This is a genomic window from Mucilaginibacter ginsenosidivorax (assembly GCF_007971525.1).
Taxonomy (GTDB): Bacteria; Bacteroidota; Bacteroidia; order Sphingobacteriales; family Sphingobacteriaceae; genus Mucilaginibacter; species Mucilaginibacter ginsenosidivorax.
The window spans coordinates 1,550,304-1,607,974 of record NZ_CP042437.1 but is presented as its reverse complement, the minus strand read 5'-3'; the positions used below and the strand labels follow the sequence as shown (position 1 = coordinate 1,607,974).

General features: G+C 43.7%; 46 protein-coding genes (2 of these 46 cut by a window edge). 28 read left to right on the top strand and 18 right to left on the bottom strand.

Annotation, left to right across the window (positions count from 1 at the left end; genetic code table 11):
• Positions 1-275 carry the final stretch of a hypothetical protein gene (locus FSB76_RS06615; protein ID WP_147052847.1) on the top strand. The gene continues 331 nt to the left of window position 1, outside the view, so the window shows 275 of its 606 coding nt (coding positions 332-606); the start codon falls outside the window, past its left edge; its stop codon occupies positions 273-275.
• A gap of 201 nt (positions 276-476) precedes the next feature.
• Here FSB76_RS06615 and hppD read toward each other — a convergent pair whose 3' ends face one another.
• Both hppD and FSB76_RS06605 read right to left on the bottom strand, forming a co-directional pair.
• A complete protein-coding gene (gene hppD, locus FSB76_RS06610; RefSeq protein ID WP_147052846.1) occupies positions 477-1,625 on the bottom strand; it encodes a 4-hydroxyphenylpyruvate dioxygenase in 1,149 nt (382 codons plus the stop codon).
• Positions 1,626-1,686: 61 nt separating this feature from the next.
• A complete protein-coding gene (locus FSB76_RS06605) occupies positions 1,687-2,841 on the bottom strand; it encodes a homogentisate 1,2-dioxygenase (RefSeq protein WP_147052845.1) in 1,155 nt (384 codons plus the stop codon).
• A 494-nt stretch (positions 2,842-3,335) separates the two neighbouring features.
• Between FSB76_RS06605 and FSB76_RS06600 the strand changes: the two genes are divergently transcribed.
• The 4 genes from FSB76_RS06600 to FSB76_RS06585 all read left to right on the top strand — a co-directional run bounded on the left by FSB76_RS06600 (position 3,336) and on the right by FSB76_RS06585 (position 10,619).
• Positions 3,336-4,481: a GAF domain-containing protein gene (locus FSB76_RS06600; RefSeq protein WP_147052844.1), complete on the top strand. Its 1,146-nt coding sequence runs from the start codon at positions 3,336-3,338 to the stop codon at positions 4,479-4,481.
• Between the two features lie 231 nt (positions 4,482-4,712).
• Positions 4,713-7,490, top strand: a complete 2,778-nt coding sequence (locus FSB76_RS06595) for a TonB-dependent receptor (RefSeq protein WP_147052843.1) — start codon at positions 4,713-4,715, stop codon at positions 7,488-7,490.
• A gap of 11 nt (positions 7,491-7,501) precedes the next feature.
• Positions 7,502-8,884, top strand: a complete 1,383-nt coding sequence (locus FSB76_RS06590) for a hypothetical protein (protein ID WP_147052842.1) — start codon at positions 7,502-7,504, stop codon at positions 8,882-8,884.
• A 397-nt stretch (positions 8,885-9,281) separates the two neighbouring features.
• Positions 9,282-10,619, top strand: coding sequence for a histidine-type phosphatase (locus FSB76_RS06585; RefSeq protein WP_147052841.1), 1,338 nt, complete (start codon positions 9,282-9,284; stop codon positions 10,617-10,619).
• Positions 10,620-10,815: 196 nt separating this feature from the next.
• Here the strand turns inward: FSB76_RS06585 and FSB76_RS06580 are convergent, their stop codons facing one another.
• The 4 genes from FSB76_RS06580 to FSB76_RS06565 all read right to left on the bottom strand — a co-directional run bounded on the left by FSB76_RS06580 (position 10,816) and on the right by FSB76_RS06565 (position 17,561).
• Entirely contained in the window at positions 10,816-12,258 is a 1,443-nt protein-coding gene (locus FSB76_RS06580) for a RagB/SusD family nutrient uptake outer membrane protein (protein WP_147052840.1), read from the bottom strand.
• 26 nt (positions 12,259-12,284) lie between these two features.
• On the bottom strand, positions 12,285-15,698 hold the full coding sequence (locus tag FSB76_RS06575; RefSeq protein ID WP_147052839.1) for a TonB-dependent receptor: 3,414 nt from the start codon (positions 15,696-15,698) through the stop codon (positions 12,285-12,287).
• Positions 15,699-15,834: 136 nt separating this feature from the next.
• Positions 15,835-16,914 carry a FecR family protein gene (locus tag FSB76_RS06570; protein ID WP_147052838.1) on the bottom strand — a complete coding sequence of 360 codons (1,080 nt, stop codon included), beginning with the start codon at positions 16,912-16,914 and terminating at the stop codon, positions 15,835-15,837.
• Between the two features lie 65 nt (positions 16,915-16,979).
• A complete protein-coding gene (locus FSB76_RS06565) occupies positions 16,980-17,561 on the bottom strand; it encodes an RNA polymerase sigma factor (protein WP_147052837.1) in 582 nt (193 codons plus the stop codon).
• Between the two features lie 676 nt (positions 17,562-18,237).
• On the opposite strand from FSB76_RS06565, the gene FSB76_RS06560 reads away from it, so the two are divergent.
• The 11 genes from FSB76_RS06560 to FSB76_RS06510 all read left to right on the top strand — a co-directional run bounded on the left by FSB76_RS06560 (position 18,238) and on the right by FSB76_RS06510 (position 36,155).
• Positions 18,238-20,133 (top strand): PAS domain-containing sensor histidine kinase, encoded by a 1,896-nt coding sequence (locus FSB76_RS06560; RefSeq protein WP_147052836.1) that lies wholly within the window; start codon positions 18,238-18,240, stop codon positions 20,131-20,133.
• A 238-nt stretch (positions 20,134-20,371) separates the two neighbouring features.
• Entirely contained in the window at positions 20,372-22,327 is a 1,956-nt protein-coding gene (locus tag FSB76_RS06555) for a tetratricopeptide repeat-containing sensor histidine kinase (RefSeq protein WP_147052835.1), read from the top strand.
• 472 nt (positions 22,328-22,799) lie between these two features.
• The gene (locus FSB76_RS06550) at positions 22,800-23,246 is read left to right on the top strand and encodes a Fur family transcriptional regulator (RefSeq protein WP_147052834.1); all 447 of its coding nucleotides are present in this window, start codon (positions 22,800-22,802) and stop codon (positions 23,244-23,246) included.
• Positions 23,243-24,073, top strand: coding sequence for an N-acetylmuramoyl-L-alanine amidase family protein (locus FSB76_RS06545; protein ID WP_147052833.1), 831 nt, complete (start codon positions 23,243-23,245; stop codon positions 24,071-24,073). The genes FSB76_RS06550 and FSB76_RS06545 overlap by 4 nt, the downstream gene beginning before the upstream one ends.
• A gap of 62 nt (positions 24,074-24,135) precedes the next feature.
• Entirely contained in the window at positions 24,136-26,430 is a 2,295-nt protein-coding gene (locus FSB76_RS06540; RefSeq protein ID WP_147052832.1) for a glycoside hydrolase family 20 protein, read from the top strand.
• A gap of 240 nt (positions 26,431-26,670) precedes the next feature.
• The gene (locus FSB76_RS06535) at positions 26,671-28,107 is read left to right on the top strand and encodes a serine/threonine-protein kinase (protein WP_147052831.1); all 1,437 of its coding nucleotides are present in this window, start codon (positions 26,671-26,673) and stop codon (positions 28,105-28,107) included.
• Between the two features lie 35 nt (positions 28,108-28,142).
• Positions 28,143-29,105, top strand: coding sequence for a hypothetical protein (locus tag FSB76_RS06530; RefSeq protein ID WP_147052830.1), 963 nt, complete (start codon positions 28,143-28,145; stop codon positions 29,103-29,105).
• 84 nt (positions 29,106-29,189) lie between these two features.
• Positions 29,190-30,623: a PP2C family protein-serine/threonine phosphatase gene (locus FSB76_RS06525; protein ID WP_147052829.1), complete on the top strand. Its 1,434-nt coding sequence runs from the start codon at positions 29,190-29,192 to the stop codon at positions 30,621-30,623.
• Positions 30,623-34,699, top strand: coding sequence for an FtsW/RodA/SpoVE family cell cycle protein (locus FSB76_RS06520; RefSeq protein WP_147052828.1), 4,077 nt, complete (start codon positions 30,623-30,625; stop codon positions 34,697-34,699). The genes FSB76_RS06525 and FSB76_RS06520 overlap by 1 nt, the downstream gene beginning before the upstream one ends.
• A gap of 73 nt (positions 34,700-34,772) precedes the next feature.
• Positions 34,773-35,570, top strand: coding sequence for an FHA domain-containing protein (locus FSB76_RS06515; RefSeq protein WP_147052827.1), 798 nt, complete (start codon positions 34,773-34,775; stop codon positions 35,568-35,570).
• 24 nt (positions 35,571-35,594) lie between these two features.
• Positions 35,595-36,155 (top strand): hypothetical protein, encoded by a 561-nt coding sequence (locus FSB76_RS06510; protein ID WP_147052826.1) that lies wholly within the window; start codon positions 35,595-35,597, stop codon positions 36,153-36,155.
• A gap of 123 nt (positions 36,156-36,278) precedes the next feature.
• On the opposite strand, the gene FSB76_RS06505 is transcribed toward FSB76_RS06510, so the two are convergent.
• The 6 genes from FSB76_RS06505 to FSB76_RS06480 all read right to left on the bottom strand — a co-directional run bounded on the left by FSB76_RS06505 (position 36,279) and on the right by FSB76_RS06480 (position 41,366).
• Positions 36,279-37,163 carry an alpha/beta hydrolase gene (locus FSB76_RS06505; RefSeq protein ID WP_147052825.1) on the bottom strand — a complete coding sequence of 295 codons (885 nt, stop codon included), beginning with the start codon at positions 37,161-37,163 and terminating at the stop codon, positions 36,279-36,281.
• 101 nt (positions 37,164-37,264) lie between these two features.
• Positions 37,265-37,645, bottom strand: coding sequence for a hypothetical protein (locus FSB76_RS06500; RefSeq protein WP_147052823.1), 381 nt, complete (start codon positions 37,643-37,645; stop codon positions 37,265-37,267).
• Between the two features lie 32 nt (positions 37,646-37,677).
• A complete protein-coding gene (locus tag FSB76_RS06495; protein ID WP_147052821.1) occupies positions 37,678-38,565 on the bottom strand; it encodes an alpha/beta hydrolase in 888 nt (295 codons plus the stop codon).
• Between the two features lie 29 nt (positions 38,566-38,594).
• Positions 38,595-39,557 carry an MBL fold metallo-hydrolase gene (locus FSB76_RS06490; protein WP_225976437.1) on the bottom strand — a complete coding sequence of 321 codons (963 nt, stop codon included), beginning with the start codon at positions 39,555-39,557 and terminating at the stop codon, positions 38,595-38,597.
• A 148-nt stretch (positions 39,558-39,705) separates the two neighbouring features.
• Positions 39,706-40,800 (bottom strand): AI-2E family transporter, encoded by a 1,095-nt coding sequence (locus tag FSB76_RS06485; RefSeq protein ID WP_147052819.1) that lies wholly within the window; start codon positions 40,798-40,800, stop codon positions 39,706-39,708.
• 188 nt (positions 40,801-40,988) lie between these two features.
• A complete protein-coding gene (locus tag FSB76_RS06480) occupies positions 40,989-41,366 on the bottom strand; it encodes a VOC family protein (protein WP_147052818.1) in 378 nt (125 codons plus the stop codon).
• Positions 41,367-41,511: 145 nt separating this feature from the next.
• Here FSB76_RS06480 and FSB76_RS06475 point away from each other — a divergent pair, with 145 nt between their 5' ends.
• From FSB76_RS06475 to FSB76_RS06445, 7 genes are all read left to right on the top strand, one after another.
• Positions 41,512-41,856, top strand: a complete 345-nt coding sequence (locus FSB76_RS06475) for a carboxymuconolactone decarboxylase family protein (RefSeq protein WP_147052816.1) — start codon at positions 41,512-41,514, stop codon at positions 41,854-41,856.
• A gap of 169 nt (positions 41,857-42,025) precedes the next feature.
• A complete protein-coding gene (locus FSB76_RS06470) occupies positions 42,026-42,640 on the top strand; it encodes a biopolymer transporter ExbD (protein WP_147052814.1) in 615 nt (204 codons plus the stop codon).
• Positions 42,637-43,200 carry a DNA-3-methyladenine glycosylase I gene (locus tag FSB76_RS06465; RefSeq protein WP_147052812.1) on the top strand — a complete coding sequence of 188 codons (564 nt, stop codon included), beginning with the start codon at positions 42,637-42,639 and terminating at the stop codon, positions 43,198-43,200. Before FSB76_RS06470 ends, FSB76_RS06465 begins: the two co-directional genes overlap by 4 nt.
• 190 nt (positions 43,201-43,390) lie before the next feature.
• The gene (gene polA / locus FSB76_RS06460) at positions 43,391-46,198 is read left to right on the top strand and encodes a DNA polymerase I (protein WP_147052811.1); all 2,808 of its coding nucleotides are present in this window, start codon (positions 43,391-43,393) and stop codon (positions 46,196-46,198) included.
• 334 nt (positions 46,199-46,532) lie between these two features.
• A complete protein-coding gene (locus tag FSB76_RS06455; RefSeq protein ID WP_147052809.1) occupies positions 46,533-47,957 on the top strand; it encodes a glycogen synthase in 1,425 nt (474 codons plus the stop codon).
• The gene (locus tag FSB76_RS06450) at positions 47,954-49,216 is read left to right on the top strand and encodes a glucose-1-phosphate adenylyltransferase (protein WP_147052807.1); all 1,263 of its coding nucleotides are present in this window, start codon (positions 47,954-47,956) and stop codon (positions 49,214-49,216) included. Before FSB76_RS06455 ends, FSB76_RS06450 begins: the two co-directional genes overlap by 4 nt.
• 70 nt (positions 49,217-49,286) lie before the next feature.
• A complete protein-coding gene (locus FSB76_RS06445; RefSeq protein ID WP_147052805.1) occupies positions 49,287-49,472 on the top strand; it encodes a hypothetical protein in 186 nt (61 codons plus the stop codon).
• 108 nt (positions 49,473-49,580) lie between these two features.
• On the opposite strand, the gene FSB76_RS06440 is transcribed toward FSB76_RS06445, so the two are convergent.
• The 3 genes from FSB76_RS06440 to FSB76_RS06430 all read right to left on the bottom strand — a co-directional run bounded on the left by FSB76_RS06440 (position 49,581) and on the right by FSB76_RS06430 (position 51,996).
• Positions 49,581-50,261: a metal-dependent hydrolase gene (locus FSB76_RS06440; protein ID WP_147052803.1), complete on the bottom strand. Its 681-nt coding sequence runs from the start codon at positions 50,259-50,261 to the stop codon at positions 49,581-49,583.
• 57 nt (positions 50,262-50,318) lie between these two features.
• The gene (locus tag FSB76_RS06435) at positions 50,319-50,633 is read right to left on the bottom strand and encodes a YbaB/EbfC family nucleoid-associated protein (protein ID WP_147052802.1); all 315 of its coding nucleotides are present in this window, start codon (positions 50,631-50,633) and stop codon (positions 50,319-50,321) included.
• Positions 50,634-50,778: 145 nt separating this feature from the next.
• Entirely contained in the window at positions 50,779-51,996 is a 1,218-nt protein-coding gene (locus tag FSB76_RS06430) for a serine hydrolase domain-containing protein (RefSeq protein WP_147052800.1), read from the bottom strand.
• Between the two features lie 111 nt (positions 51,997-52,107).
• On the opposite strand from FSB76_RS06430, the gene FSB76_RS06425 reads away from it, so the two are divergent.
• Genes FSB76_RS06425 through FSB76_RS06415 form a run of 3 tightly spaced genes read left to right on the top strand, consistent with a single transcriptional unit; the run spans position 52,108 to position 54,468 of the window.
• The gene (locus tag FSB76_RS06425; protein ID WP_147052798.1) at positions 52,108-53,109 is read left to right on the top strand and encodes a tetratricopeptide repeat protein; all 1,002 of its coding nucleotides are present in this window, start codon (positions 52,108-52,110) and stop codon (positions 53,107-53,109) included.
• Between the two features lie 40 nt (positions 53,110-53,149).
• A complete protein-coding gene (locus FSB76_RS06420) occupies positions 53,150-54,172 on the top strand; it encodes a tetratricopeptide repeat protein (protein WP_147052796.1) in 1,023 nt (340 codons plus the stop codon).
• Between the two features lie 2 nt (positions 54,173-54,174).
• A complete protein-coding gene (locus FSB76_RS06415; protein ID WP_147052794.1) occupies positions 54,175-54,468 on the top strand; it encodes a hypothetical protein in 294 nt (97 codons plus the stop codon).
• A gap of 85 nt (positions 54,469-54,553) precedes the next feature.
• On the opposite strand, the gene FSB76_RS06410 is transcribed toward FSB76_RS06415, so the two are convergent.
• Positions 54,554-55,771, bottom strand: a complete 1,218-nt coding sequence (locus FSB76_RS06410) for a CehA/McbA family metallohydrolase (protein ID WP_192910131.1) — start codon at positions 55,769-55,771, stop codon at positions 54,554-54,556.
• A gap of 490 nt (positions 55,772-56,261) precedes the next feature.
• On the opposite strand from FSB76_RS06410, the gene FSB76_RS06405 reads away from it, so the two are divergent.
• A complete protein-coding gene (locus FSB76_RS06405; RefSeq protein ID WP_147052792.1) occupies positions 56,262-56,642 on the top strand; it encodes a YciI family protein in 381 nt (126 codons plus the stop codon).
• Positions 56,643-56,660: 18 nt separating this feature from the next.
• Here FSB76_RS06405 and FSB76_RS06400 read toward each other — a convergent pair whose 3' ends face one another.
• Together FSB76_RS06400 and FSB76_RS32935 are read right to left on the bottom strand one after the other, a co-directional pair.
• A complete protein-coding gene (locus FSB76_RS06400; RefSeq protein WP_147052790.1) occupies positions 56,661-57,113 on the bottom strand; it encodes a helix-turn-helix domain-containing protein in 453 nt (150 codons plus the stop codon).
• Positions 57,113-57,391, bottom strand: coding sequence for a type II toxin-antitoxin system HigB family toxin (locus FSB76_RS32935; protein ID WP_225976436.1), 279 nt, complete (start codon positions 57,389-57,391; stop codon positions 57,113-57,115). The genes FSB76_RS06400 and FSB76_RS32935 overlap by 1 nt, the downstream gene beginning before the upstream one ends.
• A gap of 239 nt (positions 57,392-57,630) precedes the next feature.
• Between FSB76_RS32935 and FSB76_RS06390 the strand changes: the two genes are divergently transcribed.
• Positions 57,631-57,671, top strand: the beginning of a protein-coding gene (locus FSB76_RS06390; RefSeq protein WP_147052788.1) for a hypothetical protein. The gene runs 1,045 nt beyond the window's last position; 41 of the gene's 1,086 nt are visible here — the first part of the coding sequence; its start codon is at positions 57,631-57,633; its stop codon lies beyond the right edge, outside the window.

The following is a 57,671-nucleotide window of genomic DNA, read 5'->3' as shown; positions in this document are numbered from 1 at the left end:
GGGTATATATGGATGGTAACCTTTTTGTTGAGGGCAATGCAGGGGCATCGTTCAACTTAAATGAAAGCCACAGTAACTACACCAGCAAAAAAGTAGCCCTGGTTATAGCCCCTAACATTGGCTACGCTTTCAGGTTTAAAGCATCAAAAAAATATGGGCTGGATTTAAGCCTGGGTTATGAAACCCGCCCCGAGGACTCCCAGCCTCATGACTTTAGCAATTATGGCAGTTACAATCAAATAGCGGTACACGCAGTATTTAGCATAGGCTATTGATTTTTGGGTTTTCAATTCTTTAAATACCCCGATGCTATCAGGTGAACCTTAACCGTGCTAAAAACACTTAGCAATTGAAATAGCGATCTGGGAGGACACAGTCCGCGGGTGAGCAATTGGAATAGCGATCTGTGAGGACACAGATCGCGAAAGTATTTCGGCCTCCATATAAATCCGAAATTGAACATCCGAATTCCCAAATCAAAGATTTCCTCTCAAATCCTGCTCCCGTTCAATGGCTTCAAACAATGCTTTAAAGTTGCCGGCACCAAATGATTTTGCTCCTTTACGCTGAATGATCTCGAAGAAAAGGGTTGGCCTGTCTTCAATAGGTTTGGTGAAAATTTGCAGCAGGTAACCTTCGTCGTCCCGGTCAACCAGGATGCCCAGTTTTTTAAGTGGTTCCAGGTCTTCGTCAATGTGCCCAACTCGGTCTGTAAGTTCATCATAGTAGGAGGTAGGCACGGTTAAAAACTCAACGCCGCGGTTTTGCAGCTCGGTAACGGTGGCTACAATATCATGGGTGGCCAGTGCCAGGTGCTGCACGCCCTCGCCCTCATAAAACTCCAGGTACTCTTCAATCTGCGATTTCTTTTTACCCTCGGCAGGCTCATTAATAGGGAATTTTACATAGCCGTTGCCGTTGCTCATCACCTTACTCATCAGGGCCGAGTACTCGGTAGATATCATTTTATCATCAAAGGTTAAAATGTTTTTAAAGCCCAGTACTTCCTCATAAAAGTTAACCCATTCATTCATTTTATGCCAGCCAACGTTGCCCACGCAATGGTCAACATAAAGCAAGCCGGCCTCGGCAGGGCTGTAGCTGGTTTCCAGTTTTTGGTAGCCGGGTAAAAATAAGCCCTTGTAGTTTTTACGCTCTACAAAAAGGTGAACGGTTTCGCCATAAAGCTTAATGCCGCTGGTGCGTACCTCACCATATTCGTCGGTTAGGGTTTGCGGCTGCTGGTAAGGTTCGGCGCCGCGGCTGGTGGTTTGTTCAAAGGCATCATAAGCATCATCAACCCAAAGGGCCAGTACTTTTACCCCATCGCCATGTTTTTTAATATGCTCGGCAATAGGATGATCAGAGTGAAGCGGCGTGGTTAATACCAGCCTTATTTTACCCTGTTGCAATACGTATGATGCCCTGTCGCGTACACCCGTTTCGGGTCCGGCATAAGCCAATGTTTGAAAGCCAAAGGCGGTTTTATAATAATGGGCAGCCTGCTTGGCATTACCCACATAAAACTCAACATAATCGGTACCGTTAAGGGGTAAAAAATCGGCCCCCTCTAAATCTCCCCCGGTAGGGGAGACTTTTTTATTTATTTTATCTATTGTTTCCATTGGTTTGTCTGTATAAAATTAGTGATTTTAAGCCCTCCCTTCCGGGAGGGTTTGGGTGGGGCTATTGCCAGCTTTTATAATAATTTTCATCCTCAATCTTTATCGCATCTTCGGTAAGCATCAGCGGCCTGAAGGGGTCAATCATTACGGCAAGTTCGTCAGTTGATTCTTTACCTATTGATTTCTCGACCGATCCCGGGTGCGGGCCATGCGGAATGCCGCCCGGGTGCAGGGTTATCTGGCCTTTAACCACGCTTTTGCGGCTCATAAAATCGCCATCTACATAATACAAAACCTCGTCGCTATCTACATTGCTGTGGTTATATGGGGCAGGGATAGACAGGGGGTGATAATCAAACTTACGGGGCACAAAGGAGCATATCACAAAGTTGTTGCCCTCAAAGGTTTGGTGTACGGGGGGCGGCTGGTGCAGGCGGCCTGTTATCGGTTCAAAATCATGAATGGATAGCGCCCATGGGTAATGGAAACCATCCCAGCCAATAAAATCAAAGGGATGTGTGCCGTAAATGTAGGGGTAAATAAGGCCCTGTTTTTTAATCAGGATTTTGAAATCGCCGTGCTCATCGTGGGTTTCCAGGTTGGCCGGGCGTTTAATATCGCGCTCGCAATAAGGCGAATGCTCCATCAGTTGCCCGTACTGGTTGCGGTAACGTTTAGGTGCACGTATGGGGCTGAAGCTTTCGATGATGAACAGGCGGTTTGCCGTGCCATCAAACTCCATCTGGTAAATGGTACCGCGTGGAATAACCAGGTAATCGCCATAGCCGAATTTAATATTGCCGAACCCGGTTTTTAAAGTGCCTGTACCTTCATGAATAAACACCACTTCGTCGGCCTGGCTGTTTTTGTAAAAATAGTCGGTCATGCTTTGGCGTGGTGCGGCCAGTGAAATATGCAGATCGCTGTTTACCAGTATAGGTTTGCGGCTTTGCAGGTAATCATCTTCGGGCGGTACATTAAAACCTATCAGGCTGGTATGCTTCAGGTGTTTTTCGCGGGCTATTTTGGGCTCAACGCTGTACGGCTCGCCCAGGGTTTTAACAATAGTGGGCGGATATGCGTGGTAAACAAGCGAGTAAAGACTTGAAAAGCCTTCGGTAGATACCAGCTCTTCGGCATATAAAGTACCATCGGGCTTACGGAACTGCGTATGCCTTTTAGGCGGAATTGCTCCTAATGAATGATATACAGGCATGTTGTTTTAATTGGTTGATAATAAAACGTTTAAAGTACCAGGATAGTTTCGGATGTTTTAAATATGCCAATAGCGCGAATGAACCGTATGGCAGTAAACCGGCTTGGGCAGTATAAAAAAAGAGGAGGAACGGAGTTAGTATTGGGCCAGCACAGCTTTGGCCAGCACGGCATCCCTAAACGATGATGCATCGCTCATGGAGGTAAGCCCCAGGGAAAAGTAAAAATGCTTTTGTATGCTCATGCTTTATATAATACGAAGTTAGGTGGTTTATTATTGCCATGCAAGTTTTAATTTGGCCGACGGATGAAGTGTAGATAAACTGTAAAATTATTGATACTTGCACCTGTAGCGCGTTTGGCTGTAAACAAATGGACAACACAAGTGTAATTAACCAACTAATTTCCGCGAAAATTCGTATTATTAGCCATTGCTCGTCATGGTACGGTACTAATTGGTATGACGTTAAGGATTAAACAAATTTACACGGTGCTATGATTGATGACGAAATTCGTTTAAAAGCTGTTGAACGTTTTAAGAGCCTGGACCTGGAAACAGATGAAGAGTTCAAGGTACTTTTACAAATGGCATCCGAAACCTGTGATGCCCCTATTGCGTTGCTTACGCTACTGGATAGGGACACACAATGGCTTAAAATTCGTAATGGGATTGATATAGCCCAAATGCCGCGCGAGATTTCATTTTGTACCCACACCATTCAAAGCGATGAGGTAATGGTGGTGCCGGATGCAACTACCGATCTGCGCTTTGCTGATAACCCCCTTGTAACCGGCCAGCCTGCCATCAGATTTTATGCCGGCGCACCACTAATAACCAGCCATGGGCAAAGAATAGGCAGCTTGTGTGTGGTGCATATGCAGCCCTTTAACCTTAACAAACAGCAAATACTGATGCTGCAAATGTTATCCAAACAGGCTATGAATTTAATGGAGCTGCGGATAGCTGTTGAGATGCTGAACAAAAACAAATTGGAATTTGAGGCGCAACGGAAAATTTTAAGAAATGCCGAAATATCGCAGCGGTCTTTTTTTGAAAGTGCCCCTAATTTTCATATCCTGTTGAACAAAAATGCCGAAGTAGTGGATTTTAATAAGGTAGCCTACAACTTTATTGAAAAAATGCACCGGGAGCATTTGGTAAAAGGTGCCATGTTTATCAAATTTATAGCCCCCGATTTTGTAAACAGGTTTATTGAAGGCTTTAAAAGCGCACTGGCCGGGCAAAATGTTTTTGAAGAAGGCACAACCGACTACGGACAACACGGCATAATTTACTGGGAGGCATCGTTTGAAACAGCCCGGGATGCAGCCAATGAAATTATAGGTATATCCTACATTATCCGCGATGTAAGCGACCGTAAGGTTAAGGAGATAAGGATTATCGATCAAAACCGGTCGTTATTAAAAATAGCCCACCTGCAGGCGCACGAATTCCGGGCGCCGCTTACCACAATAATGGGGATGATTGAGCTCATCAAATCAGAGGATTTTAATGCCCCCAGGGAATACTATAACCTTCTTGAGACTGCTGTACTCAGATTTGATGACAAAATACGGGAGGTGATCAGCGGGATAGATGAACTGATATTGTCGGGCAGGGAGGATGTTTATACATCGTAAATAAGCAATTTAATTATCATTTGCAGGCAGTTTTTTGTGCAAAACAGGAGCAGGTTTTATGGTAAACAATTCTGTAGTAATTTTGTAGTTTGTGGCATTGAAACAGGTTTGTTACGTAAAAAGCTATTTATTATTGGTTTTTTAACCTTGCTTAACGATATGTTAACGTTAGGTTTATTTAACCATTAAACCGCCGGGGTTTCTTTGCAGGGATTTTTAATCCCCATCATAATGAAGAAACTCCTACCCCTGTTAATTATTTTCCAGTTTGTCATCAGCAGTTTTGTTTTTGCCAGTGGTACAATTAAAGGAACCGTTACCGATAGAAAAACAGGCGAACCCCTGGTTGGCGCCACGGTTAAATTAAAAAGCAAAGATAAAAGCTTCAAAGCATCAACCGGTGTTGGCCTTGATGGCAGCTTTGTTTTTAAAAATGTACCAGCCGGCAAGTACGAAGTTGAGGCCAATTACATCTCTTTTGAAGCTGATGAAACCGATGTAGCTGTACAGGATGGTGCTATCGCCAACGTTAAATTATCTTTAAAAACAAAAGAACACGCCCTAAGCGAAGTAGCCATATCCGGCCGGGCTGATAAAGCTACCGATCAATCGGCCACCAATGCGCAGCGCAGGTCGCCGGCTTTGTTAAATGTGGTATCGGCCCGTACTATCGAAGCATCGCCCGATATTACCATTGCCAATGTTACCCAGCGTGTATCGGGCGTATCTGTTGACCGCAGCACCAACGGCGAGGCACAATATGCCATTATACGCGGTATGGATGCGCGTTACCAGTATACGCTTGTAAATGGCGTTAAAATCCCCAGCCCCGATAATAAAAATCGTTATGTGCCGCTTGATATTTTCCCGGCAGATATTGTCGACCGTTTGGAGGTTTCCAAATCACTTACGGCCAATATGGAAGGTGATGCTATTGGTGGCGCTATAAACCTGGTATTAAAAGATGCACCGGATGATTTTACCGTTCGTGCCAACTTAGGTACGGGTTTGGCAGCTAATTTTTTTAACAAAGGTTTTACCAAATTTGATCATAGCGGTAGTTTACAAACCTCGCCGCGTGCCGACGGCCGCATAGCTACCGGCGCCGATTTTACAACCGCACCTTTTCACTACAGCGAAAACAAAGTGCCACTGGCTACTATAGCAGGTTTAAGCATAGGCGGGCGCAGCGCCAATAAAAAGTTTGGCGCCCTGGTATCATTAAGCTACCAAAATACCTACAGGCAAACCAACGGTACGTTTTTTAGCACCGAGGTAAACCCGGCAAACAATCAACCCCTGGTTACCGATATAGAAAAACGTAATTACAATATCCAGCAGCAGCGTACCGGGGTTATCACCAAGTTTGATTACCGTATTAACCCCGCCAATAAAATTACACTCGACCTGGACTATATCAACCTAACACAGAATACTTACAGGTTCAGCTCAGATACCAGTTTAGAGCTTGGCCGCGCCGGTATTGGTACAGGCAGGGTAAGCCAAACCTACCGCAGCGACAGAACTATACAAACCATAAAAAACGGCAATTTACATGGCGATCATAAGCTAACCGATAATTTCAGGATCAACTGGACTGCCGTTTACTCAAAAGCTACAGCCAATGAGCCCGATAGGGCCGAGCTTAACCTGAATACAGGGCGGAATGTACAGGCAGACGGAAGCATAGTACAGGCCCCATTTACTTTTGACGCCCTGAAAGCGCAAAGCCGCACGTTCGCCAAAAACTCCGACGAGGATAAAACAGGGTTCCTGAATTTTATTTACAACCCGGTTTTGTTTGATAACAAGGTTGAGTTAACCGCCGGTGGTATGTACCGCGATAAAACCAGGCACAGCAGCTACGATGAGTACGACCTGAGGCCAGGCGCTGCTAACACCGCGCAAACTTTTAATGGCAATGTAGATGCCAATACTTTTGATTTGTTTAACACCCAGGGCACGCCAACCAACGCCCTTAATTACGATTTTACCGAAAAGGTTGCCGCAGGATATGGCCAGGTTAAATTAACCACCGGTAAATTGCTAACTATTGCGGGCCTAAGATATGAGCATACCAGCCAGGGATGGCACACCCAGGCCGATCCTTCAATTGAGGGCAAGGATGGTACCATAAAATATTACGATTTGCTGCCAAGCCTGAACTTTAAATACCAGTTTAATGAAAAACAGGATTTGCGCCTGTCGTACTACTCGGCCATCAGCCGGCCAAACTTTTACGAGTTAGTGCCGCATACAGCCGGCGATCCGGATGCACTTTACAACGAGCAGGGTAACCCTAACCTGAAACGGATCACTGCCGAAAACTTCGACCTGCGTTATGAACTTTTCCCAAAAACGCTTGACCAGTTATTGGTTGGTGTATTTTATAAATCAATTAATAACCCGGTTGAATACGCCATCGAAAAATCGGGTACAAGCTTTGTATTAAGGCCCGAGAATTTTGGTAATGCCCATAACTATGGTTTCGAGCTTGATTACACCAAATACTTCAGAAGCTTTGGTATCCGCGCTAACTACACCTACACCAATTCAAAAATAACTACCGATAAGGAAGAAGAGTACCGTAACGACCAGGGCCAGGTAACCCACCGCACGGTACAGCAAACGCGGTCGCTGCAAGGTCAGTCTAAAAATATTGGCAACCTGTCTTTATTATACCGCAGTGTTAAAAACGGGCTTAATGCGCAACTATCATTTGTGTACACCGGTGCCAGGTTAAATACGGTTTCGCCTTACCTGGATAATGACATCTGGCAAAAAGGTTTCACCACGCTTGACTTATCTGCCGATAAACGTTTGTTTGGCAACCTGTACCTGTATGTTAAGGCAACCAACCTATTAAATACGCCTTACGAACTGGAGATAAGAAGGCCTTACCCGACCGATGCGGTAAATGTTGAACTGCAAAAAGCGGGCGAGAATACAGCTGTGCGTAAAGACCTGTATAAGCAATATTACATACTTGGTTTACGGTATAAATTATAATGATATTAAAGATGAAAAGCTTAAACAAAATATTTTTTGCATGCCTTGCCTCATTGGCCTTAAGCGCATGTCATAAAGCCGAACTGGCAATTATTTCGCCGCCATTGCACCAGGTAAGTAACGGTATTACTTCCGATACCCTTAAGGGAGCCGTAAAAGGTACTATGCTTAGCGGCAAAACCTATTACTTTAAAAGCGATATCACCGTAAACGAAGGCGATACCCTGCAAATGGAGGCTGGTGTAAAACTGATAGCTATTGGCGATGGTAAAACTTACCAAACAGCGCCGGAGATTATCATGCACGGCACTTTTATCAGCCTGGGCACAAAAGAAAAGCCCAACTATATTACTGTTCAAAACGCCGATACTTACCATACCGAGGCAGCAGCCCAAAACTACGCCAATGTTTTTAAGGGATGGTGGGGAGGCATAGTTTGCTGGCCCGATCCTTCATCAAAAAGTACTACCCCCGGCGGCGATTTGATCATTAAATGGACCCACCTTGAATTTGCAGGTGGTCCGGCGAGCGGTAACGAAAGCGGTGTTTACGGAAGCGGTGACCCGAGGTATATTATTTACTTTGGCAACATTACCAGGAATTTCATTTTAGAAGACTCGTGGGTTTTTGGCGCTAAGGACGATGCCATCAGGGTAGCAGGCGGCAAGATAAGCGTAATGCGTAATACCTTTGAGCTTTGCGGCCAATCGGGCGGCGAGTTTTTTAATATGAAGAGCGGTACCGTTGGCGATTTGGCCTATAACTTTATGATAGGCGCTGCAACCAACGCGTTAAAAGCGTCTGATGCAGGCAGCTCGGGTACCCAAACCAATGTTAACATGTATAATAATACCATGGTTAACTGCGGTTTCAGGCAAACAAAATCAGGTCGTGGCGGCTCTATCAATTTTGAAAAGGCGGCCCGTGGAACGGTTTATAATAATATTATTGCCAATTGCCGTTTTGGTTTACGCTTAACCGCCGATGCCGATTTAACCAACATTAAATACAACAACCAATACTACTACGGCTCAACTCAAAAAATTGTGGATTTGTTTAATGCGGCGGATGGGGTATCAACATTCCAGTCGGCCGATATACATTCAACCACGCCAAAAGATAATGATCCCGCGTTTTACGGTTACGATTTAACCGCGTTTGATTATACTGCCAACCCGGGCCCGATGACGGTATCATTGCAAACACCGGCTGCTGTAATGGTGGGTACATCAAATTTTAGGTTAAAATCAAGTTCGAAAGGCCTTAACGCGGGTAAAACTGATTTTACACCTATGCATGCGGTAACCACAACCGGTACTTACGGAACGGATATTACCCCGCCGGGTAAAGATGCCGGTGCTTATCAAAATGATTTTAGCGGTAACCAGCATTAAACCCCTCTAAATCTCCCCCCCAGTAGGGGAGATTTTTTAAGCCCTCCTTCCGGGGGTACTGTGTGTACACATCTTTTTAGTTAAAGGAAATGTCATTTCGATAGAGCATGTGAGGGGATGGCGGGGAGCGCGAAAGAGAAATCTTCAACGCCCTGCATCACGATTAGCTGCTTGGAATGCAGGGCGTAAAAGATTTCTCCTCACGCCAGCACTCAAAGGCCCTGCCTGTTCGTTCGAAATGACAACGTTTTAATTTAGTGGTACAAACCTAAAATGTGTACACACAGTAGCCCCGGAAGGGGGAGGCTTGCGAGGGACTAATCTCCCCCGCTTAGGGCCCACTTTTAATTAGTATTTTTAGCCCTTCCTAAAAGGGAGGGTTTATTGATTATAACCCATGAAAAAAGCCTTTTTATATCTCCTGCTCCTAACAACATCAGCCTTAACCTCGCACGCCCAGGATTGCGGCACCGCTTTTTTAGGTACCAAAACCCTGTATAAGGCGCCGTTTGTAAAATATACGCCCGTGCCCGCGGGCTACCAGCCGGTGTTTATTAACCACGTAGGCAGGCATGGGGCAAGGCATTTAACCAAGGATGTAAATACCACTGCCATATATGGCATCTTATTGAAGGCTGATAGTACAAATATGCTTACAGACAAAGGCCGGCTGCTTAAACAAATGGTGCTTAGCCTGCAAAAGGTAGAGAAAGGAAACACCAAATCCATATCAGCCGAGGGCCGTGCCGAGCTGAAAGAGATAGGCAACAGAATGTACCACAACTACAGTAATGTATTTGCCCGTAGCCCCAAACTCAATGTAACTGTTACCAAAGAAATACGCACTAAACAAAGCGCCGACGCCTTTTTATCAGGACTGAAGGCCGGATTAAAAGATTCGGCGCAAATAACGGAGACTAATGATGATTTAAACCTGCGTTTTTATGACGAATCGCCGGCTTATACGGCTTATAAAGACGGGGATGATTGGGAAAAATACAAAGCAATTATAGTTAAAGCCGAACATATTGACGAGATGAACAAAAACATCACCGCCAGGCTTTTTAAGCCGGACTTTCTGAAAACACAGGATAAAAAATGGGCAGATAAAATAGTAAGCGATATGTGGGGTTTTGCCACCATCGTATATTCGTTGAAAGAGGAGATCGGCCAAAAAAACATCGCACCAGGAGATCTTGATTTTACCCGCTTTTTTACCTGCGAAGAGTTAAAGGCTTTGGGCCGTGCCGATGCCGTTGAAGATTTTTTGGTAAAAGGCCCGGGTATAAAACCCAATGGTATACAGGTTATTATAGCCGCCCCTTTATTAGCCAATTTTATAACCACCAGCGACGATTTTATAAAAACCGGGCCGGTAAACGCCAACCTTCGTTTTGCCCATGCCGAAACCATTTCGCCATTTGCCGCGTTGCTGGGTATTGTGGGTGCCGACAAGGTATCGCCAAATATCAACCAATTTGATGCCGCCTGGCAGGCCTCCAACGTAGCGCCTTTAAGCTCGAATATCCAGTGGATATTTTATAAAAAGAAAGGATCGGCAAATTACCTGGTTAAAGTTTTACTCAACGAAAAGGAGGCGCATATAACCGGTTTAAAAGCCGGCTTTCCCTATTATAAATGGGCCGATGTGCGTAAATTGTACGTAGCTAAGCTTACCAGTCTAAATTATAAATTAGGTGATGACGCGTCGGCGTTTTTAAAGGCGGTGAAGTAGGGGCTTGTTATGGATTTGTTTGCCTGCCACATTTCAAAGCATCCGGAACTCAGCTTATGACGAGTGCTTTGCGCGCCCCCATCTCCCCAAAACGCACAAAATCCCGGATGTGTTTCATCCGGGATTTGCATATTAATTATATTGCATAAAGGGCACCCCGATAATTACCGGGGCGGCACCTTAGGGGTTTATGCCATTATAAATTAGGATTGGCATCCTGTTCAGATTGCGGGATTGGGAACAGCAAATGGTTATCATCTACGGTAACACCAATTGTGGCCATAGCGGTTTTCAACCGGCCCAAACGTAAAAGGTCCCAGCGGCGTTGTCCTTCTCCGCAAAGTTCGCGCGCGCGTTCGGCCAGTAAGGCATCTATAAATGCATCGGGCGTGGGGGTGTTGGTCATGTTCAGCTGGTCTGTTGGCAGCGATAAACCGGCCCGTGCCCGCACTATATTTATCCCGTTAAACTTGTTAGGATCGGCCGGATTGATGTTATGCATGGCTTCTGACTGCAGCAGGTACACTTCGGCCAGGCGTAATACAAACCAATCGCTCCGGGAGTTATTATCCTGTTTCCACTGGCTATCCCTGAATTTATAAATAAAGGGGGTTACCGTTTGGGTTACGCCCTTACTGTCAACAGCCTTGTTAGATATGCTGTAGGTTTTACGCACATCCCTGTCGCCATCCGGGAAGCCATTATTAAAAAAGTAGTTCTGGGCAAAAAAAGAGCCATACCCCCCTAATACCGTTGGATAAAACATACGCAATATGATATTGCCAACATTGGGCGCGGTACCAAAGCGTACTGCAAAAACTATCTCTTTATTATATTTATTATCCGAGCTGAATATGCTGGCATAATTGGTAAGCAGGCTGTATGAGCCGCTGTCGTTAATTACTTTATTGCATTCGGTGAGCGCGTCCTGGCTATCGGTAGCTTTTGCGGCCCCGGATTTGGCGCGCGTTAGCAATACCTTTGCCAGTAAGGCCGATGCCGCGCCAGATGATACCCTTCCCTTATTGCCGGCAATGATATTTTTCTCGGCATAACAATTGGCTTCAGCATACTGAAGATCGGCAACAACCTGGTCATAAAGCACGGCAAGTGATGCCTTTTTGGGGTACAGATCGGGAGATGAAGCCGTAACGGGTTCGGTAATAAGCGGCACCTGCCCAAAAGCGGTAAGCAGGTTAAAGTAGCCCAAAGCGCGCAAAAAGCGGGCATTACCAACAATATTTGCCCGCTCAACCGGGTCCATTGAAATTGGCGGAACGTATTTAATAACGTCGTTGGCATTCTTGATCATTTTGTAATCGTTAATGTACCAGTTGGCAATTTCGCCATTTACTGCGGCAAACGTGTGGTTGGTTAACGAGTTCCTGTCTGTTGAGGAGCCAGGTGCAGCATACATCAAATCCGAAGCATTATCAGATACGGTGTAAACCGTGCGCTGATAAAAGGTTTGCGGTTGCATGGTACTAAAAACGCCGTTTAAAGCAGCGGTAGCATCGCCTTGGTTTTTATAAAAATTGGTGGGCGTTAAAAAGCTGTACGGCTGTTCGGTAAGGAATTTCTTACACGAGGTAAGGCTGAAGGTAACTATCGCTACAGCCATTAAAATTCTTATCTTCATATAAATGGTATTAAATATGTTTTTGTTTAAAAGCCTAATTTTACCCCCAATAAAAAGGTCCTTGACGGCGGATAGGAGTTAACATCGGCCCCAAGGTTTAAGTTCTGGCTGCCGGGGTTCAGGTTTTGTGTACCCGCATTCAGGTTTTGCGCGCCAAAGCTGTTTATTTCGGGGTTATAACCAGTGTACTTGGTGAAGGTGTATGCATTTTGCACCGTAACATATACTGTTGAGGTTTTAAACACTCGTGATTTAGGCGAAACCGGTATGTTGTATCCCAACGATACCGTTTGTATCCTTAAATAACTACCATCTTCCAGGTAATTATCTACCACACCGGCGCTGCGGATGGATGTGCTGAGCACTCTGGGGATAGTATTGCTGGTGCCGGGGCCGTTCCAGGCATTGGCCATATAGGCATACACGTTTGCTGTGGTTCCGTTACTGTGGGCATAGCTGGTAAGGTTTAGCACCTTATTACCTTGTACGCCCTGGGCAAAAATGGAAAGATCAAAGTTTTTGTAAGACAGGGTATTGTTTATACTGAAAATAAACTTCGGCGCAGCCTGGCCTATAATTTCGCGGTCGTTGCCATTAATTATCTTATTGCCGTCAACATCGCGAATGATGGCGTCGCCGGGTACCACGCCCGATATACCTGCCGCGGTAATTTGCGCCTGCGTTTGGTATATGCCATCAAAATGATAGCCGTAGAACGACCCTATTGGCTGGCCAATCCGTAAAATGGAAGGCGCAAGGCCATTGGTTACAATGTACGGCCCTGTGTTGCCTACCAATATGTTGTTGGTGCCGTTCATATCCAATACCTTGTTTTTGTTGGCGGCATAGGTAATGGTGGTTGACCAGTTAAAGCCTGCCGATTCGATATTTCTTGTAGTCAAAGAAAGCTCGATGCCGTGGTTTTCAACTTTGCCGGCATTTAGCAGGATGCTTGAGAAGCCAGATGACTGAGGTATCGAGAAGTTAAGCAGCAGATCGCTGGTTGTTTTATGATAATAATCGGCGGTAAGGCTGATACGATTATTAAAAAATCCCATATCAGCGCCCACATCTAATGAAGCGGTAGACTCCCAGCTTAATTTAGGGTTGGCAATATTATTGGGCTGTACACCAACCACACGTGTTGTTGAAGTGCCTAAAGAGTAGCTGTTTATGCCATATTGAGATAATGATTGGTACGATCCTATTTCCTGGTTACCGGTAACCCCATAGCTGGCCCTTATTTTCAGGTCCGAGATCTGTTTAATGTTTTTTATGAATTTTTCTTCGGATGCCCTCCATGCAAATGCGCCGGATGGGAAATAACCCCATTTCCTGGTTGTGCCGAAACGGGAAGACCCATCAGAACGCATGGTGAAAGTAAACAGGTACTTTTCCATCAGCCGGTAATTAACCCGCCCAAAATAGGAGGCAATGGTGTTTTTATAGGTATTGGATTGTGGCGTTAAAACATTGGCGCCCAAAGCCAGGTTATCTGTACCTAAATTATCGGTAAAAAAGCCCTGTGCACTGCTGCTGAATGCTTTGGTTTTAAACTCCTGTAATGAAACACCGGCTACCGCATCAATTACATGTATTTTGTTGAATTGCTTATTAAACGATAATGTATTTTCATTTAACCAGCTGTAGCTTGTATTATTGGATGAATAAGCCGTTCCGCTGGTTTGCTGCCCGATGTAAATAGTGGTAGGCAGGTACGAGTTTTCATTGGCCGTATTATAATCAACCCCAAAGCTGCTTTTAAATTTAAAGCCGGGGATAAATTCATACTCGCCAAAGGTATTAATAAGCCCGCGCGCATTGGCAATGCGGTCTGTTGCCAGTTCTACAGCGGCCACCGGGTTTCCGTAGGTGCCAACATAGGCTGCAGGCGCATTTGCAAAGGTATACGCGCCGCTTGCATCGCGTACTGGGGTAATAGGGTTCATACTCAGGGCGCCGCCGGCAGCACCATAGCCTACCCCTGTTATACTTGGGTCAACAGCCTGTACGTTGTACGATATTTGAGATGAGAAACCCATTTTAATCTTTTTCCCAATATTCCTGTCAAGGTTTAAACGGATCAGTTCGCGCCTGAAACCGGTGGCCCTCATAATACCGTCCTGGTCAAAGTGGTTTAAACTAAGGTAATAGCGGGCTTCATTGCTGCCGCCGTTAAAACTAAGCTGGTAGTTTTGTATGGGGGCGGTGCGGTACAGCGCATCCTGCCAATCGGTGCCTTTGCCAAACCCGGCAATCTGGTCGTCGGTATAAGGCAATGCTTTAGCGGTGGCTGGGTTAGCCGCGTTATATTCCGTATAATATTCGTTCAGGTATTTGCCAAACTGCGTGGCGTCCATCAGGGGGAGTTTACGGGCAATGTGCTGTAAGCCTGTGTACGATTCAAAATTTATAGCATGCTGCCCGGCTTTACCTTTTTTGGTGGTAATAAGTATTACCCCGTTGGCACCGCGGCTACCATATATTGCCGTTGCCGATGCATCTTTTAAAACCTCGATAGATTGTATATCGCTGGGATTAATAGAGGTAAGGTTGCCGACACCTGCAAAGCCATCAACCACATACAAAGGCTCGTTGCCCGAGTTGATGGAGTTGGTACCACGTATGCGGATAGATGTAGCACTACCGGGTTGCCCGTCTGACTGGGTAAGCTGCAAACCGCTAACGCGCCCCTGCAGCATCTGGTCGGCGCCCAGCACCGGCGTTTTATCCAAATCTTTAGCACTTATGGAAGCAACAGAACCTGTAAGGTCGCTTTTACGCTGGGTTCCGTATCCAACCACAATTACTTCGCTCAGTTTCTGGTTGGCTTCATCCAATTTTAAAACTACATTGATTTGCGTTTTTGTGCCAACTTCTACCGTTTGCGTCAGGTAACCGATATAGGAAAACACCAGCGATGCGCCCTCTGGTACCGATACATCATATTCGCCATTGCCGTTAGTTACTGCGCCGCCATTTGTACCAAGCACCTTTACACTTACCCCCGGCAAAGGGCTGCCTTTATCGTCAATCACCCGGCCCTTTACCGGTGTGTTTTTAATAACGGAACCCTTTAGGGCTATTATCACCAGCCCGTTATCGGTTGTTTGGTAAGCAAGGCCGGTATCTTCCAGTATCCTGTTTAGTACATCAAGCAGGGGCACGTTGTTTACCTCAAGGGTAACCTGCTTGTTTTGCGGCAGCAATTGCTCGCTGTATAAAAAACGGGTTTGCACTTTTTGCTCAAGGGTGTATATAGCCTTCCTCAAAGACGCATCTTTAAGGCTAAGGCTAACCTTAACATTTTGCGAATAACTGTTTGCCGATACATTCAAACAAAACAGAAAAGTGAGAACAAAAGTCCAGTTAAGCATCAATAAAAATTTTCGGTAATGGGGCACAGAAAATACTTTATCATGAAGTATTTCTTTTTTCATAATTTTACGGTGTTAGTAATAAAACAATCGGTTAGTTATCAGCAACATCCTGTTACTGATTTAATGGATTGATAATACGGCGGGGAATATTCGAGCATTTCCCGCTTTTTTATTGTAATCCTCTTTCTTCTCTCTTTTAGTTAATGGTTACTATGTCATTGGCGGTTATCTTAAATTTAAATGGTCTTATAATTTGCATTTCTGTTAATGCCTGGGTTAGTGTTTCGTTTTCAAAAATGCCGGTAAACCTGTAGCCGGCCGCGGTTTTATTATTAATTTTAAAGGTTACGTTATACCATTTTTCTAACTTAGGCACCAGCTCTTCAAATGATTCGTCTTTGAAAACCAGTTTGTTTTGTAGCCATGAGGTTTCTTCAATATAATCCTTGTTTGAAATTTCGACCGGTTCAACATTTTCAATAACCAGCTTGTTATGAATGGGGGGGGCTGTGGTTTTATCAATAGGCTCATTTTGCACGCTTTCTTTTAAAGCGAGTTTCTCTTTGGCGCGCAGTAATATTTTCCGTTGCGGATCGCTGTTAAGCGATAGCTCAATTAATCCCCTGATGAGTGTTGTTTCGGTAACAGCTTCCCCCGGATAGGCTTTGATATTAAAGGCCGTACCCAAAACTTTTACGGCTATTTTTTCGGTATGGATTATGAAAGGATGCTTTTTATCTTTGGCTACGTCAAAAAAGGCCTCACCGTACAGCCTTACCTCCCGGCGGTCTTTACTCAGCATGGCATCATCGTACTGAAGCTTACTGTTGGTATTAAGCCAAACGCTTGTACCATCCGGAAGCATTATTTTTTTGCGCATCCGTTTGCCGCATACAATTTCCATATCGGGAGTGTATGAAACATTGTTGTTTTTTTTACTACGATATAACAGGTAGACGGCGAAACTGCTTATGGTTATCAGCGAGGCAGCCACCAGCCAGCGTGTAACAAACCTCTTTTTTAAATTGGTAACAGGTAATTTCTGGTCATTATCAGCAAACTCATGCCCGTATTTTTGTTCATGCAGCGCAAAGGCTTCATCTATATCAATTTCTTCCTGTAGTTCTTCTTTAAAGGTAATTTGGTTTAGCACCTCTTCGTAGTACAAGGCTTCGGGAAACAATGCAAGCAGTTCGTTTAGCTCCAACAATTCCTGGCTGGTAGCTTCACCAGCCAGTTTCCTGGTTAATAACTGTATAATCCTTTCCTGCTCCATTAATAACTAAATGTTGGGTAATTAAGCCGAAGGACAACAGAAACAGAAAATCTCCCTAAAAAAAATCAATATTTTTTTACCGGGCTAAGGTTAAACTCCTTTTTAATAGAAACAGACAGGCGCCTGGTGGCTATAACAAGTTGAGCATCAACTGTTTTAATGGATATGTCAAGAATTTCTGAAACTTCCTTATAACTCAGGCCATCTTCTTTTACCAACCTGAAAATTATTTTACACCTGGTTGGTAATTCGTTGATAGCGTTATTGAGGCTGGCCCTTAATTCGTCATTAATCAATATCCACTCCGGGGTTGTATTATCAATACGTAAGTTTACAGCAATATCATCCAAAGAAACTATTCTGCCGCCCGAATTCTTTTTTAAGATATTTAAGCACAGGTTTTTTGCAATAACAAAAGCGTACACTTTAATATTATCTATAGCGGTAATAGATTCGCGTTTTCGCCACAGGGTGATCATTACATCTGATGCTACTTCCTCGGCCAGTTCGGGCGATTTTAACAGGCTGTATGAAAAACGCTTTATTGATGGGAAAAGCAATCCGAATAACTTTTTGTAAGCGATATAACTGTCATGCACAGCTACCTCGTTTACAATATCCGTTAAGTCAGACAAATTGTACGACATTTTTTGATTGCTTATACTTATAGTTAAATTAGGTTTATTGCGATACAAGGCTTGTATCCAATGATACAAACTAAAATAAAATATTTGTATTAAACTAATTACAATTGCCGGTGAACTTTACCCCGATTGTAATATGGCAATATGTTTTTTTGGTGTAAGCCAATAAATATTTTGCAAAAAACACTTCCAGTTCCATTAATTGCACCGTAAATGAAACAGGATGATTAATAAAATGAATTAATTGGTTTATTAAAAAAATAAAAGATATGTTAATCGCGCTGAATGATTGGCCAATTTTGCTTAATTAAATATTGCCCAGCTTACCCGGTAACCATTGGATGGCTGGTTTGTGGCAGCATAAAATGTTTAAAATAATAGCAAATGTTTTAATAGATATTGAAAATCAATAACTTGCAATAATTGCGCTGCTTAATTATAATAACTAATCTATTTAAAAATAGCTTTTATATAAGTTTTGCAATTGCGTATATTACATTCACTATGGCTAACACCCATAGTGTTTTTAAATATTATGCAACTTGCCTTTTATACCACCCAAAATTTTTAAGCATGGCCAGCCCGGTTTAACTTAATTTTGATTAACGAAAAGGAGAATCGCATTTTCCGGGGGCTGTGCAATATGCTTTGGTTTTTTTAAATCAAACTTGTTACTTTCATGTTACCAAATAAACCTATAGCCGTTAAGATGCAAACACAGGAAGGTACCCATGATAATTTGATGGCATTTTTTAATGCTATGGACGAAGTTTTCTTTGCTGTGGATACGGTAAACATGCGCGTATTGCAAATATCGGATGCATGCGAAAAGCTATTTGGTTATAAACCCGAAGATTTTATGGCGGGCAACCGGTTGTTGTTTGATATGGTTCACCCGGCAGATAGCGATATTGTTGTTGATGAGCAAAGAAGCCTGGAACGGGCTGAGCAATTTACAGGTCAGTTTCGCATCATCCATAAAGATGGCACAATACGTTGGGTGGAGAAAAAGACAATACCCGTATTAGACCATTCCGGGCATTTAATAAAGGCCCAAGGTATTATCAGGGATATTACATCGGGCAAAGCCGAAAAGGAAACCCTTAGGTTAAGCGAGGAGCTGTACCGGCAAATTGTTGAAACCGCGCAGGAGGGTATCTGGACAATTGATGAAAACGAAAAAACCAATTTTGTAAACAGCAAGATAGGCGAAATCCTGGGCTACTCCGCAGAAGAAATGATGGGAAAAGAGCTTTATGATTTTATGGATGAAGAGGGTAAGGCCTACGCTATAGCCTGTATGGAAAGGCGCAGGAACGGGGCCAAAGAAAATTTAAATATCAGGTATGTAAAAAAGAATGGCGAGGATGTTTGGGCAAATATATCGGCCAACCCGATTTTTGATAAAACGGGCAGGTACAGGGGAGCCCTTGCCATGGTAACCGATATTACCCAAAGCAAACAGGACCAGGAAGCGCTGCAAAAATCAGAAGCAAACCTGCGCGCTATTTTCGATAACACGGATATTGCATACGTACTGTTTGATGACGAACTGAAAATTGTTTCTTTTAACACAAAGGCGCAAAAGTATGCCGAAGAACGCGGCAACAAAACATTGGAGATGAGCCAGCCGATAAAAGCGTATTTCCCTGCAGAAAGATGGACTTTTGTAGAGGAACTGCTGGCAAAGGTAAGCCGGGATGGAAGTGTCGAATATGAATTAAATTATCCGAAAGCTGATGGTACTGCAGAATGGTATCAGGTACAGTGGTTTGTTGTAAAAAACGAAGCCCATATGCCCTGTGGTTTTGTGGTGGCCAACAAAAACATTACCGGGCATAAAATTGCCGGGCTTGAACGCGAAAAGATAACGGCCGATTTGATTCAGCAAAATAAAGACCTGGAACAGTTTACTTATATTATATCGCATAATCTGCGGGCGCCCGTAGCCAACATAATCGGCCTGTCGTACCTTATTGACGAAAAAGATGAAACGCTGAGCGAATTGCACGAGGTACTTGAAAAAGCCGCGCAATCGGCAAAGGACATTGATACCGTTATTAAAGATCTGAACCATATTTTACAAACCCGCAAGGTGGTAAATGAGCAAAAAGACCTGGTGGTTTTTAATGACCTGGTGAACGGCATTAAGGGAGATATGCAACAGGTTATCATGAGCGAAAACGCATTCTTTGAATGCACTTTTGATGAAATAGATGCCATGTTTACTGTACAGAGTTTTCTTTACAGTATTTTTTATAATATTATTTCAAATAGTATCAAATATCGCCGGGCCGGTATTGCGCCGCTTATTCATATTGAAAGCCATAGGCTGAATGATAAAATAAGGCTTACCTTTAAAGATAACGGCAAAGGCATCGATCTTGACAAAAACGCTGCTAATTTGTTTGGCCTGTACAAACGTTTTGATACAACCATGGAAGGCAAGGGCGTGGGGCTTTTTATGGTTAAAACCCAGGTTGAGGCTTTAGGAGGGAGTATAAGTGTGAAAAGCAAACTAACCCAGGGCACAGAGATTACTTTAGAATTTCCGGTTACAAAAGCCGGTGTTTAAAGCGCAATAAATATTGCAAACCGTACCAAAAGCAACAAAAAAAACTCAGGTTAAGCCATTTCATTTGCGGCCCAAATTCCTACGCAAGGGCATTGTCATTCTGTTTCTGCCTTTCATAGGTAGTACTCCCTAAATTGCGCCCAATTACAAATATTAAAATGATAATACCTTATTTATAAATACCTTATTAATATCGTTCATTTAACGTTATATTAACGGTTCTAATTAATTATAATGTATGAACAAACCTTTACTTACGTATAAGCTGTATTTTTATATGCGGTACATTGTTATATGCGCTGTATTGGTTGTTACGCTCCCATCTCCCGGCATGGCCCAGGCCAATCACATACAGGCACTCTTAGGCAAACTCAATGCAGCAAAACAAGATACCGACAGGGTAAACCTTTATTATTCAATTTCCAGGCAGTACTGGGGCCGAAACGCCGATAGCGCTCTTTTAATGGCGCAAAAATCGCTTGAACTTGCGCAAAAAATCAATTTTGAAAAAGGTATTGCACTGGCTTATGTTTCAAAAGGCGTGGCCCTTGGGTACAAAGGCAAGTGGCCCGAAGCATTGGAATGCCATTTCAGGTGTTTACGCATCAGCCAAAAGTTAGGAATGGAAGGGTTAACGGGGAATGAATATAATAACATTAGCGGCATGTACATTAGTATTGAGGATTATTCAAAGGCGCTTTACTATAACCGGCAGGCTTATAAAATAGCGCTTAAACAAAACGACCCCACACATGAGGGAGTAGTGAGCTTATTGATAAACTTAGGCGAGATATTTAAGAAAAAAGGCCAGCCCGATTCTTCCATACTATATAATACCCAGGCCCTGGTAATAGCTAAAAGGGGGAAAAATCCCATCAACACCACCGTTGCATTGTATAATATTGGCGAAAACTACGTAACCAAAAAAGATTACGAGCGGGCACAGGTTTATTTTTATAAAGCGCTTGCTATTGCTCAAAAAAACGGCGACGATGAAGATGTTGCTTATTGCCATAACGGCCTGGCGCTTACCAGTTATTATACAGGTAACTACAATGCAAGCATGCAATATGCGCAACAGGGCCTGCAAGAAAGTAAAAAATCGGGTATTATTGAACTTATTGCAACTGCTTATCAAGTACTGTATTTAACCAATCAAAAAAAAGGCAGTTATAAAGAAGCGCTATACTACCGGAACCTTGAATTTGCTTTAAACGACAGCCTGAAAACCGCCGAAAAAGAAAAAGTTATCCGGAATATACAATCATCCTATGAGCTGGAACAAAAACAGCGGCAAATTGACGTATTGAATAAAGATAAGGTTATAGGCCAAAAAGAGCTGGAAAGGGTACGAATACGGCGCGATTTGTTAACAGCAGGGGCCATATCGTTACTTATATTCGCTTTTGTGCTGTTCAGAAGTTACGCGCAGAAACGGAAGCTTAGCGAGCAGCTGGCACGTCAGAATAAAGATATAACAGCGCAAAATATGCAGCTGGAAGAACTGGTACACGTAAAAGACAGGCTGTTTTCTATTATTGGGCACGATTTGAGGGGGCCTATCTATACCATCAGCCATATGATGGACGTGATAAAGGGAGATGAGTTATCCAAAGAAGAAAGTAAGTTTTGGGTCGGTAAAGTATCAGATACCCTCACAATAACTGCGCACCTGGTCGAAAACCTGCTGTACTGGTCAAAAAGCCAGATGGACGGTATCCAGGCTAACCCCGCTTGTTTTAATGTGCAAAGTGTGATTGAGCAAAACGTAACCCTGCTTAAAGAGCGGGCAGCCGAAAAAGAGGTGAAAGTAACAGGGGTGCAACTTACCCGGCCCGAAACCGTTTATGCCGATGAAATAATGATAGATATTGTGATCAGGAATTTAGTGGAGAATGCGGTGAAATTTTCAAAAGCTGGCGATACAGTTACAGTGAGTGCAGAGCAAAAGGAATCGGTCACTATCATCACCGTGAAGGACAATGGCAAAGGTATTCCGGAGGAAGCCCAGGCCAGGATATTTGATAAATTTTCGTCATACACAACGTATGGTACAGCCAGCGAAAAAGGCAGCGGGCTTGGCCTTTTATTATGCAAAGAACTGGTAGAAAGAAATAACGGTACCATATGGTTTGAAAGTAAGGCTGGCGTTGGCAGCTCGTTTTATTTCAGCATCCCATCATTAAACAATTAAATTAAGCAGGTTATAAAGTGTTAAAATAGATGTGTGCCAACGGGTGTACAAAAAGTATGCTATGGGTGTAAATAAATGTACCAAAAGTGCTTATAAATGGCAATAAAGTGCTGCTTTGTATGCGCTTTTTGCCTGCCGGCCGTATGAGATTGCAATTGGAGCGGGCGGTTAAGCGCATGGAGGGAATGACAAGATCATGCCGGCGTTCGGTTGTTCCAAAAATAGCCGGTGTTTTACCCAAATCCGAACACGTGTGAAAAGTTAAAATATTGATTGTCAGTTACTTGTTGTTTTGATAGAAAATGTATCCGAACACTTAAGTGTTTGATTTATAATTGTTTATGCTGCTTCCGGCCCGAACACCCCTGTATTCCTCTCAAAAACCGAACACCTGTATAACAGGGGCCGGTATAATTTTATCCTTAATGCAACGTTGTGTATATTTGCACGTATACACTCCTGTAAAATTTAAATGGAACCAGCCCGCAACAACTTTCACTTCGAGGACCTGCTGAACAGGCACCATTTAAAAAAAACAGCCCCGAGGCTCCGGGTATTGTCCATGATGTCGGCCCGTAACGCAGCCACCTCACAGCCTGACCTGGAGAGTGTTATGAACGATATTGACCGGGTTACCTTATATCGCATCCTGAATGCTTTTGAAGAAAAAGGCATTATCCACAAGGTGTTTGATTTAAATGGCACGGCTAACTACGCCCTATGCTCATCCAGCTGCGATGAAGGCCACCACCATGACGAGCACCTGCATTTCAACTGCACCCAATGCAAAAATGTATACTGCCTTGATGATTTGCACCTGCCAGCCATAACGCTGCCACCAGGTTTTGAGCCTCAGGGCTTTACACTATACGCAACCGGCCTGTGCCCCAAATGCAGTAAAAAGGCGGTAAAAAAATGAGGGGTTTTAAAAAGTTTTTTTCGGTAGCAATCATCAGCTTAGGGCTTTGCCTGTGGTGTTGTTTTAGTTTGCGTGCCCAGCAAAGGGACACCATTCCGGCCACCTCTGGCTTCCGCTTTAAAACGGTAATTATTGATGCAGGCCATGGCGGCAAAGACCCTGGTGCCCGCGGCTCATACTCGGTTGAAAAAAATGTTACCCTGGCAATAGCCAAAAAATTGAAGCTTTATATTGATACCGGCATGAAGGGCATTACCACGCTAATGACCCGTACCGATGATACTTTTATCCCCCTCAATCAACGCTCAAATATAGCCAACCAGGCGCATGGCAACCTGTTTGTTTCTATCCACTGTAACTCATCGCCCGAGGGAAATGCGGCTTCGGCCCATAAGCGTAAGGGGGTGTTGTTGCTGGTTTACGGTTTCCACAGGCTTAAAGAGCAGGAGGAGGCCGTGCGTGAAAACGCATCTATCTTCCAGGAAAAAGACTACAAACAAAACTACGAAAGCTATGATGAAACCGACCCGTCAAACGCCATTATCCTGAATGCCTATATTCAAAAATACCGCAAACAAAGTATCCTCTTCGGTGATTTGCTCAATGCAGAATTCACAGATTTTGATGGCCGCCCAAGCGAAGGTGTGAAAGAGCAGGGTGTATTGGTATTGGCCCATAGCGCTATGCCCGCCGTACTTATCGAAACTGGTTTTATTAACAATCCCGAAGAAGAGGATTACCTCAACTCGCCCGGCGGGCAGGATGCTATCGTGAAATCTATTGTTACAGCTATCAACAACTACCGTAAGGCAATTGGCAGCCTGTAATTTTCATCTTTACTGTGTAAATACTTATAATCAGCTATATTAGGCTCTGCAAATTCCTATTTATGATAAAGCTGATACCCTCATACGAATTTCTGTTAACTACGCTAAGCCTGATATTAATTGCCGGTTATTCATCGGCACAAATAAAACAGCAGGGCGTTATACCGCAGCCTCGTAAAATTACCAAAGGGGTGGGGGCGTTTATATTTTCAGATATTACAACAATAAACCTGGTTGATCATGTGAACGCCGAAAACTTCGCATTTTTTAGGCGATACTTAAAATCGGTTTCGGGCGATAGTTTATTGTTTAACAGCAAGAAGCTATTTTCGGATATCAGTATCAGTATAGATACTTTACAAATACCGCAGGAAGAGGGGTACCGTTTAACGGTAAGGCCAAGACAAATTATCATTACAGGGCACGACGAGGCGGGTATATTTTATGCCTTGCAATCGCTTATGCAACTCATTCGTACCACTAATGGCAAAGCTGCCGTACAGGCTTGCACCGTTGATGATTATCCCCGTTTTGCGTACCGGGGCATGCTTTTAGATGTAAGTCGCCACTTTTTTGCTGCCGATGATATCAAAAAGTGGATTGATATGCTGGCCCTGTACAAGATCAATACCTTTCACTGGCACCTCACCGACGACCAGGGCTGGCGCATCGAAATAAAAAAGTACCCGCTTTTACAAAGCATTTCGGCCTACAGGGATGAAACCATAATAGGCCACAAGCGTGATAGCCCGCACCTTTTTGATGGCAAACGGTATGGCGGTTACTACACCCAGCAGGAGGTTAAAGCCATCGTAAAATATGCAACAGACAGGCATATCACCATTATCCCGGAAATTGAAATGCCGGGGCACGCGCTGGCGGCATTGGCAGCTTACCCGCAACTGGGTTGCACGGGCGGCACTTATAAAACGGCTACTTATTGGGGCATTTTTGATGACGTATATTGTGCCGGTAACGATGAAACCTTTACCTTTCTGCAAAACGTACTTGACGAAGTGCTGCCACTGTTTCCTTCAAAATATATTCATATTGGTGGCGATGAATGCCCCAAAACTAAATGGAAAACTTGCCCCAAATGCCAGAAACGCATTAAGGATGAGCATTTAAAAGACGAGCATGAACTGCAAAGCTATTTTATAGGCCGCATGGAAAAATATCTGAACAGCAAAGGCAGGCAGATTATTGGTTGGGACGAGATATTGGAAGGCGGTTTAACCCCCGGCGCAACAGTAATGAGCTGGACTGGCGAGGAAGGCGGCATAGCAGCTGCCAAACAACACCACAATGCCATCATGACGCCCGAAAAATATGTTTACCTGGACTATTATCAGTCGTTATATCCGGGCGAACCCATAACAGCCGGTGGCTATACCCCGCTAAGCAAAGTGTACAATTACGAACCTTTAACAAAAGAATTATCCGGCGATGAAGCCAAATACATCAAAGGCGTGCAAGCCAATGCCTGGAGCGAATACCTGCCCAGCCCCGCCCGGGCCGAGCGGCAACTGTTCCCCAGGATGCTGGCGTTGGCCGAAGTGGCCTGGTCGGCTAAGGAAAATAAGGACTATGATGGCTTTTTGAGGCGGTTAAGGTATGAGCAGCCGATGCTCAAAAAGCTCAATATTAATGCGGCTTACACTTTCGATGAGATAACCGATAACGTAAGTGAAACCGCAGATCACCAGGTATCAATTGGTTTAACTACAACTTTGCCTAATAGCCGGATCATGTACACTACAGATGGCTCGATACCTGGTTTATACAGCAAATGGTATAGTAAGGCCCTAACTATAACCCACTCGGGTACGCTAAAGGCAGCCGTTTTTAGCCACGGCAAATTAGCAGGACGGATATATGAAAAAGGCTTTAGAATCCACAAAGCTATCGGTAAAACTGTAACACTTGCCAACCAGCCGCAGGGAGCTTACAACCCCGGCGACACTTTCGGCTTGGTAAACGGTGTTTTCGGCAGCAAACTATACAACGACGGCCAATGGTATGGCTTCAACGGCAATGACCTGGATGCCGTGGTCGACCTGGGTTCGGTTCAAACAATATCACAATTAGGCATCAATATTTTAAAATACCACTGGCAAAAAATGTGGGAACCAACACTGCTTACGTTTGAAGTATCTGCAGATGGAAAAAACTATACCGAAGTTTACCGCCAAACCGAGTTTAAGGCCAACGGCATTAACACGGTAAAAGCTGATATTAAACCCACCCAGGCACGTTATGTAAGGTTAAAGGGCATCAACAAAGACATTATCCCGCCTGGCGAATATATTGCCGGCGCCAAGGCGTGGTTATTGGTAGACGAGATAGTTGTGAACTGATGAGTTATTTGAGAATTTGAAAATTTGAGGATTTGAAAATGATGGAGATTGTTTTCAATGGATAATCATCCGCACATTGTCCCATTTTCATTTTCAAATTTTCAAATCCTCAAATTTTCAAATCGATCATCCGCACTTTTTTTCATATTTTTATAACCAAACGCCAACATGTGCGTTATGTTCAAATAACAAAGTTTAATCAATTGTTATTTATGTTTACAGCACTGCAAGTATAACTCAATGAGCAAAGTATTTACAATTACCGAAGGTTTGGAGAATATGGGGGCTTTGCGAACGGGCGGACAAGGCTCTGTTTATAAAGGCAGGCGCTATGGCCCTATCATTACAGCGGTAAAATTATTACCCACCCCAATCCATACGGAGAGTACCGACGATAAAAATTTCAGAAATTTTCAGAACGAGGTTGAAAAACTAAAAAAGGTAAACGAAGAGCCGAACCCCAATGTGGTCAAAATCCTCAATTCGGGTATTACGGAAAGCGGCTCGTTCCCCTTTATCGAGATGGAATATATTGATGGTCCCGATCTGGAAGACTTACTTAAGCCACCGCATGAGGCCATTTTTACCATCAAGGAAATCATTAAACTGGCCGATCAACTGGCCAACGCACTCTCGCATTGCCACAAGGTATCGGTTAAACATGGTGATATTAAAAGCAATAACGTAAAGTTCAATATCCATACGGGTAATTATGTGCTGCTTGATTTTGGCCTTTCGGCTATGTCTGACGATCAGCGCCGAACCAGTATCAGGCATGCCGGGGCTATTGAATTTATGGCGCCTGAGCAAAATGAAGGGCTGATGTATTTTCAGACCGACGTGTACAGCTATGGCATTATCCTGTATGAATTGATTGGCGGCCAGGTACCTTTTCCGCTTAATGATAACGGCGAAACCTCCCGCAATGCGGTAATGCTGGCCCATATGGAAAAGCAGGTTCCGGATGTAATGGAACTGCGCAAAAAGAATTTACCTGCGGGTTGGACTGAGGAAAAGAAGCAGCATGAAATGCAGGTGCCTGCATGGCTGCTTAAAATTGTTGCCAAATGCCTTGAAAAAGAGCCCGAAAACCGTTATGCCAATGGCATCGAGCTGCAGGAGGTTTTGGTATATAGCAGTATATCGGCAGTAAACAGTACAGATGTTGACGATTCCTGGAATGCTTCGGTATTGTTAAAAGAAAATGAGCGCCTGCAAGGGTTGTTACTTTATTACCAGGAGGCCGAAAGTGCAAGGGGCGTGCATGTTGTAAACCCCGGCACCGAAACGCCTGTTGTTGTAGGCAAGCATGCGGTACGCATTTCTAAACCGCTGTTTATTAGTTTAATTGTAGTGTTGGTTGCCTTAACCGGGTTTTCGTCTGTTATGGCCATTAAGCATCGCAAGGGCATTTACAATACATTTTTTAAATCAACAACGCCGCCAAGGGATACGTTAAGCCAGGGTAGTACCCAGGCCAGGCCAGATAGCCAGGTTAAAAAGGATACCCATGAAGAAACACAGCCGGTTAACAATGATGGCGCTGCCAGCATTCCGCCCGAGGTGGATTCATTGGCAGATTCTATACTTCGTGGCGTAAAACACAAGTCTAAATCCGACCCGCAGTTTTACCGTGATAGCATAAAAAACGCTGATACATCAAAGTTGAGTTTTTAGTTAATGATAATTAACATCTAAAAAAGATTTACCTAATGGAATCTAAATCTACATTTTGGCAAAAAATAGGTCTGCAGGACTGGTTTCTGCCGAATGGGAAGGCCGCCGCGGTGGCTGCTGTAGCAAATAAAACGCTCACTCCCGATGATGTTTACATGTACATCACCGAAAAATTTAAAGAGTCTATCACCCAGCTTTCGTTTGCCGACAGGGTTGTTTTTTATCACGAATATATTATCAGCTTTAACGAAGAAGACTACCAGGAGTTTATCAACAACCGTTCGGGCTTGTTTGGCATTATTGTACATGAATCGGTAAAAAAGTTTTATGAACTGCTGCGCGAACACCAGGAAGTGGGCAAAAAGGTTGAACCATCAAGTTCAAAATGGGTGTTCAGGCTGGTATCACATCCCGATTATAAAAAGGGAGACAAGGGCTTTATAGGCAAACTGTTGCCCGGGAGCAATAAAAAAGAAGAAAACCTGCGGGTAACCTTTATACCCCGCCATACCGGTGTTGCCCAAACTTTAGATATCAGCAATGACATTTTAAGAGGCTTTACCTATTACAGCGAAGGTTATTACGAACTACCTTACGCTAACGACTTGCATTATAATGAAAAGGACGTGGTAAAACCCGGCCAGGCCGTATTGGCCCGGTTGGATACCATTATGCCCGATAAGCAGTTTGTAGGCCGTAAGGTGGAATTCCTGATGAAAAATGAAGATATTGTAGTATCGGGCAACGAAGAAACGCGCGAAGACGCTGCCGTGTTTAAAATTCCGAGCGATTGGGTAAATACCCCGCACCTGCGCATCCGCATGAATAAAGCCGATGGCAAGCTCTATCTATCGTCATTTGGCGAATTGACCATGATTAACGAGCAGGAGATTACCCGCAGCGATGTAAACTCGCCACAATGGGTGGAATTGCCTTTTAACTCAAAAATATTGCTGAATGGCATCATAGGCATCAACATATTTAAACCCGAAGCGTAATGTCACAAATATTATCAATAGGCTTACTGGCAATATGTGTTTTGCTATTGCTGGCCCATTTTATCGACATAAAAAGATCAAGCCATGGCAAATAATTTTTTTGGACTAACCGATACCGGCAGGCAGCGGGATAATAACGAGGATGCCTTTATTGCCCAAAAAGCCGATGATGGCAATTTTATTTTGGCCTGTGTAATTGATGGAGTTGGCGGATATGTAGGCGGCGAGGTTGCTGCCGAAATTGCGCGCGAGACCATTATTAAAGATCTATCGTACATCGCCGGCAATGTGAGCGCCTTGTTGGTGAATACTTTTATTGATGCCAACAAACAAATTTATGATAAAAAAATAGCAGATAAGGAACTGCAAAACATGGCCTGCGTACTTACGCTTGCGGTGGTGGACCTGGAGAATAACCAGTTTCATTACGCCCACGTGGGCGATACCCGTTTGTACTTGCTGCGCGATAATTCGCTCATTAAAATTTCAAAAGACCACTCTTTCGTGGGCTTCCTGGAAGATTCGGGCCGGTTAAGCGAAGAAGCCGCCATGGATCATCCTAAGCGCAATGAAATTAACAAGGCGCTTGGCTTTGACCCTAATATTGCTAAAGAAGCCGACTTTGTAGAAACAGGTCATTCGCCGTTTTTGCCCGGCGATATGTTATTGGTTTGCAGCGATGGCCTTACCGACCTGGTTGATAAAAACCTGATAAAAAGTATCCTGACCGGCGCCGGCGAATTGGAAGATAAGGCAACTAAGCTGATACAGGCAGCCAATAATAAAGGCGGCAAAGATAACGTAACCGTGGTGCTGGTACATAACAACAAGGTGCCGCGTGTCCATAATGTAACCCGGCCGGTGGCTTCGGCTAAGGTTGCCGAAGAGATTATTGATCCTAAACATCGCCCTAAATTACACGATGGGCCCGAAACTGTGCCTGTAAAGCAAAAAAGCAACCGAACCGCTGTTGCTTTGCTTGCCATATTGTTATTGGTAGTTTTATGCGGATTTGTGTGGCAATACTGGATAAACCAGCAGCTAAAGCACGACGAAACAAAACCGGTAGTCGCCAGGCCTGTTACCAGGCCGAAAAGTGCGGGCGAAATAAAGCTACAGGATACGCTGAACAAATTAAAAGGAAACACCCTTATACTTTCGGCCACTGACTTTAAGGAGCCCATAGTTTTAAGCGATTCCATTTTTATTGGCAGGGATAGCCTGTACATAAAGGCAAAAGGAAAAATTGTTTTTAAACCCGATTCGGGTTATAAAGGTGCGGCTTTCATGCTATCGCCAAAAAGTAAATACGTGGTGCTGGATAGTGTGGCATTTGATGGCTTTAAAACCGGAGTTATTACACATAACGATGCCCTGGTATTAAAATATGTACAGTTTATTAACTGCGTAACGCCTGTGCAAACCACCTACCTTTTCCCCGATAAACAATATGTGTCGGGCAGGTTGTTTGGCGGTATGTTCAAGATAGATTCGTTACCCAAAGCCATCAAGCACTAATGGATAAGGGCACACCCAAAGTTCCCGGCAGGCGGTTGGAGCGATTGTTTTTATTGCTTACCGGTATTTTGCTGGCCATGCTTTTTGGCCGGTTATATATGGTTTTGCAGCAAAAATTTACGGATGTTGATAAACGCCTGCAGGATGGCACCATCGTAAACCTGAATGCCCCAAACAGGGCCAGAAATGTAGCCGCATTGCTAAAAAAAGGCTACTATTTTGATGACCCGAGAGATGTAGACTATATTCAGTCTGTTATTGCCGCCAAGGCAAACGCCGCTGGCGCTTTTGATAATGCGGGCGAACTGAATAAACGCAAATACTATGTTAATGCCGATGAGGCAATAGAGCAGGGCGGCGAATCGTTCAGGCAACGGGTGTTGGATTCGCGCGAATTGCTGGGTTATACCGGTAATGACTCCATCCGGTTTAGCCAGGAAAAAAATCACCCGCCCGAAATTCCCGCAGAGAACGACCTTGGCCTGGGCGATTATAGCATTAGCGGCAAAATAACCCACAAAGAACAGCCGGTTGCCGGTGTTTTAGTAAGGCTGAATATGATATTGCCCAGAGACAGTATTTATTCTGATGAGGAAACAGCTGCTAAAAACACTACCACCGAAAACTTGCCAGCAGCAAAAAAAGTATTCGTCGCCAATGCCGATAAAAAAAGACAATTACAGTCGCTTACGGCATTTGCCCGAACCGATGGCAACGGCAATTACGAGTTTAAAAATTTGCCCACCGATAAGGCATTTGAACTATTACCCTTGCAGCCAGGCTTCGAGTTTGGTCGCTCACAGGGTGTGGTTGAACTGGATGGCGACAAGAAGATAAATTTTGTGCAGTCGCCACATAGTATTAAGCTGCTGTCGACCCGTGATTTCAATATTCTTAAAAAAGAGGAAGCATTTATTGTACGTACCATCGACGATTTTAATACATGGTATTGGATTATTGCTGCCAGCTTTTTCGCCGGGTTTATTGTTATCCACATCCTGTTAAGCTACCGCTATCCGCAGGCCGATCAAATTATATTACCCCTGGTAATGGTACTTACCGGGATATCTTTTCTTACTCTGTTAAGCCTGCAGGATCCGTTAAGGGATAGGTTTTTAGCAAAAGATACCCTCATTTACCTGGGCATAGGTGTTGGTATTATTTGCGTTATGCTGTTCATTAATCTGCGCAAGCTAACTGCCGATTCGGGTTTATACCGTTTGCTGGTTTTTAAACACACGCGCAGCGCAGCAAATGGCTGGCCTTGGGTTGTTGTGGCCATGGGCATTTTGTTTAGCACTATTTTGTTTGGTACCGGGCCCGAGGGTAGCGGGGTGAAGGTAAATCTGCTGGGTTTTCAGCCAAGCGAGATTGTAAAATACCTGGTAATTATTTTCCTGGCCGGATTTTTCGCCGCTAACGAAAAGTTTATAAGCCAGTATGCCAGCTGGAGCAAGCGCTTATCGTTCTTCTCGTCGGCGCTGATAGCCACGCTGGTTACGTTGTTGCTGTTCTTGGTTTTAGGCGATCTGGGGCCCGCCATGGTAATCTGTTTTACTTTTATCATCCTGTTCTCTTTCTCCCGTGGCGACTTTTTGCCAATGGCTGGTTTTGTAGTACTTTATGTGCTTATTACCTGGTTTTTTGATAATGTTTGGCTAAGTGCCGGTGTTACTTTTGGTATATTAGGTTTGGTTGGTTTTTGGAAACCGAAATATCTGAGCGAATCGGCCGTAATGGCGCTTATTGTGATCAGTGCTTTTTTAACCATCGACAAAATTCCGGGATTAGATAAAATTATACCCGGCCCTGTCGAACGATTGGTTGAACGCAAAGCAATCTGGCAGGATCCGTGGAATAACGAAGTATACGGTGGCGACCAGGTAGCTAACGGCCTTTGGGCTATGGCCGGGGGCGGTTTAACAGGTGAAGGTGTTGGCCAGGGCTTTGCTAAAACCATTCCCGAGGCGCATACCGATATGATTTTGCCATCAATAGGCGAAGAGTTTGGCTGGGCAGGTATGGCAGCTGTATTTATATTATTCCTGCTGTTTTTACACCGGTCGATAATTATTGGGCGACAAACAGGTACCCCCTTGTTGTTTTACTTAAGCGCCGGTATTGGCGTATGTACCTTTGTGCAGTTTTTGCTGATAGCCGGTGGATCTATAGGGGCCCTGCCTTTGTCGGGCGTATCGTTGCCGTTTGAAAGTTATGGCGGTTCGTCATTGGTAATTAATTTATTGGCCACCGGCTTTTTGCTGTCGGTATCGTTGGTAAAAGGCAGCCAGGTGCAAATGGACTATATTACCAAGCAGCAGGATAAAAACCTGGTGCCCGCTTTGGCTGCGGCATTAGCCGGGGTGGTGCTGTTAACTGTAAATGTATCGCGTTACAGCGCCGATAATAAAAAATGGGTGGTGAAGCCCGCCCTGGTTGCCGATAAAAGCGGCCTGCGGATGTTTAGCTATAACCCCCGTATTGCTATCCTGATGAACAAGCTGCAAGCCGGATCATTATTAGACAGGAACGGATTGATCCTGGCTACCAGCAAACCCGAACTTATTGCGAAGCAACAGAAAAAACTGGCTGTGGCGGGCGTAAAAGATTATAACCTCGATTCGGCAGTGCACAAGCGGCTGGAACGGTTTTATCCCTTTGAAGAACAGATGTTTTTTTGGACGGGCGATGTAAATACCGGTGTATTTAACGGCAGTACCAACGGCTACTTTGCCGAGTATGAACACGCGGCCGAATTACGTGGTTTTAAAATGCCCATCAGCAGTTATAATGTAAAAGCATCGCGCTACCAGGAAGACAGGTTTTTGCCGCGTGGGGTAAAGGAAATGACGGTAGCTAAAAAGGACTATAGCGAACTGGCTCCGTTACTGTTGGCCGATATTAACGGCCCCGAAGTAGCCGCATTTAGAAACCGCAACCGGGATGTTAAGCTGACGATGGACGCCGATTTGCAAACAAAAATCCAACAGTCGATTGCAACTGATACATCTTTGTATGATAACCGGGTGTCCGTTGTAGTGATGGAGGCCAACACTGGCGATGTGCTGGTATCGGCACAGTACCCCCTGCCACCGGTTCACAACTGGGATCAACTAACGATGTCGCAAGCCGATCAGAATAAACTATCCAACTGGATGACCACTACTGATCTGGGCTTCACTTATGCCTCACAGCCGGGTTCAACAGCCAAAGTATTAACAGCCATGTCGGCATTTAATAAACTGGGTATTGATGCATCTAAGGTAACCTACCATGTAAGTATGGAAGAGCGGATCCGTACCAAAGGTATCGAGCCGGACGAAACCGGTATCATTACGATGGAACGCGCTATTGCCAAATCAAACAACGTGTATTTCATTAAGCTGGCTAACCAGCAACATTTGGAAGAGTATATGGTAAACCTTTATATGAAAACCGGGATGTTTTTGCATGGCGTGGGCGGCTATTATTATAATAAACCTGCCGAAAACGATGCCCAGGAAGAAAAGTGGCGTAACCTATGGCGTAAAACCGAGTTTAACACCAAACCCCGGTATGATCCTAACAATATTCACAAAACCAGGGCTAAAGGTATTTCGGGTATGGCATGGGGGCAGGGGGAGCTCATTGCTACCCCGGCATCTGTTGCGCGGCTGGTATCTGGTGTGGCCAATAATGGTGTGTTATTAGCCAATCGGTTTGTATTAAATGTTGGCAAAACAAAAATGCCCGTAAAGGCAGGTATTACCCTGGCCGACAAACCAGATTATGCTGCCCTGCTGAAGCAATACATGATAACGCAAAGCGCGCCAAAGGTGCCCATACTGGGTATAGCGGTTGCAGGTAAGAGCGGTACGCCCGAGCGTATTGTTAAAAATAAAAGCGTTAACGATGGCTGGTATGTGTTTTTTGCGCCAGAGGCAAACGGAAAAGGCAATATGGTTGTTTGTATCCGTGTAGAATCGACCAAAGGATCGTCAGATGCGGTACATTTAGCCGGGAAACACGTGATTCCTTTCCTTTTGGAGAAGGGCTATATGAAGAGTATTACCGATGAGGTGGTGAGTGGTGAATAGGGAGTGGTGAGTGGGATTGCAGATTTAGGTTTCTTTTTTAGGATTTAGAATTTCAGACTTAGAGTTTTAAAATATGGCATTTAGTTTTTTTAGTAAAAGCGGCGGAGAAAAGGGACAGGTTGATGTAAAGGGCCTGCGCGAAGCCATACTACGTTTTATAAAAGAGGCCCTGCAAAAGGTTGAAGGCGGCGAAGGCAGGCACATTAAGGAACTGTTGCTTTACCTGGCACCCGACCCCGACGACAAACATCTTTACGAGGGTGCGGTTTATGTGCACGAAAAGGAGGTGTTCAGGAACGAGATTCAACGGATTGCTGATGACTACGCGATAGAGTTACCTGATGACTGGACAATTGATGTGATTTTTGCAGATAAGCTTCCTGCCGATGTGCCAAAGATCCCCGAGATTGACGTCGCTTTCCAGATGCATACCCGCAGGCAGGTGGCGCATAACGCATCGTCGGCCATTGCTTATATCAGGATATTGAGCGGCGAAGCCGAACAGGAAGAGTATTTGATTAAGGCTACCGACGGAAAGATTAATATTGGCCGGGATAAAAAAGTGATAACCGAGAACGGATCATACAGACTGAACAAGATTATATTTCCCGCTGATAGTAACGACCCCAGCAATAAGTTTATCAGCAGGCAGCACGCTCATATAGAGTGGAATAAAGACGCGGAATGCTTTATGATTTTTGCCGATGAAGGTGGCGTACCACCGCGTAATAAAACCAAGATCAGCATAGCAGCCGATGATAAGCTGATTAAGCTTAACTCCACCCAGATTGGACACCCCATGAATGAAGGCGACCAGGTAATATTAGGCGAATCAGTAGTGTTTTTATTTAGTGTCAAGGCAGAAGGATAACTATTAATAACAAGTAATTTATCAATGATGACCCGAAAGATATTAGTGCTGCTTTTATTATTGTTTTCGGGAGCCGTAACCCAGGCTCAAACTGCCGAGCAGGTTTATGATAGTTATCTTGATTTTAATGTGGCAAAGCTGAACGATGACGCTGCCCAGTCAATTGCCCTTGCCCAAAAGATTTTGCCCGATACAGCCAAGCTGACGCCCAAAGTAAGAGTTGCATTTTATAATTCGCTGGCAAAACTTTACGAAGACGATAACCAAAGCATCAATGCAATTAAATATTACAAAATAGTGGTGGCTGCCCAACCAAATTATTACGTGGCGCATCGCGCTTTAGGCTACCTGTATATCAAAGATATTTCGGGAAAGCCCGTGGTGATGAACCTAAATTATATTGAAAAAGCGCGTTTGGCTTTACCCCATCTGGAAAAAGCCCAGGCCTGCGATCCGGATGAAAACACCCTGAAAATTATTAAGGTACTCTATACCAATTTAAATAACGAAGCCGCGCTTGGCACACTACCCGCCCGCCTGGCTAAATTGAGTAAGAACTGTGTTGATTTGTTGAGTGACCATTAGATGTGCAAATTTCAGATTACAGATGTGCAGATGATTAATCAATTTGAAAATGAGATTTCTCATATCTAAAACCCACCCTTTTCATCTGCACATCTGAAATTTGCACATCTGCACATCCGCAGCCTATTTCTGTCTAAAGCTATCCCCGATAAAGTTTAATGCATCAATAATGCCGGTGCGCCAGTAGGTCCAGTTGTGGGCGCCGTCGCGGATGCGGAACTCGTGGGGAACTTTTTTGTCCATCAGGGCAACGTGTAACAGCGAATTGCCTTTGCTTAGAGCGTCATCATCACCGCAATCAATCCAGTAGCGCACATCGTTAAGATCGTCGGCTGTTTTGCTTTGAATTAAGCCCAAAATAGAATTTGCTTTCCATGTATCATTTAATCGCTCGGCACCTTTAAGGTTGGGGCCGAAAACTTTGGCATAGGCCTCGGCCCAGCGGGCATCGGTAATGCCCATGAAATCTTCGTCGTTACGTACGGCTGCGCTTAATGCCGCCGCTGCCGAGAACATTTCGGGGTGTTTGATGCTGTAAATTAAGGTTCCAAATCCGCCCATCGATAAACCGGCTACGGCGCGGTACTTTTTGGTCCCCTTTATGCGGTAGTCTTTTTCGATTGTGGGGATAAATTCCTTAAAAAAGAAATCTTCGTAATTACGTTTACCATCGTACGAATTAATGTAAAATGTAGTTTTTGCATCGGGCATTACAATAATCATCGGCGGGATTTTACCTTCGGCGATGGCTTTATCGGCATAACGGTTAATCTCGCCAAATTGCAGCCAGCCGGTTTGGTCGTCGCCGTAGCCATGCAGCAGGTAAACTACCGGGTAGGTACGGTTTGATGTTTCATAATCGGCAGGCAGGTAAATGGCGTATTTTACGTTATAATCCAAAATGTCGCTCTTTACATTTTGTTCCTCTATCACCTTGCCGGCCGGGATATGCTGTGCAAATGCAGCAGATGCAGAAAGGAGAAAGCAGATTAGAATAAGTTTTTTCATAATATTTTAATCAATTTGAAAATTTGAAAATAAATCTATACGTCTGAAATGTTTCCATTTTCATCTGCACATTTGTAATTTGCATATCTGCGCATTTATAATTAATCCCCATCCCACACCCAGGGCTCTTCGCCTACAAAAGCAATGGTGAGGTTTGTATCGTCAATTTTAAATTTCCAGGTTATGTTTTCGCGTTTGTCGTTTTTAATATCGCTGCAGGTAAAAAAATAATACACCGTAAATATGCATTTGAATGATCCGGTTAAATCATTGGTATCAAATTTAGCATCTACTATGTCAAACTCCCGCACTTCCGGCGATCCTCCATTATCATAAAAATAAGAAGCCAGGCCCTGCCGCATGTTGGCGTTGTTTTGATCGTCACCAAAAAAGACACTCAAAAACTCATCTATTGACACCGTGTCATCTGCAAATTTCTGCAAGTGATCTATCGAAACGGGGAGCTTAAAATCCTTTGCCATCTATTCATCTATCATTTTCATCTGCACATCTATCACTTCTGCCTGAAGCCATCACCTATAAAACTGAGGGCATTGGTGATCCCTGTGCGCCAGTACGTCCAGTTATGGGCGCCATCGCGCATCCTGAATTCATGGGGTACTTTTTTTTCTGTCAGTGCTATGTGCAGCATGCTGTTGCCTATGGTTAAAAAGTCATCATCGCCGCAATCAATCCAGTAGCGCACTTTGCTCAATTCGTCTGTCGTTTTATTTTGTACCAGGTTCAATACTGAATTTGCCTGCCAATCTTTAGTCAGTCGGTCTTTACCCTTCAATCCACGCCCAAATAGCTGGCCAAAAACGTGTTCGTAATTGTCATCGGGCTGGTTAACCATCTGGTCATCCGGGAATACCGCCGCGCTTAATGCCGCCGCCGCCGAAAACAGTTGCGGATATTTTATAGCGTAAATCATGGTGCCGTAGCCTCCCATGGATAGGCCGGCAACTCCGCGGTATTGTCTTTCTGTTTTTATACGATAGGCCTGCTCAATATGGGGTATGAATTCTTTGATAAAAAAATCCTCGTATTTTTCTTTGCCATCGTAGGAGTTAATATACCAGCTGGTACCGCCATCGGGCATCACAATAATCATTGGCGGTATGGTACCATCCAGAATAGCCTGGTCGGCAAAACGGTTTATTTCGCCAAATTGCAGCCAGCCGGTGTTGTCATCGGAGTATCCGTGTAAAAGGTATACCACAGGGTAAGTACGGTTTGCCGTTTCATAATCGGCAGGCAGGTAAATGGTGTATTTAACGTTGCGTTTTAAAATTTTGCTTTTAACAATTTGTTCTTCTATTACTTTGCCTTGCTGGGCGAAGGCACTCCCTGTGCATAGCAAAAAGCAAAGCAGCAAGCACGTTTTAATTCTGTTTTTCATATATCCTGGTTTTACTTTGGTAGCTATAATCAAAAAGTAAGCGGCTTGCCTTGTTCCGGGTAAATTAAATTTAAGCCTGTTTTATTTTCAATTTTAAGTTCTGCTTTTATTTGGGCGATGCTTTTTGCCGGTGGCTTTAAATGTGTAACCACAATATTTAGTCCTTTTATAGCATCCGGACCGGCTAACGCGGCCAGTTTATCCATTTCGGCCATCAGCCAGTGGGGGGTAAGGTGGCCAAATAATGTTTTATCAGGTTGTTCGCTCGGGAACGAAACCTCAATCATGATGGCTTTTAATTGTTTGTTTTTAACCAGGGGGGCAACAGCTTCCCAAAGCTTTTGAAGGTTGGTGCTTTTTTCAACAGCATCGGGACCGGTATCGCCTAAATATAAAATATAAGCATCGTTGCTATGCACCAAAAAGGCGGTGCTGGTGAGGTTTGAATGGCTTAGCGGGAATGCCTGTACTTTTAGCGCGGTGTTTTCTATAGCCACCTCGTTGCCGGGCTCAAGTGGTTTGTAATGAAACTTTTTTAAAGCGGGGCTTTCCCCGTCATCGGCAAAGTTGGCCCAGCTTGCCCAGGTAAAGTAGTGGGTTTTGAGTGTTTGAAGCGTACTTTGCAGGCCGTAAATATTTTTAGTACTGTCGTCGGGTGAGTTGATGATTAAGCCCGCAAGGTGGTCGAGATGGGCATGCGAAATGAAATATCCTTTGATGTATTGCCTTAATACTTTTTCCTGCGAAACAGGGAAAGCCTTGTTTTCGATGGCTTTTTTTATGCCATAATGCAGTGTACCGGCATCTAAGCATATATAATTGTTACTGCTGCTTGCTGCCAGCATGTAGGCCGATAGGTTGCTTTCATCAATGCCCCCAAGTACGCCCAAAGGCACCAGCCTGAATGAAGGTGCAAGTTTAACTTGTGCCTTTACCCCAAAAGGCATCAGCGCACATACAATAACACTTAAAGCAAGGTATTTACGGATCATTAAAGGTAGATTTTCAATTGCAGTACAGCACAATTGTTATGCTGCTAAATTAATGATATACCCATCAATTAAACAAAAATAAAAGCTGTTTAAAAAACAATGGCTCTCATAAATCTCAACTTTGTAGTATTCATTGACGGAAACAATATCATTCAACTTTCAGCTTTTCGGCAGCTTTTTTATTTGACTCATAGTCGCCTCCTAATAGGTAACCCCAGGGTTTAAGGCTTTCAATGCGGTCAAATATAATTTTGAAAATAGCAATAACGGGTATAGAAAGGAACATGCCCGAAAGCCCCCAGATCATTTCGCCGAGGATAATGCCGATGAACGAGATAAGGGCGTTAAGCCTCACCTTTGAACCCACAATAGTTGGTAGCAAAAAGTTGGCATCTACGGCGTGTATTACAATTACGCTAACAGCTACCGTTACCGTTTTGCCAATATTGCCGGTAGCAAAAGTGATGATGGTGCTTAATAGCAGCGCCGTGAAAATACCTATATACGGGATGATGTTAAATAAACCTACAATGATACCCAGCAATGCTGCGTATTTTATACCAATTAATAAAAAAACGGTAATGGCAACACTGGCTACTATAAACATTTCAAGCAATAGCCCCAATATATACTGCCTCATGATCGACTGAATGTTTTCTACAATATCCATCACTACGGCCGAGTTCTCATCCCTGAATACCCAGATGATAAAACGAAGGAGAAGCCGCCTGTAAAGCAAAATAAAAAAAGTGAAGATCATGATAAACACATAAAATATCATGAGCGACGAGATTGCACCAAAAGCAGTGCTTACCACGTCGGTTCCAGATTCCATTATTTTTTTTGAGGCATCATCTACATATTTTAATTGTTTGGCCGCGTTTATATGGAATGCCGATTGCACCCAATCCTGCAAATCGTGAATGGATTGCGATACCTGGCTTTTTAGCATCGGCCAATCGTTGGCAAGGTTTGATATTTGCGAACCTACCAGGTATAGTATGCCGCCAACCAGAGCCACCAATAAAAGGATGGATGCCAATGATGACATGCTGCGCGGCAGGCGGAGCTTTTTCTCAAGGAAGTTAGAAACCGGCAGCAACAGGATGGCAAATATAAACCCGAAGATTAATGGGTCGAGAATGTCTTTTCCTACAATGATGAGATAACCAAGGGCAAGAAAACCCAGCAGGGTAAGCGCAAGTCGTTCGTAAAAAGGGGCTGCAATTTTTTTTGCCGGCATAGGGTAGATAATTATCTGGTGTTGTTCAGATACCTTAACACAAAAGGGTGCCCGAGGTTTGAAGATACAAAATTATTAGGAAAAAAGTCATCTTTTCTTCTGTAACGGCTGGTTGTAAATTTATGTCCATTAGCAGGAGGTAAAACCGGCTTTTGATGATTGAACCTGTTTGCAGGCTTAATTACTTTTTACTCGTCCTCGGCAAACGTAAGCACGTAGTTGTTATTGTCCTTAATCGAAAACTCGGTGGCGCCGTAAAAAGTTGTTTCTAAGCCTTTCAAAACAGGCACCAGATCTTTTACCGATTCAAAAAATGCCCGGATGTTTTTAAGTTTGATATATAGCAACATCGAAGCCCCATCCTGCCGGCTGATATCGGGAAGCTCTTCGCCCAGGCTGGCCATGGTTTGAAACATCATGGTTACGTTACCTTTGGCCATCATGGCCCAAATGAGGTCATTACCGGTTTCGGGTACGGTTACTACCAGTTCAAAACCCAGCAGGTGATAAAATTTTATAGTTTCGTTAATATCCTTAACAAAAATATTGGGCGACAAGCTTTCCATTGTTTTTTAATCAAGCGGTAAAAATTGAAATAAATACTCGGGATAAAATTATAGATTTATATTGAAAATGCTAAATAATTTAGTAAAATTGTCAAAAATAATTGAAATCAATAATTCACTAATCCAATAACTTAATAATTATAAAGTGGGAAGACTTGTAAAAGAATTTGACAGCTATCGCACCAGGATGAACGATAGGATAATGGAAACTGCCAACACCAATATCAAACGCTTTTTCGCGTTGGATACCACCAGCTATGCCGATGGCGCGCTTGATGTAAAAACCAAAGAAATGCTTGGCCTGGTTGCCAGTATGGTATTGCGCTGCGACGATTGCATTAAATACCACTTAGGGAAATGCCACGAAGCAGGCGTTAACAGCGACGAAATGAACGAGATATTTATGATTGCCAATTTGGTAGGCGGGTCAATTGTAATCCCACATTACCGTAGGGCTGTAGAGTATTGGGATGAGTTAAACGAGGTTTAGCAAGTTTCGGGTTGGGCGGAGAGAGCAGTTGAGCAATCTTTACGTCCTGATATAAGGAACGAAACAATCTCTCGACTCTGCAGGCCGAATATTAATGTTGGCAACATGTTGGTTTTTAATACAATAAAAATGATGGACGGGCGTATAGTGTTAATAAAAACCTAATCTTATGTATCAATCAAAATCCCGTCGCGAACTATTTGATGTAGACATGTTTTCGATGTTCAGCTTGTTATTGATTGTATTGATGTTTCTATTATTTTATGGAAGGCCTTTGCCCCGAAGCCCTATTGATATTAATTTGCCAGTTGGTCATTCTATGACTGGCGATATCCCTGAAAGTGATTTTGGAACCATATTAGTTGGAGAAAACAAGGTAATGTTTGGACTCGAATCTACAGATGTTCGCGTAGACGCATTAAAACAAATGGCCAAAATATATGATGTCCCGTTTTCATCGGATGATATAACTAAATTTGGCAAAACTGACTTTATCGGTACCCCGTTAAACTCACTAAAAAAATATATCACCAACTACTACAATTTTACCGACTATCGCGCACAGTCAGGTTTATTGCCCGATTTAGCATGTGACGACGAACTATTCAATTGGATAAGATGCTCAAGAAAGGCAACAATAAAACAACACGATACCCAAATGCGCATCGCTATCGCGGCCGACGGCGAAACGCCTTACCCGGTTATTAAGAAAATTATAAGTGTATTGCACAAGCAGCACGTAAATAGATTCACCATAGTATATTCTTTTATATGGCAAAAATGAATGACAATCCCCAGGGAATAATCCGTTGCAGTTGGGCGGGCACCGATCCACTTTACAATAAATACCACGACGAAGAGTGGGGCAAAGAAGTACACGATGATAAAACGCTTTTCGAGTTTCTGATCCTCGAATCTGCCCAGGCTGGTTTAAGCTGGATAACTATTTTACGCAGGAGGGAGGGCTACCGCAAAGCCTTTGCCGGTTTTGACGTACACAAAGTAGCTGCCTTTACCGATGAGGATGTGGAACGCCTGATGCAGGATGCCGGCATTATTCGTAACCGGTTAAAAATCCTGGCAGCCATCAGCAACGCCAAATTGTTCATCGATATACAACAGGAATTTGGCTCGTTTGATAAATACCTGTACAGCTTTATGCCCGGCGGTAAACCCATTATCAATCATCATCATAAAATTCCCGCCAGTACGCCTGAATCAGATGCCATTAGTAAGGATATGAAAAAGCGGGGCTTTAAGTTTTTTGGCACCACCATTTGTTATGCCCATATGCAGGCAACGGGTATGGTGAACGATCATATACCGGAGTGTAGTTTCAAATGATATACACGAATCGTCACGAATTTAATCGAATTACACGAATTTTAATGAACACAGACTATCGCCGATTTAATCAAATTATACGAATTTTAATCGGTAAGAATTATCATGGATTTAATTCTATTTTTGCATAGAGCCATTGCAGGTAATTCGTGAAATTCGATTAAATCCGTGCAATTAGTGTGTATAATATATGAAAAAACTATTTCTTTTGGATGGCATGGCCCTTATTTACCGGGCGCATTTTGCTTTGAGTAAAAGTCCGCGGTTTACCTCGGGCGGGATGAATACATCGGCGGTAATGGGCTTTACCAATACCCTGCTGGATGTTTTGAAAAAAGAAAAACCAACACACATGGCTGTGGTTTTTGATACCGAAGCGCCAACCGAACGCCATACCGATTACGAACATTACAAGGCTCACCGCGAGGCTATGCCCGAAGATTTATCAAAGGCATTACCCTACGTAGTGAAGCTGATACTGGGTTTTAACATCCCGGTAATAACATCAGATGGTTATGAGGCCGATGATATTATAGGCACCCTGGCCAAAAAGGCCGAGCAAAAGGGCTACCAGGTTTACTGTATGACACCCGATAAGGATTTTGCGCAGCTGGTATCTGATAATATCCGCATTTACAAACCTGCCCGAATGGGTAACGGGATGGAGATTTTGGGCGTGAAGGAGGTGCTGGAGAAATGGGAAATAGAACGCGTTGAACAGGTTATAGATATTTTAGGCCTTTGGGGCGATGCGGTAGATAATATTCCCGGTATTCCGGGTATAGGCGAGAAAACTGCAAAATCGCTTATTAAACAATACGGCTCGATGGAAAACATTATTGCCCACAGCCATGAACTAAAAGGCAAGCAGCGCGAGAATGTTGAGCAATTTGCCGAGCAGGGTTTACTATCAAAAAAACTGGCGACTATATTATTAAACGTACCTGTTGAATTGGACGAGGAAGGGCTGGAAGTTGGTGCGCCGAGTAAAGAACTGTTAGAGCCCCTTTTTGCCGAACTGGAGTTCCGCACGCTGGGCAGGCGCGTTTTTGGCGATGATTTTACCATTACTGAGTTTAAATCTGCAGGTACCCAAACCGACTTGTTTGGCGAGCCTGTTGCCACCGCCCGCACCACCATGACAGTTGATGTGGAGGATATCCGCGAAGACTTTGTAACAGCATCTAAAAATATTGATAACGTACCGCACGAATACCACCTGGCAGATACAGCTGAAAAACGCGCAGAGCTGATAACTATCCTTGAAAAACAGGAAAGTTTTTGCTTTGATACTGAAACTACCGGAACTGATGCAAATTATTGCGAATTGGTTGGCTTGTCGTTTTCAATAAAAGCAGGCGAGGCCTGGTATGTGCCGGTACCCGAAGATCAGGAAGCTGCTAAAACTATAGTTAATGAGTTTAAACCGGTGCTGGAAAATGAAAATATAGGCAAAATAGGGCAAAATATTAAGTTTGATATCCTGATGCTGAAATGGTACAATGTGCAGGTTAAAGGCCAGCTGTTTGATACCATGATGGCACATTACATTATCGACCCGGATACCCGCCATGGGATGGATGTACTGTCCGAAAATTACCTTGGCTATAAGCCGGTTTCCATTACTTCGCTTATTGGCCCCAAAGGTAAAAACCAGGGCAGCATGCGCGATGTGGAGATAGAAAAAATTAAAGAATACGCCGCGGAGGATGCCGACATTACCCTGCAGTTAAAATCAGTCTTCGAACCAAAATTAAAAGAGGTGGAAAGCGAAAAGCTTATTCACGAAATAGAGCATCCATTGATTTACGTTTTGGCCGACATTGAATTTGAAGGTGTAAAAATAGACCACTTTACGCTGGGCGAGTTCAGTAAGGAGCTGGAGACGGATATTAGTAAACTCGAAAAAACTGTTTATGAAAAAGCGGGGGTAAGGTTCAACATAGCCTCGCCAAAACAGCTAGGCGAGGTGCTGTTTGAAAAACTGATGCTTGACCCTAAAGCCAAAAAAACCAAAACCGGCCAATACCAAACCGGCGAAGATGTGCTGCTGTCTTTGGCTGCCAAAAGTGATATTGTAAGGGATATATTGGATTTTAGGCAACTGCAAAAACTAAAATCAACTTATGTTGATGCTTTGCCAACTATGGTGAACCCTAAAACGGGTAGGGTGCACACCTCATATAACCAGGCGGTAGCCGCTACCGGCAGGTTAAGCAGTGTTAACCCCAACCTGCAAAATATCCCTATTCGTACCGAGCGGGGCAGGGAGGTACGTAAAGCATTTATCCCCAGAAATGTGGGTCACAGCATTGTATCTGCCGATTATTCGCAGATAGAATTGCGCATCATAGCCGAGATCAGTAAAGACCCAAACATGACGCAGGCCTTTGTGGATAACCTTGACATTCATACCGCCACCGCTGCCAATGTTTATGGCATAGCTTTGGAAGAAGTAACCAGCGAGCAGCGGCGCAACGCAAAAGCGGTTAATTTTGGCATCATTTACGGGCAATCGGCCTTTGGTTTATCACAAAGTTTAGGCATCCCGCGTAAAGAGGCTGCGGATATTATTGAGCAGTACTTTGCGCAGTTTCCTGGTATTAAACAATATATGAGTGATACCATGAACTTTGCCCGCGAAAACGGCTATGTATGTACGTTGATGGGCCGTCGCCGTTACCTACGCGATATCAATTCGGCCAACGCCACCGTTCGTGGTTTTGCCGAGCGAAATGCCATTAATGCCCCCATACAAGGTTCGGCGGCAGATATGATCAAGATAGCCATGATCAACATTCACCGCGAATTTATAAATCAAAAATTAGATGCCCGCATGACCATGCAGGTACATGATGAGTTGGTGTTTGATGTACCTCATGACGAAATTGAGATTGTAAAACCCATCATTATGCACAACATGAAAACCGCCATTAAAACAACAGTGCCTATTATGGTAGAGATTGGTACGGGGTTGAATTGGTTAGAGGCGCATTGATAGTAACAATTTATGTCATTGCGAGCGATAGCGTGGCAATCTCATCGCGTGCATAGCGGATTTGCATTGTTCGCGATCGCTTCGTTCCTCGCAATGGCATTTTTTCTATTAGTGAGAAAACTGTCGGCTTTTATCGTCAAAAAACAACCTTAGTGTACCCAATCTCCTTCAGCCTCTCCATTCTTTTGGTCCTCTTTTATACCAATATATCAATATAATCATCAAAACTTTAATAACATTTTTACAATCTTCTCTGTAAATTTCAAAAACTATATTAATGATTATAGGTTTCTCTTTTGGTAATCTTTCCTTAAATTGAGCCAATAAAACCTGAATGAAAATATTCCATTTGAGTGCCGAATGTTACCCCGTTGCCAAAGTTGGCGGCCTTGCAGATGTTGTTGGTGCACTGCCTAAATACCAGAACCTGGCAGGCTTGCAGGCAGCGGTTGTAATGCCTTATTACGACCGCAAGTTTACCCAGGAAAACGAATTTGATGTTGTTTTTACTGCCGTAACTTTACTAAATACCCGCCGCCTTTATTTTGAAATTTTAAAAGAAAAAACCGATAAGCTGGGTTTTGAATTGTTTTTAGTCCGCATACCTGGACTGCTTGATAGGGAAAATGTATACAGCTATCCCGACGAACGGGAGCAGTTCATCGCTTTTCAGCTGGCTTTTTTAGATTGGATCAGCTACTCGCAGCAAACACCGGACGTTATCCACTGTCATGATCATCACTCCGGCCTGGTACCATTCCTGCTTTACCATTCCAAATTGTACAGACGGCTGGCCAATGTACCTACGGTATTTACCATTCACAACGGCCAGTATCATGGCGCTTTTGGCTGGGAGCATTTTCAGTACCTGCCCGAAGTTGATCCGGCTTCAACAGGCCTGCTTGATTGGGCAGGCGGCATAAACCCGCTGGCTGCCGCTGTAAAATGCAGTTGGCTGTATACCACGGTTTCGCCAACTTATTTGCGCGAGCTTACCATTAACTCAAACGGGTTGGAATACCTTTTTTACATCGAAAGGGCGAAAGGGCATGGTATCATCAACGGTATTGATACAGAAGTGTGGAATCCTTTGAAAGACCCTATGATACCGAGCCATTTTAATACTAAAACACTGGCGAAGGGAAAGCAATTAAACAAAGAAGTACTTTGTACCCGCTTTGGGTTGGATCCGTCGAAACCCTTATTTACTTTCATCGGCCGGCTGGTGATTGAAAAGGGCGCCGATCTGTTGCCCGAGGCTATCGACCGTACACTGGCGCAATATGGCGATGAGGTTAACTTTTTTATCCTTGGCTCGGGCGACAAAGATATGGAACTGGCCTTACTTGAACTTAAGGCCAAATATCCCGGCAGGTGCAATGTATTTATCGGTTATGACGAATCGTTGGCACACGTAGTGTATGCCGGCGCCGATTTCCTGATGATGCCATCGCGGGTTGAACCATGCGGGCTTAACCAGCTTTATTCCCTACGGTATGGCACCATGCCGCTGGTACGCAGTACGGGCGGCTTAATTGACTCGGTAATTGATTTTGGCGACGAAGGCGGCTACGGCATCCGGTTTAACCAGGTTTCTGTGGATGATATTTGCCACGCCATAAACCGGGCTGCCGCACTTTACCAAAACCAGCCACAACTACAAATACTCCGCAAGCGCATGATGGCCCTCGATTTTTCGTGGGACAGATCGGCCAAAGAATATATAAACCTTTATGAAAGTTTAAACCCTCTGATATGACATCTAAAGTAATTTCAATTGTGCTTGGCGGTGGCCAGGGCAGTCGCTTATCGCCCCTTACTGCAACACGTTCAAAACCGGCTGTGCCAATTGCCGGTAAGTACCGTTTGGTTGATATTCCCATTTCCAATTGCCTGCACTCGGGTATTACACGTATTTATGTGTTAACGCAGTTTAACTCGGCTTCGTTAAATAAACACATCAAAAATACTTACCACTTTAGCAGCTTTAGCGATGCTTTTGTTGATATTTTGGCGGCAGAACAGACGCCCTCAAGCGTATCATGGTTTCAGGGTACAGCCGATGCGGTAAGGCAAAGTTTACACCACCTGGCTGTACATGAGTTTGAGTACGTACTGATCCTATCGGGCGACCAACTGTACCAGATGGATTTTGATGATATGATAACCAAGCATATAGACGCCGGTGCCGAAATTTCTATCGCTACTATTCCTGTTGATGCGGCTGATGTTCCGGGATTTGGTATTTTGAAAGCAGATGACGATAGCATGGTTACTGCATTTATCGAAAAACCAAAATCGAACTTTGAAAGCTGGGCATCTGACGTAAGCGACGAGATGAAAGCCGAAGGACGGGTTTACCTGGCATCAATGGGTATTTACATTTTTAACCGTAAACTGCTTTATGAATTGCTGGAAGGTAATGACCGTACCGATTTTGGTAAAGAGATTATTCCGCAATCTATAGTTAATCATAAGGTTTTAAGCTACCAGTACGAGGGTTACTGGACAGATATTGGTACCATACCATCGTTCTTTGACGCCAACCTGGGCCTAACCGACGAGATACCTAAGTTTAACCTTTTTGGCGAAAACCATATTTATACCCGTGCGCGCATGCTGCCGCCATCAAAGGTGTCGGGTACCACATTAAATAAATCAATTATTGCCGATGGTTGTATCATCAGCGCTAAAACAATTACCCGCTCTATCATCGGTATCCGCACGCGGATAGGAGTTGATACCGAAATTGAGAATTGTTACGTAATGGGTAGCGATAATTACCAAACGCTTGAACAAATTGCCGAACTGAAATTAAGCGATTCGCCAATTATGGGTATAGGCGACAGGGTGAAGATAAAGAACGCCATTATTGATAAAAATACCTACATAGGCGATGACGTAAGTATCAATTGCGGTGGTCTGTTGCCCGATGGCGATTACGGGACCCATACCGTGCAGGATGGTATTGTAGTTGTTAAAAAACGAGCAATTATCCCCAGTGGTACAATAATTTAATTAAACGAAATAAAAAACAATTTATAGTTAATTTGTTATTGGTAGTATAAAAACTATAAAACATAAAACTATGAAAAAGGCACTTTGTATGGTTGCTTTAGCAGCAATCTCTTTCGGAAGCGTTTTTGCTTATGGGGCACCGGTTAAATCGTCAAGTGGTATCATGCAAACTGACACTACCAAAGTGAAGGTGAAAAAGAAGAATGGCAAAACGAAGATTAAGAAAAAAATGAAGGATACTACAGCAAAAATGTAATAACATCCTTTAATAAAAAGAGCCTCCTGAGTATTTCGGGAGGCTCTTTTGTTTTCAATTTTTATATCATTACAAAGATCGTAGCACGAAATAAGTAAATTCGTTTAACTACAAATCTATCGTTTCGCCAATAGCCGGCAACTTTAAATTTAACCCGGCTTTGATGAATTTTTCTCTTACCTCGTCTTTGTCGATTTTAATAACATCAAAAGAATCGTAATGAATGCCTATGATGTTTTTACAGTTAATAAAACCTGCGGCTTTAATAGCATCATCGGCACCCATGGTATAGTTATCGCCGATAGGGAAGTAAGCCCAGTCAAGGTTTTCGTCTTCCAGCAGCTTCATATCATAGGTAAGCGCGGTATCGCCGGAAAAATAGATTTTTTTACCTTCGATGGTTAATAGAAAACCTGCAGGATTACCCCCAGCGGCACCATCAGGCATAGTGCTGGAGTGAACCGCGTTTACCATTTTAACCCGGCCAAAATCAAAGTTAAAACCACCGCCTATATTCATGCCATGTACATTGTCAATACCTTTGCCGTTAAGCCAGTTAGCAATTTCGGCGATGCAGATAACTTTAGCGCCGCTGTTTTTTTGCACTTCTATCAGGTCGGCAACATGATCGCCGTGTCCGTGTGATACCAGGATATAATCAGGTTTCAGCGTTTGTAAATCAACATCCTTAGCCAAGGGGTTGTGTGTTATAAATGGATCAAACAAAAGTTTGGTGCCGCTGCTCAATTCTATCTCAACGGTTGATTGGCCGTAATAAGTCGTTTTCATAGTATAGTAATTAAAATTTATCCAAACTATCGTTCCCCCTTCAGGGGTTAGGGGGCTTTATTTTCCAAACAAGTTTCCTAAACCCGGCATCCCGCCAAACATATCTTTGGTCATAGCAGCCATTTCGGCCTGGCTTACGTTATCGGCTTGTTCCATGGCTTTGTTAAAAGCCACAACCAATAACTCTTCCAACTCTTCCTTATCGGCATCAGCCAAAAAATCGGGGTTGATATTTATTGATTTTACCACTTTGTTGGCATTGGCCGTTACCACAATTTTGCCACCCTCGGCACTGCCTGTTACAGTAATAGCATCCAGGCGTTTTTTCGATTCGCCAGCCTTTTGCTGGGCTTCCATTATTTTATCAAACATAACTTTTTTATAGATGTGCAGATATGCAAATGTGCGGATTACAGATGTGCAAATATGCAGATGGGTAATTTATTTAATATTATTGATACTTAAATTTTACAAATTCAAAACCAAAAGGGTTGATACGAAGTTGCTTTACTCACAACTAATCATCACTGGTATCACCATTACCGTTGTAAGCACTTTTACGCACAACAGGCATGCCGGCGGCTTTAAACAGGTCGTCGAGTTTTAAGAGGCTGCCATTGGCTAAGTTTGATAACAAAACAATAGTAATATCGTTTTTCATATCGCGCAGGTAAATGTGCCTGAAACCATGCCACCAGCCGGTATGATAAATAACCTGCTGGCCAGGTGCGGTAAAGGTACGCCAGCCGTAGCCATAGCTAAAGTGGCCATGCAGCATAGGGTTACGCGGCACATAGGCCGAATCGAGCGTGGCTTGTTTTAGTAATATTCCGGCACGCAGCGCCCTGTCAAACAGGAAAAGATCTTTAATGGTACTATAGATACCTTTATCGCCAACCGGGCCATCTAAAAAGTTTTGCGCTACCGAATACTTCCACTGCCCGCGGTCATGACCAACCACATGCACGGGTATTTTATCATAAACTGCTTTGGAGTAAACTGCCGTGTGCAACATGCTGGCCGGTTTAAATACGTTGTCTTTCATAAACTGGGCATATGATACGCCGCTCACTTTTTCGATAATAGAACCCAGCACCATAAAGTTTGAATTATTGTACAAAAAACGCTTGTTGGGTACATTGAATGGATGTGGTTTGTAATCGGCAATCATTTTCATGGCCTCCATATTGGTAAGCCCTTTCCTTTGATTAAGGTGTTGGCTTCGATAGATGTCATCAATGAAATACACATAATTCATCATACCCGAGCGGTGGGTAAGCAACAGGCGAATGGTAACCCCATCGTACGGAAAATCGGGGAAGAACTTTTTTACATCATCATCCAATTTGAGCTTGCCACGTTCCATCAGCATCAATATGGCTGTTGATGTCATGGTTTTGGTAACCGAGGCCAGCTCAAATTGGGAGCCTATTTGCAGGCTGTCGCGGTGCAGGTAGTCGGCCCAGCCAATGGCGTTTTCATAAATAATTTTTCCTTTTTTGGCTACCAGCACATTGCCATTAAATGCGCGGGTGCGGTGCAATTCCTGCATTACCGCATCTATTTTTTTATCGGCGTTTTTGGGGTTGTAGGCCAGCAAGGTAACTGTATCCAGTGGTTTGGCGGTGGCGGGGCCGGCGGCGCTTTGCGCTTTATCTTTATTTTTTGACGAACAGGCTGTTAAAATCAGCAGTAAGGACGCGAACGAAAGGGTACTCTTGTACAATAACTTCATAGATCAGAATCTCACACTTAAAACGAATGCGAAAATTAGAAATTATACAGCAGGTTAACATTAAAGTTTTTATTTTTTTTCGTTTACTTCATACTCTTTGTATGTTTAAGTATGAATATAGTTAAAAAATTTTGGTTGTTGATGCTTCTTTTACCGTTTTCGGCAGCTGTTCGGGCTCAGGATACCGATGTTGCCGGGTTGATAAAACAGGGCATCCAGCTCAACAATCAGCATGATTATGCCGGGGCAATTGAAAAATATAAAATGGCTTTAACAACCGAACCGGATAATGCCCAGGCCAATTATCAAATAGCATTCAGCCTGAATGCATCGGGTAAAGGCACCGACGGAATCCCGTACCTGATTAAGGTGACCAAAACTAACTCCAGCTTTACCGGCCCGGCGTTTGAGTTGTTAGGTGGTATTTACGACAGCAGCCACCAACCCCAACAAGCCATTGATGCTTATAAGGAGGGCCTAAAAATAAAGCCCGACTACCAGCCTTTGTATTTTAACCTTGGCATAGCCTACTTCCGCGCCAAACAATTTGCCGAAGCCGAGCAGGCGGCCATAGAAGCCATAAAACTCGACCCCAAACATGCCAATAGCCAGCGCCTGTACGGCCTGGTAACTTTCCACCAAAACAAAAGGGCAGCGGCGTTGATGGGCTTTTGCAGCTATTTACTCCTGGATCCCGAAGGCCCGCGCAGCGACGAGGCCTATACCAATATGCAAAGCATTTTAAAAGGCGGCACGCTTAAAACAGAAGATGCCAAAGCCGAAGCATCAGCCGTAACTTTGAACCGGGCCTTGAATGCGGCTATAGCAAAAGCGAAACCAGGTTCAACACCCGCAGAAGTATTAGAAAATCAGCTAAAGTCGATTTTTGAAGCAATTGGGCAATTGGCCGAAAAGCAGACGGGGAATGATTTCTTTAGGCACTATTATGCCGATTTTTTTTACAGCCTTAGTAAAACCAATAATATGTCAGCCTTTGCAAGGCTGATGGGTTTAAGTGCAGATAAGGAAGCTAACAAACAATGGCTGCAGCAAAATGAGGATAAGCGTAAAGCGCTGGATACCTGGGTTGCGCAGGCGGAAAGAAAGTTTTAAAAATCTTTCTTTTAATTAAAACAGCTTCCTAAATTTAGGCATGAAAACCTATCACAAATTCCTGCTGTTTATTTTGTTTATCGCTTGTGCGCCGGTTGCTTTCGGGCAGAATAAGGACGATGCCAAAACCCTGGTAAAAGAGGGGATTGCCCTGCACGATGCCGGCAAATACGATGAAGCTATTGCCAAATACAAAGAGGCTTTAAAAATCGATCCTGAATATTCAAGCGCCTACCACGAAATTAGTTATAGCCTTTTTAGTTCGGGCAGGGGAATGGAGGCTATCCCTTACCTGGAAAAACTGCTCGCCTTAGATCCAAAATCCGCCGGCGCTTATGATATGCTGGGCAGCATTTATGATGATGACAAGCAACCGGATAAGGCTGTTGAATATTATAAAAAAGGTATAGAGGCTGATCCGCAATACCAGCGGCTGCATTATAACCTGGCGATAACCTGCATGCGTCAAAAAAAATATGCCGAGTCCGAAAATTATGCGGTGGAGGCTATTAAGCTCGACCCAAAACATGCCAGCAGCCAGCGCGCGTATGCTTTGGCTACTTTTTATGAAAATAAACGCGGGGTGTCACTTTTGGCCTGGTGTAGTTTTTTGATGCTTGAGCCGCAAACCAAAAGATCGGCCGAGGCATACCGATATGTTCAGCATATCATCAATTATGGCGTAAAGCAAACTGGTGAAAAAAACGTGACCATTAATGTGTCAACAGATGATTTGAACGGGACCAACTTGCTGATGCCGATAACGGTGGTTAACGCCACATCAGGTAAAAAAGATCTAACTAAAACCGATTCGCTGACGCTACAATTGAAGGGCCTTTTTAGTATTGCCAGTACTTTTGAAGACAAGAAAGGCGATCCCTTCTATAAAAACTTCCTTGGCGACTATTTTAAAAAACTTTCCGAAACGGATAATATGCCCGCTTTTACCCACCTTATTAGCCTAGGTACAAATCAGGAAGAAAACCTGCAATGGTTTAAAGAAAACAACGCCAAACTATCGGCATTGGATGCCTGGGTAGCGGCTACAAAAAGAGAGTTTTGATAATGAGGATAAGCCAACGAATGCTTTCGATGACGCTGATAGTGCTTGTGATATTAACGTTGTTTTTTGTGTATGGTTGGGTAAACAGCATGGTGAGTTACAAATACCAGGTACAGGATTTTCAACGTAAGGGTGATGATGCTTTTGCCGGGTTGGACGAAGAGCAAATAAGCATATTGCACACCATTGTTTTTTGTAAGATAACTGCTATAACATGTTTTGCGTTATTAATACTTACTTTGATTGTAAATGAAAAAGAGCCCGGTTTTAATGGCAGGGTATATTATACAAAATAAAATATACTAGGGTATGAAACTACATGGTGCATAAGGCCAACCTTATACCAGATGTAGTTGTGTTTAATGTGGCCTACTTGCCTCATCAAAAATTAGGATCAAAATTAAAAAATATCGGGTTTGATAAGCCAACCATATTACCGCTCAAAGCCATTGATCCCGGAACCTGAGGGTAGGGTGTAGGTGTGCCTTGTACTTCTACACGGTAATAACTCCGCTCGACGGTTGCCGGCGAATCTGTAAACTCAATCATGGGTGCTTTCCCCGTGGTTTTAAAGCTGCCAAAAGGATTGCCGTTTTTTATGATGTTGATGGTGTACTCGCCATCGGCAGGTACTTTGCCGGTTAGCTGCACACGGAATTTTACAGGTTTGCCTGTGGCTTTGGCATTGTCGCCCATCATCATATCCATTTTACCATCCTGGTTTATATCGGCATAAAACTCAACGCGTGGCGCGTAAGGGTTCTGGCTAATGCATACCCGCCCGTTGGTAAGGGCGTCTATTACGGCCTGCGTGGTGCGCGATGTGGCAAATACCCAGGTGATTGGGGTGCCCACATAGTTGGCCTTGGCCTGGTAGCTGTTTTTTGTTTCCTTATCCGGTGAATCTGGAACGCCATGGTGGGCGTCGCTCCCGCCGCGGCCGGTAAGCTTGCGGCCTGATGATAGCATATCGTCCCAAATCATGATGGCATTGGCATTTTTTGACCAGATAGCCGAGTTCCACACTTCTATCGAGTTAACCATATCATACGAATACCCAAAATGATCTTTCCCGCTTGGGTGGTTGGCCGAAAGGTGGATGCCTAACTGTTTTTTTACGGCACCTACTACCACATCACGCTGGTCGCGCACGTCATATAGTTTTTGGTGATCATAGGGTACGGCCGAGAAGGCATTGCCATGGCCGCGGGTGGTTGTCCACTCGGCGCTGTAAAACAGCAGTACCGAGTCTGATTTAAATTCGGGGTCGGCCCAGGTGTGGTGGGCCACATCGCCGTTTACATGGTTATCATGGTCGGTAATGGCCACAAAATCAATCCCCGCCGATTTGGAAAAAGCGATGATTTTGCTGATGGGGTTATTGGATGATTCGGTACTATGGCGCGAGTGCACATGCAGTTCGCCCTTGAGCCAAACGCCCTTACTCAGGCTGGCGATTGGCGGCAGTTGGTCAACTTCGGTTGCTGTCCAGGGGTTAATGTGGGGTGCCTGGGCTAATGCTGTATTGCAGGCGAATGTGCAGACGATAAGCAGAAATGTATTTACCAGCGTTGTTTTTTTGTAGTTGTTAAAAGTCATATCAAATGATTGGGTAGTATGTTTAGGTGCCAAGCTACCCCATGCATATTAACTCAATGTTAGCGTCAGGAAAATGAATAAGATTGTGACAATGCTATTTGCTGAGGTATTTATATAACAGGGAGATTGGGGCTATGAAGTTAAGGAATTGACAGGCTGCTCCATCGGAGCAAAACATTTGTAGCCCTTGTAATTCAATATTTTTGCGTGCCGTAGGTACGCTACATAAGTTCCGTACCTACGGCACGGAGCATTATTTTTTTATCTTTTCTACAAAGGTTATACCCCCACGGGGTTGAAAACGCATAACTTAAATGACACAGGTAGAGAGCCCGCGGGAATAAAAAATATTTTGTTAAACAGAGACAACCCTTTTGCCGGATCTTTAGTACCTTAACTAACGGAAGTAATAACGCCTGTAAGGGGCCGGAATCGTTAATCGGGCTATAAAATGGGCATTTTTGTAAATTGATTAATAAACCTAAAAATCATGGGCCGGGAATTTATGTTATACATCCGCAATGCAGGAGACGCGAAGGCGGCGTTATCGGCAGATGAGCACCTTGCATTTATAAAAAAATGCGAAACTTATATCGGGCGGCTAAAAGCGGAGGGTAAATTAATAGCAGCCCAGCCCATTGTGCGGGAAGGTTATATTATTTCAAAAACTGAAAACACGTGGACACAAACAGCCATTGATCCTGCTAAAGAAGTGCAGGTTGGCTATTATCATATTACAGCAAAAGATTTGGCCGAGGCGGTGGAAATAGCGAAGGGCAACCCCGAGTTTGAATACGTGGCTTCGGCTACAATTGAGGTAAGACCTATAAAACTGAAAGAAGAACAAACGAATTTTGTGTATCCGAAATAGGCGGGCAGCGGAAATGCGCTAATGTTTTAAATTTACTTTAGCGTATTTCAATTCCTTAGTCGTATTCATCACACTGGCATTGCGCAAGTGCACGTTAATAGGTGATACCAATTTATATGGCCGGTTAAAAGCCTCCTGCCGCACTTTAAAATAGTCGGCCAGTTTTCTGATCACCTCTTTGGATAGCCCTTTTTTGTAATTTAAAATATCAGATACATAACTTTTGCCGATACCCAATATCAGGGTCATATCCTGTGGTTTTAAATGATGATTGTGCATAAAAGACCTCAACAAAGTGATAGGGTCAGTTTCTTTAAATGTATTATGTTCTTCGTCGTATTTTTCAATCAATAATGTTAACAGGTCTATCTCATCCTGTAATGTATCATTATTTGCCTCTACCAACAGGGCTTCCAGTTGATCGCAATATTGATCGTATTGGGATTTATTTTTGATGATGGTATATCTCATTATGGCTGATTCTGTATTCGATAAATGTTAATTGTGTACTGATCACCTTCTTTACAAACTTTGTCATATTCGGCATGTGTGCCAATCCAGCGAACAAACAGATGGACTTGTTTTGTGCCGAAAACATACTTGCAAATCATCCTGGAGCTATTTCCCGCTATATCAAAAATAACGCAGTCACTGCTTTTACCTAAAACGTCGACAGTGTTAAAAGTCTTTTTTATATCACCTGGCTGCTCCCAATTTGCAAGTTTTAACTTTTCTGTCCAATCCTCCAACGAAGGCTTTACTCTTGAATATTGGGCTAAAAACTTTTCTAAGTTCGTTTTTTGATAAGATGGACTTCTGTTTTTGGCAAATATATAGATAGTTCACAAAATGTGAACTGTTGAATCAGTGTTTTTTCGGGTAAGTCCATTTAAAAGAAATTAAGTTGCTGATTTTTTGCTTGTTAAATATAGAACGTTTATATTCGTTCGTTTACTACAATTTCAATAACCTAATCGTATCATTCATAATGGGCACCGTTGAATTATTTACCTCAACCTTAGATGTATC

What these genes read in the sequence shown, in the direction of transcription:
- hppD (WP_147052846.1), bottom strand. Translation starts at nt 1,625, where the DNA reads ATGGAAACAATAGATAAAATAAATAAAAAAGTCTCCCCTACCGGGGGA.
- FSB76_RS06605 (WP_147052845.1), bottom strand. Translation starts at nt 2,841, where the DNA reads ATGCCTGTATATCATTCATTAGGAGCAATTCCGCCTAAAAGGCATACG.
- FSB76_RS06600 (WP_147052844.1), top strand. Translation starts at nt 3,336, where the DNA reads ATGATTGATGACGAAATTCGTTTAAAAGCTGTTGAACGTTTTAAGAGC.
- FSB76_RS06595 (WP_147052843.1), top strand. Translation starts at nt 4,713, where the DNA reads ATGAAGAAACTCCTACCCCTGTTAATTATTTTCCAGTTTGTCATCAGC.
- FSB76_RS06590 (WP_147052842.1), top strand. Translation starts at nt 7,502, where the DNA reads ATGAAAAGCTTAAACAAAATATTTTTTGCATGCCTTGCCTCATTGGCC.
- FSB76_RS06585 (WP_147052841.1), top strand. Translation starts at nt 9,282, where the DNA reads ATGAAAAAAGCCTTTTTATATCTCCTGCTCCTAACAACATCAGCCTTA.
- FSB76_RS06580 (WP_147052840.1), bottom strand. Translation starts at nt 12,258, where the DNA reads ATGAAGATAAGAATTTTAATGGCTGTAGCGATAGTTACCTTCAGCCTT.
- FSB76_RS06575 (WP_147052839.1), bottom strand. Translation starts at nt 15,698, where the DNA reads ATGAAAAAAGAAATACTTCATGATAAAGTATTTTCTGTGCCCCATTAC.
- FSB76_RS06570 (WP_147052838.1), bottom strand. Translation starts at nt 16,914, where the DNA reads ATGGAGCAGGAAAGGATTATACAGTTATTAACCAGGAAACTGGCTGGT.
- FSB76_RS06565 (WP_147052837.1), bottom strand. Translation starts at nt 17,561, where the DNA reads ATGTCGTACAATTTGTCTGACTTAACGGATATTGTAAACGAGGTAGCT.
- FSB76_RS06560 (WP_147052836.1), top strand. Translation starts at nt 18,238, where the DNA reads ATGTTACCAAATAAACCTATAGCCGTTAAGATGCAAACACAGGAAGGT.
- FSB76_RS06555 (WP_147052835.1), top strand. Translation starts at nt 20,372, where the DNA reads ATGAACAAACCTTTACTTACGTATAAGCTGTATTTTTATATGCGGTAC.
- FSB76_RS06550 (WP_147052834.1), top strand. Translation starts at nt 22,800, where the DNA reads ATGGAACCAGCCCGCAACAACTTTCACTTCGAGGACCTGCTGAACAGG.
- FSB76_RS06545 (WP_147052833.1), top strand. Translation starts at nt 23,243, where the DNA reads ATGAGGGGTTTTAAAAAGTTTTTTTCGGTAGCAATCATCAGCTTAGGG.
- FSB76_RS06540 (WP_147052832.1), top strand. Translation starts at nt 24,136, where the DNA reads ATGATAAAGCTGATACCCTCATACGAATTTCTGTTAACTACGCTAAGC.
- FSB76_RS06535 (WP_147052831.1), top strand. Translation starts at nt 26,671, where the DNA reads ATGAGCAAAGTATTTACAATTACCGAAGGTTTGGAGAATATGGGGGCT.
- FSB76_RS06530 (WP_147052830.1), top strand. Translation starts at nt 28,143, where the DNA reads ATGGAATCTAAATCTACATTTTGGCAAAAAATAGGTCTGCAGGACTGG.
- FSB76_RS06525 (WP_147052829.1), top strand. Translation starts at nt 29,190, where the DNA reads ATGGCAAATAATTTTTTTGGACTAACCGATACCGGCAGGCAGCGGGAT.
- FSB76_RS06520 (WP_147052828.1), top strand. Translation starts at nt 30,623, where the DNA reads ATGGATAAGGGCACACCCAAAGTTCCCGGCAGGCGGTTGGAGCGATTG.
- FSB76_RS06515 (WP_147052827.1), top strand. Translation starts at nt 34,773, where the DNA reads ATGGCATTTAGTTTTTTTAGTAAAAGCGGCGGAGAAAAGGGACAGGTT.
- FSB76_RS06510 (WP_147052826.1), top strand. Translation starts at nt 35,595, where the DNA reads ATGATGACCCGAAAGATATTAGTGCTGCTTTTATTATTGTTTTCGGGA.
- FSB76_RS06505 (WP_147052825.1), bottom strand. Translation starts at nt 37,163, where the DNA reads ATGAAAAAACTTATTCTAATCTGCTTTCTCCTTTCTGCATCTGCTGCA.
- FSB76_RS06500 (WP_147052823.1), bottom strand. Translation starts at nt 37,645, where the DNA reads ATGGCAAAGGATTTTAAGCTCCCCGTTTCGATAGATCACTTGCAGAAA.
- FSB76_RS06495 (WP_147052821.1), bottom strand. Translation starts at nt 38,565, where the DNA reads ATGAAAAACAGAATTAAAACGTGCTTGCTGCTTTGCTTTTTGCTATGC.
- FSB76_RS06490 (WP_225976437.1), bottom strand. Translation starts at nt 39,557, where the DNA reads ATGATCCGTAAATACCTTGCTTTAAGTGTTATTGTATGTGCGCTGATG.
- FSB76_RS06485 (WP_147052819.1), bottom strand. Translation starts at nt 40,800, where the DNA reads ATGCCGGCAAAAAAAATTGCAGCCCCTTTTTACGAACGACTTGCGCTT.
- FSB76_RS06480 (WP_147052818.1), bottom strand. Translation starts at nt 41,366, where the DNA reads ATGGAAAGCTTGTCGCCCAATATTTTTGTTAAGGATATTAACGAAACT.
- FSB76_RS06470 (WP_147052814.1), top strand. Translation starts at nt 42,026, where the DNA reads ATGTATCAATCAAAATCCCGTCGCGAACTATTTGATGTAGACATGTTT.
- FSB76_RS06465 (WP_147052812.1), top strand. Translation starts at nt 42,637, where the DNA reads ATGAATGACAATCCCCAGGGAATAATCCGTTGCAGTTGGGCGGGCACC.
- polA (WP_147052811.1), top strand. Translation starts at nt 43,391, where the DNA reads ATGAAAAAACTATTTCTTTTGGATGGCATGGCCCTTATTTACCGGGCG.
- FSB76_RS06455 (WP_147052809.1), top strand. Translation starts at nt 46,533, where the DNA reads ATGAAAATATTCCATTTGAGTGCCGAATGTTACCCCGTTGCCAAAGTT.
- FSB76_RS06450 (WP_147052807.1), top strand. Translation starts at nt 47,954, where the DNA reads ATGACATCTAAAGTAATTTCAATTGTGCTTGGCGGTGGCCAGGGCAGT.
- FSB76_RS06445 (WP_147052805.1), top strand. Translation starts at nt 49,287, where the DNA reads ATGAAAAAGGCACTTTGTATGGTTGCTTTAGCAGCAATCTCTTTCGGA.
- FSB76_RS06440 (WP_147052803.1), bottom strand. Translation starts at nt 50,261, where the DNA reads ATGAAAACGACTTATTACGGCCAATCAACCGTTGAGATAGAATTGAGC.
- FSB76_RS06435 (WP_147052802.1), bottom strand. Translation starts at nt 50,633, where the DNA reads ATGTTTGATAAAATAATGGAAGCCCAGCAAAAGGCTGGCGAATCGAAA.
- FSB76_RS06430 (WP_147052800.1), bottom strand. Translation starts at nt 51,996, where the DNA reads ATGAAGTTATTGTACAAGAGTACCCTTTCGTTCGCGTCCTTACTGCTG.
- FSB76_RS06425 (WP_147052798.1), top strand. Translation starts at nt 52,108, where the DNA reads ATGAATATAGTTAAAAAATTTTGGTTGTTGATGCTTCTTTTACCGTTT.
- FSB76_RS06420 (WP_147052796.1), top strand. Translation starts at nt 53,150, where the DNA reads ATGAAAACCTATCACAAATTCCTGCTGTTTATTTTGTTTATCGCTTGT.
- FSB76_RS06415 (WP_147052794.1), top strand. Translation starts at nt 54,175, where the DNA reads ATGAGGATAAGCCAACGAATGCTTTCGATGACGCTGATAGTGCTTGTG.
- FSB76_RS06410 (WP_192910131.1), bottom strand. Translation starts at nt 55,771, where the DNA reads ATGACTTTTAACAACTACAAAAAAACAACGCTGGTAAATACATTTCTG.
- FSB76_RS06405 (WP_147052792.1), top strand. Translation starts at nt 56,262, where the DNA reads ATGGGCCGGGAATTTATGTTATACATCCGCAATGCAGGAGACGCGAAG.
- FSB76_RS06400 (WP_147052790.1), bottom strand. Translation starts at nt 57,113, where the DNA reads ATGAGATATACCATCATCAAAAATAAATCCCAATACGATCAATATTGC.